At 70.2% G+C, this 50,801-nt stretch carries 45 protein-coding genes; 18 read left to right on the forward strand and 27 right to left on the reverse strand.

What is annotated here, in order from left to right; all coding sequences use genetic code 11:
• Positions 1 to 63: 63 nt before the first annotated feature.
• From MKK67_RS21180 to MKK67_RS21220, 9 genes are all read right to left on the reverse strand, one after another.
• On the reverse strand, positions 64 to 687 hold the full coding sequence (locus tag MKK67_RS21180) for a uracil-DNA glycosylase (RefSeq protein ID WP_243969115.1): 624 nt from the start codon (positions 685 to 687) through the stop codon (positions 64 to 66).
• Complete coding sequence (locus MKK67_RS21185) at positions 677 to 1,435, reverse strand: PIG-L deacetylase family protein (RefSeq protein WP_243969117.1); 759 nt, start codon at positions 1,433 to 1,435, stop codon at positions 677 to 679. The genes MKK67_RS21180 and MKK67_RS21185 overlap by 11 nt, the downstream gene beginning before the upstream one ends.
• A gap of 183 nt (positions 1,436 to 1,618) precedes the next feature.
• Entirely contained in the window at positions 1,619 to 2,857 is a 1,239-nt protein-coding gene (locus MKK67_RS21190) for a glycosyltransferase family 4 protein (RefSeq protein WP_243969119.1), read from the reverse strand.
• Positions 2,858 to 3,170: 313 nt separating this feature from the next.
• Positions 3,171 to 4,043 (reverse strand): sugar phosphate isomerase/epimerase family protein, encoded by an 873-nt coding sequence (locus tag MKK67_RS21195; RefSeq protein ID WP_243969121.1) that lies wholly within the window; start codon positions 4,041 to 4,043, stop codon positions 3,171 to 3,173.
• Positions 4,040 to 5,641, reverse strand: coding sequence for a YcaO-like family protein (locus MKK67_RS21200; protein ID WP_243969123.1), 1,602 nt, complete (start codon positions 5,639 to 5,641; stop codon positions 4,040 to 4,042). The genes MKK67_RS21195 and MKK67_RS21200 overlap by 4 nt, the downstream gene beginning before the upstream one ends.
• A gap of 225 nt (positions 5,642 to 5,866) precedes the next feature.
• A complete protein-coding gene (locus tag MKK67_RS21205) occupies positions 5,867 to 6,862 on the reverse strand; it encodes a Gfo/Idh/MocA family protein (protein ID WP_243969197.1) in 996 nt (331 codons plus the stop codon).
• Positions 6,862 to 8,043, reverse strand: a complete 1,182-nt coding sequence (locus tag MKK67_RS21210; RefSeq protein WP_243969126.1) for a class I SAM-dependent methyltransferase — start codon at positions 8,041 to 8,043, stop codon at positions 6,862 to 6,864. Before MKK67_RS21210 ends, MKK67_RS21205 begins: the two co-directional genes overlap by 1 nt.
• 63 nt (positions 8,044 to 8,106) lie before the next feature.
• Positions 8,107 to 9,012 carry an HD domain-containing protein gene (locus MKK67_RS21215; protein ID WP_243969128.1) on the reverse strand — a complete coding sequence of 302 codons (906 nt, stop codon included), beginning with the start codon at positions 9,010 to 9,012 and terminating at the stop codon, positions 8,107 to 8,109.
• Positions 9,012 to 10,202, reverse strand: coding sequence for an inositol-3-phosphate synthase (locus MKK67_RS21220; protein ID WP_243969130.1), 1,191 nt, complete (start codon positions 10,200 to 10,202; stop codon positions 9,012 to 9,014). Before MKK67_RS21220 ends, MKK67_RS21215 begins: the two co-directional genes overlap by 1 nt.
• A gap of 322 nt (positions 10,203 to 10,524) precedes the next feature.
• On the opposite strand from MKK67_RS21220, the gene MKK67_RS21225 reads away from it, so the two are divergent.
• Positions 10,525 to 11,778: a transglycosylase SLT domain-containing protein gene (locus MKK67_RS21225; protein WP_279601753.1), complete on the forward strand. Its 1,254-nt coding sequence runs from the start codon at positions 10,525 to 10,527 to the stop codon at positions 11,776 to 11,778.
• Positions 11,779 to 11,790: 12 nt separating this feature from the next.
• On the opposite strand, the gene MKK67_RS21230 is transcribed toward MKK67_RS21225, so the two are convergent.
• On the reverse strand, positions 11,791 to 13,410 hold the full coding sequence (locus tag MKK67_RS21230; protein ID WP_243969135.1) for a DHA2 family efflux MFS transporter permease subunit: 1,620 nt from the start codon (positions 13,408 to 13,410) through the stop codon (positions 11,791 to 11,793).
• A gap of 5 nt (positions 13,411 to 13,415) precedes the next feature.
• Complete coding sequence (locus tag MKK67_RS21235) at positions 13,416 to 14,663, reverse strand: HlyD family secretion protein (RefSeq protein ID WP_243969137.1); 1,248 nt, start codon at positions 14,661 to 14,663, stop codon at positions 13,416 to 13,418.
• A 197-nt stretch (positions 14,664 to 14,860) separates the two neighbouring features.
• On the opposite strand from MKK67_RS21235, the gene MKK67_RS21240 reads away from it, so the two are divergent.
• Positions 14,861 to 15,511: an HdeD family acid-resistance protein gene (locus MKK67_RS21240; RefSeq protein ID WP_243969139.1), complete on the forward strand. Its 651-nt coding sequence runs from the start codon at positions 14,861 to 14,863 to the stop codon at positions 15,509 to 15,511.
• Positions 15,512 to 15,656: 145 nt separating this feature from the next.
• On the forward strand, positions 15,657 to 18,107 hold the full coding sequence (locus tag MKK67_RS21245; RefSeq protein ID WP_243969141.1) for a PBP1A family penicillin-binding protein: 2,451 nt from the start codon (positions 15,657 to 15,659) through the stop codon (positions 18,105 to 18,107).
• Positions 18,108 to 18,170: 63 nt separating this feature from the next.
• Here the strand turns inward: MKK67_RS21245 and MKK67_RS21250 are convergent, their stop codons facing one another.
• Both MKK67_RS21250 and MKK67_RS21255 read right to left on the reverse strand, forming a co-directional pair.
• A complete protein-coding gene (locus MKK67_RS21250) occupies positions 18,171 to 18,530 on the reverse strand; it encodes a hypothetical protein (RefSeq protein WP_243969143.1) in 360 nt (119 codons plus the stop codon).
• 434 nt (positions 18,531 to 18,964) lie between these two features.
• On the reverse strand, positions 18,965 to 19,387 hold the full coding sequence (locus MKK67_RS21255) for a DUF1810 domain-containing protein (RefSeq protein ID WP_243969144.1): 423 nt from the start codon (positions 19,385 to 19,387) through the stop codon (positions 18,965 to 18,967).
• Positions 19,388 to 19,478: 91 nt separating this feature from the next.
• On the opposite strand from MKK67_RS21255, the gene MKK67_RS21260 reads away from it, so the two are divergent.
• Positions 19,479 to 19,718 carry an alpha/beta fold hydrolase gene (locus MKK67_RS21260; RefSeq protein ID WP_243969146.1) on the forward strand — a complete coding sequence of 80 codons (240 nt, stop codon included), beginning with the start codon at positions 19,479 to 19,481 and terminating at the stop codon, positions 19,716 to 19,718.
• A 42-nt stretch (positions 19,719 to 19,760) separates the two neighbouring features.
• On the opposite strand, the gene MKK67_RS21265 is transcribed toward MKK67_RS21260, so the two are convergent.
• From MKK67_RS21265 to MKK67_RS21300, 8 genes are all read right to left on the reverse strand, one after another.
• A complete protein-coding gene (locus MKK67_RS21265; RefSeq protein WP_243969148.1) occupies positions 19,761 to 20,102 on the reverse strand; it encodes a hypothetical protein in 342 nt (113 codons plus the stop codon).
• Positions 20,103 to 20,400: 298 nt separating this feature from the next.
• Positions 20,401 to 20,814 (reverse strand): EF-hand domain-containing protein, encoded by a 414-nt coding sequence (locus MKK67_RS21270; protein WP_243969199.1) that lies wholly within the window; start codon positions 20,812 to 20,814, stop codon positions 20,401 to 20,403.
• A 177-nt stretch (positions 20,815 to 20,991) separates the two neighbouring features.
• Positions 20,992 to 21,243, reverse strand: coding sequence for a hypothetical protein (locus MKK67_RS21275; protein ID WP_243969151.1), 252 nt, complete (start codon positions 21,241 to 21,243; stop codon positions 20,992 to 20,994).
• 101 nt (positions 21,244 to 21,344) lie between these two features.
• Positions 21,345 to 22,964 (reverse strand): ABC transporter substrate-binding protein, encoded by a 1,620-nt coding sequence (locus MKK67_RS21280; protein WP_243969201.1) that lies wholly within the window; start codon positions 22,962 to 22,964, stop codon positions 21,345 to 21,347.
• A 128-nt stretch (positions 22,965 to 23,092) separates the two neighbouring features.
• Positions 23,093 to 24,154, reverse strand: coding sequence for an MBL fold metallo-hydrolase (locus MKK67_RS21285; protein WP_243969153.1), 1,062 nt, complete (start codon positions 24,152 to 24,154; stop codon positions 23,093 to 23,095).
• A gap of 76 nt (positions 24,155 to 24,230) precedes the next feature.
• The gene (locus MKK67_RS21290) at positions 24,231 to 24,467 is read right to left on the reverse strand and encodes a DUF6894 family protein (RefSeq protein WP_243969154.1); all 237 of its coding nucleotides are present in this window, start codon (positions 24,465 to 24,467) and stop codon (positions 24,231 to 24,233) included.
• Between the two features lie 105 nt (positions 24,468 to 24,572).
• Complete coding sequence (locus MKK67_RS21295) at positions 24,573 to 25,598, reverse strand: aromatic ring-hydroxylating oxygenase subunit alpha (RefSeq protein WP_243969203.1); 1,026 nt, start codon at positions 25,596 to 25,598, stop codon at positions 24,573 to 24,575.
• 415 nt (positions 25,599 to 26,013) lie between these two features.
• Positions 26,014 to 26,655 (reverse strand): ATPase, encoded by a 642-nt coding sequence (locus MKK67_RS21300; RefSeq protein ID WP_243969156.1) that lies wholly within the window; start codon positions 26,653 to 26,655, stop codon positions 26,014 to 26,016.
• Positions 26,656 to 26,950: 295 nt separating this feature from the next.
• Here MKK67_RS21300 and MKK67_RS21305 point away from each other — a divergent pair, with 295 nt between their 5' ends.
• From MKK67_RS21305 to rimM, 5 genes are read left to right on the forward strand one after another with little or no spacing between them, the layout of a single operon-like run.
• Positions 26,951 to 27,208, forward strand: coding sequence for a glutathione S-transferase (locus MKK67_RS21305; protein WP_243969158.1), 258 nt, complete (start codon positions 26,951 to 26,953; stop codon positions 27,206 to 27,208).
• A gap of 17 nt (positions 27,209 to 27,225) precedes the next feature.
• Positions 27,226 to 28,788, forward strand: a complete 1,563-nt coding sequence (gene ffh / locus MKK67_RS21310; protein WP_243969161.1) for a signal recognition particle protein — start codon at positions 27,226 to 27,228, stop codon at positions 28,786 to 28,788.
• On the forward strand, positions 28,785 to 29,120 hold the full coding sequence (locus tag MKK67_RS21315; RefSeq protein WP_092036445.1) for a chorismate mutase: 336 nt from the start codon (positions 28,785 to 28,787) through the stop codon (positions 29,118 to 29,120). Before ffh ends, MKK67_RS21315 begins: the two co-directional genes overlap by 4 nt.
• 4 nt (positions 29,121 to 29,124) lie before the next feature.
• Positions 29,125 to 29,487 (forward strand): 30S ribosomal protein S16, encoded by a 363-nt coding sequence (gene rpsP, locus MKK67_RS21320; protein ID WP_147896965.1) that lies wholly within the window; start codon positions 29,125 to 29,127, stop codon positions 29,485 to 29,487.
• Between the two features lie 12 nt (positions 29,488 to 29,499).
• A complete protein-coding gene (rimM, locus tag MKK67_RS21325) occupies positions 29,500 to 30,195 on the forward strand; it encodes a ribosome maturation factor RimM (RefSeq protein WP_243969163.1) in 696 nt (231 codons plus the stop codon).
• Positions 30,196 to 30,251: 56 nt separating this feature from the next.
• Here the strand turns inward: rimM and MKK67_RS21330 are convergent, their stop codons facing one another.
• A complete protein-coding gene (locus MKK67_RS21330) occupies positions 30,252 to 30,971 on the reverse strand; it encodes a class I SAM-dependent methyltransferase (protein WP_243969165.1) in 720 nt (239 codons plus the stop codon).
• A 75-nt stretch (positions 30,972 to 31,046) separates the two neighbouring features.
• Here MKK67_RS21330 and trmD point away from each other — a divergent pair, with 75 nt between their 5' ends.
• The 4 genes from trmD to MKK67_RS21350 all read left to right on the forward strand — a co-directional run bounded on the left by trmD (position 31,047) and on the right by MKK67_RS21350 (position 33,882).
• Positions 31,047 to 31,775: a tRNA (guanosine(37)-N1)-methyltransferase TrmD gene (trmD, locus tag MKK67_RS21335; RefSeq protein WP_243969167.1), complete on the forward strand. Its 729-nt coding sequence runs from the start codon at positions 31,047 to 31,049 to the stop codon at positions 31,773 to 31,775.
• Between the two features lie 352 nt (positions 31,776 to 32,127).
• Positions 32,128 to 33,294, forward strand: a complete 1,167-nt coding sequence (locus MKK67_RS21340; protein ID WP_243969170.1) for a phosphoserine transaminase — start codon at positions 32,128 to 32,130, stop codon at positions 33,292 to 33,294.
• A gap of 169 nt (positions 33,295 to 33,463) precedes the next feature.
• The gene (locus MKK67_RS21345) at positions 33,464 to 33,691 is read left to right on the forward strand and encodes a DUF1902 domain-containing protein (protein WP_243969172.1); all 228 of its coding nucleotides are present in this window, start codon (positions 33,464 to 33,466) and stop codon (positions 33,689 to 33,691) included.
• On the forward strand, positions 33,688 to 33,882 hold the full coding sequence (locus MKK67_RS21350; RefSeq protein WP_243969174.1) for a type II toxin-antitoxin system HicA family toxin: 195 nt from the start codon (positions 33,688 to 33,690) through the stop codon (positions 33,880 to 33,882). The genes MKK67_RS21345 and MKK67_RS21350 overlap by 4 nt, the downstream gene beginning before the upstream one ends.
• A 378-nt stretch (positions 33,883 to 34,260) precedes the next feature.
• Here MKK67_RS21350 and MKK67_RS21355 read toward each other — a convergent pair whose 3' ends face one another.
• The 3 genes from MKK67_RS21355 to tesB all read right to left on the reverse strand — a co-directional run bounded on the left by MKK67_RS21355 (position 34,261) and on the right by tesB (position 37,382).
• Entirely contained in the window at positions 34,261 to 35,775 is a 1,515-nt protein-coding gene (locus MKK67_RS21355) for an ammonium transporter (protein ID WP_243969176.1), read from the reverse strand.
• 67 nt (positions 35,776 to 35,842) lie between these two features.
• Positions 35,843 to 36,181 (reverse strand): P-II family nitrogen regulator, encoded by a 339-nt coding sequence (locus MKK67_RS21360; RefSeq protein WP_092036434.1) that lies wholly within the window; start codon positions 36,179 to 36,181, stop codon positions 35,843 to 35,845.
• 301 nt (positions 36,182 to 36,482) lie between these two features.
• Complete coding sequence (gene tesB, locus MKK67_RS21365) at positions 36,483 to 37,382, reverse strand: acyl-CoA thioesterase II (protein WP_243969178.1); 900 nt, start codon at positions 37,380 to 37,382, stop codon at positions 36,483 to 36,485.
• 95 nt (positions 37,383 to 37,477) lie between these two features.
• On the opposite strand from tesB, the gene MKK67_RS21370 reads away from it, so the two are divergent.
• Positions 37,478 to 38,749: an FAD-dependent monooxygenase gene (locus tag MKK67_RS21370; protein WP_243969180.1), complete on the forward strand. Its 1,272-nt coding sequence runs from the start codon at positions 37,478 to 37,480 to the stop codon at positions 38,747 to 38,749.
• A gap of 2 nt (positions 38,750 to 38,751) precedes the next feature.
• On the opposite strand, the gene MKK67_RS21375 is transcribed toward MKK67_RS21370, so the two are convergent.
• Both MKK67_RS21375 and MKK67_RS21380 read right to left on the reverse strand, forming a co-directional pair.
• Positions 38,752 to 40,278 carry a glycosyltransferase family 2 protein gene (locus tag MKK67_RS21375; RefSeq protein WP_243969183.1) on the reverse strand — a complete coding sequence of 509 codons (1,527 nt, stop codon included), beginning with the start codon at positions 40,276 to 40,278 and terminating at the stop codon, positions 38,752 to 38,754.
• 19 nt (positions 40,279 to 40,297) lie between these two features.
• Positions 40,298 to 43,405, reverse strand: coding sequence for a rhamnan synthesis F family protein (locus MKK67_RS21380; protein ID WP_243969185.1), 3,108 nt, complete (start codon positions 43,403 to 43,405; stop codon positions 40,298 to 40,300).
• A 279-nt stretch (positions 43,406 to 43,684) separates the two neighbouring features.
• Here MKK67_RS21380 and MKK67_RS21385 point away from each other — a divergent pair, with 279 nt between their 5' ends.
• The 4 genes from MKK67_RS21385 (at position 43,685) to MKK67_RS21400 (ending at position 50,729) form a co-directional block, all read left to right on the forward strand.
• Entirely contained in the window at positions 43,685 to 44,689 is a 1,005-nt protein-coding gene (locus MKK67_RS21385; RefSeq protein ID WP_243969187.1) for an AAA family ATPase, read from the forward strand.
• A gap of 2 nt (positions 44,690 to 44,691) precedes the next feature.
• On the forward strand, positions 44,692 to 45,603 hold the full coding sequence (locus MKK67_RS21390; protein ID WP_243969190.1) for a DUF58 domain-containing protein: 912 nt from the start codon (positions 44,692 to 44,694) through the stop codon (positions 45,601 to 45,603).
• 7 nt (positions 45,604 to 45,610) lie between these two features.
• Positions 45,611 to 48,430, forward strand: coding sequence for a DUF4159 domain-containing protein (locus MKK67_RS21395; protein ID WP_243969192.1), 2,820 nt, complete (start codon positions 45,611 to 45,613; stop codon positions 48,428 to 48,430).
• Between the two features lie 214 nt (positions 48,431 to 48,644).
• Positions 48,645 to 50,729 (forward strand): hypothetical protein, encoded by a 2,085-nt coding sequence (locus MKK67_RS21400; RefSeq protein WP_243969195.1) that lies wholly within the window; start codon positions 48,645 to 48,647, stop codon positions 50,727 to 50,729.
• Positions 50,730 to 50,801 lie beyond the last annotated feature (72 nt).

Genomic DNA, 50,801 nt, shown 5'->3' on the forward strand with positions numbered 1-50,801 from the left:
GCCTCGCCATGTAGGCCGAACCGGCGCGCAAGGCCAGGGAAGGCCCGGCAAGAGACGGGGATGCTATCCGCGACGCAGGATCGCCGCCGCGTCCGACAGCCCGCGACGGATCCGCGCCGGTACCTCCGGCGCGGTGCAGACATAGGTCGGGCTCGGATGGGGGATCGCGATCAGCGGCAGGCCGGGGCGCAGGGCCTCGATCGCGGGCGCCGCCCCACCGGCGTAGCGGCCGGCGAGGACCGCCACGGCGAGCCGGGGCAGCAGGTCGAGCAGCGGTGCCAGATAGGGCGCCGCCGCCGCGACCTCTGCCCGGCGCGGCGCCCGGTTCAGGGCGCCCTCAGCGTGGATCAGCCAGGGCACCGCGTTCCAGATCAGGGTGTCGCCCCGCTCGATGCCGGCCTCCCCGAGGAACCGGAACAGGTTGGCCGCGGTACCGTTCGCGCTGTCCCGGGTGACGAAGCCGGTGCGCAGGACCGCCGGACCCGGCGTCTCCAGGAGCAGCAGCATCCGTGCCGCGATGCCGCCGTCGAGGGGGTCGGGGATCGGCACCGGCGCGCCCCGCTCTGCTGCGATCCGCTCGGCCAGGGCCCGGATCGGGGCGATATGCGGCGCGGCGATCAGGGCCCGGCGGGCTGCGAGCGCCTCCGGGTCGGCCAGGGATTTCGGCGCCTGCGGCTCAGCCGGCATCGAGGCCGGGGATCGCCGCGTCGAGCCGGCCCGTCAGACGGAAGCGCTCGATCCCCTCCTCCCGGGCAAGCCGCCCGTCCAGACCTGCGACGCCGCCGAACTGGAAGCCGATCTGGCTCGCATAGGCGGCGCAGGCGGCGCGTTTCCGCGCCTGGGCCTCGGGATCGAGGGCCATCCGCTGGACCGGGAGGGCGGCGAACAGGTCGGCCAGCGGCTCCCGGGGCGTGGCTTCGCGGACCGTGTAGGGGAAATCGCGCCACCACAGGATCGGTGCCTGGACATCGAGGCTCCGGAGCGCTCGGACGGCCTGGACGTGGTCGACATGGCCGCCGACCCCCTGCGGGGCGAGGATCAGGTCGGGATTCTCCGCGGCGATCATTGCGGCCAGCGCCGGTGCCAACTCGGCCGCGATGCCGTCATCGGCGCGGGGCGCGGAGAACAGCTCCGGCGCGGAGCCGTAGGCGCGGTGCGGCGCCTCCCGGAACGGCAGGTGCCGGGGCGGCGCGATCCCGAGCTCGGTGGCGGCGCGGACATCCTCGGCCCGGCGCAGGTCCATGTAATCGACCTCGGCCGGCAGGCCCTTGTCGAGCTGGCAGGCCAGCGCGAACCCCGTCGGATCGGCGACACTGCTGGTGAACAGGGTCGCCATCACCACGTGCCAGCCCTCCCCAGCGAGGCTCGCCAGCAGGCCACCGCAGGAGAAGGCCGCGTCGTCGAGATGGGGCGAGAGGGCGAGGGCTATGGGCATGGTTTGGAGCCTATCGGCTTGTGATGTCCAACCCTCCCCCTCATCCTGAGGTGCCGGCGCGCAGCGCAGGCCTCGAAGGAGGGCTCCAGGGATCGTGCGGACGGCTGGAGGGCTCCTTCGAGGCGGTTTCGCCGCACCTCAGGATGAGGGAGAGGGTTGGAGAACCGAAGATTTGACCGTCCTTCAAAGCAGATGTGGCTCAGCGCGGAAGCGGCAGCTGGGGTCCTCGGGCAGGTCGACCGAGAAATCGGTGGCCGGACGCGCACGTCGAACGGAGGCGTAGACCTCCATGATCTGCCGGCCAACGGCGCTCCAGGAATAGACCCGGCGGCACTCCTCCAACCCGGCCGTCGCCAGGGTGCGGCGCAGTTCTGCGTCCGTAACGATGCGGGTGAGCGCGGCGGCGAGCGCCGGCACGTCGCCCGGGTCGACCAGCAGGCCGTTCTCGCCATCGCGCAGGCAATCCGAGACGCCGACCGCGTGGCAGGAGACCACCGCGAGCCCGGCCGCCATGGCTTCCAGGATCGTGTTGGAGAAGCCTTCCGCATAGGTCGGCGAGACGAACACGTCGGCCCGGCGATAGAGGTCCGGCACGTGGCCGTACTCGGCATAGCCGGTGAAGGCGATGTCCCGCGGCGAGAAGGCGAGGTCCGCGGCCAGCGCCTGGGCCGGCTCCACGTCCGGCCCGATCCCCGAGATCGTCGCGGCGAAGGGCGTGCCCTGCGCGCGCAGGATCGCCAGGGCGTTGATGAAGTCGAGCACGCCTTTCCGGCGGTCGACCCGGCCGTGATAGAACAGCCGCACCGGGCCGGCATGCGGCGCCGGCAGGCCGTCGGGCGTCCCTTGCGCGAACCTTTCGGTGTCGACCGCGCCGGGCACGATCGTGAACCGGGCCGGATCGGAGCCGAGACGCTCGCAGACCTCGTCCACGAAGGACGCGCCGCCGATCAGCAGGGCGTTGGCGTGGGCCAGGACCTCGCACATGGCGACCCGATGGGTCTCGCAGCAGGACCCGACCCAGTGGCCGTCGCCGCCCTGGATCGAGACCACGCTCGGCACCCCGAGTTTTCGGGCGGCGAGCAGGACCGCCCAGCCGGTGGGATAGCCGTACTGCGCGTGCAGCACATCGAACGGCTTGTCCGCGTGCTCCCGCTCGATCGCCTCGACCATGGTGGCGATGTCGCGTTCGAAATCGCCCGAACTCTGCTCGCCGAGCTGCTCCAGGCCGATCACCCGCACCCCCGGAACGGGCGGCGGCGGGCCGCCGCCATAGACGCGGGTCCCGAAGGCATCGCCCCGGTACTGCGAGATCATCGTCACGTCGTGGCCGGCCCCGACCAACTCGCGCAGCAGGTTTTGGGCGTAGACGCTCATGCCCGATATCGCCGGGAAGTAGCGGCGGCTGAGGAAGAGGATTCTCATCGGGCGACACCGGACAGGACGCGCGGGCCAGCGATGGCACGCGCCCTCCCTCCCCCCTCTGCGGGGGAGGGTACCCTGCGCAGCAGGGGGGGAGAGGGGCGGCGCGACAGTGCAGGTTTTCGCGCCGGTCGCGACCTTTCCGGAAACCGCGCTCCCCTCTCCCGACCCGCTTCGCGGGCCACCCTCCCCCGCAGAGGGGGGAGGGAGAGCGCTTGTCTCCGACCATTCACGCCATCCATCGACGATGGATCAATATGGTGCTGCTCAAGAGCGGAGATCGATCTCCCATCCTGGACCAACAGGGCTGCCATCCTCACTGCCATTGCCGCCGCGTCTCCTGCTCGCCGGCGAGTTCCGGACCCGGACGGCGGCAGCCGCGCAGGTAATCGAGCGCCTGCGGGATCATCACGTCGGCCCGGTGGCTCTCCCGGGACAGCTCGACGCAGACCAGCTTGCCGAAGCCGATCTCCTCGAGCGCATCGAGCACCCCCGGCACGTCCATATCGCCCTCGCCGAAAGGCAGGTGGATGTGGCTGCCGCGCTTCATGTCCTCGATCGCCACGGTGCCGATCCGGTCTGAAAATTCCCGCACAGCCTCGGCCGGATCGCGCTCGCCGGTGACCAGGCAGTGACCGGTGTCGAGGGCGAGCTTCAGCCCGGGAACAGCCAGCGCCGCGTAATCGTCCAGGGTCTCGATCAGCATGCCGGGCTCGGGCTCCAGGCACGGCACAACGCCGGCCTGCGTGGCGAAGGCCGCGACCTCGTGCAGCCCGTCGGCCAGCCAGCGGCGGGCTTCGTCGTGGTCGACGCCGGGCTTCGGCACCCCGGCCCAGAACGACACCGCTTCGGCCGACAGCATCGCGCCGATCTCGACGGCGCGCTTGAGGAAGCCGACCCGGCGGGCGCGCCCGGCGGCATCGGCTGTGACCAAGGTCGGCTCATGCTTGGCATTGGGGTCGAGCAGGAAGCGGGCGCCGGTCTCGATGACGCAGGCCAGCTCCAGCTTCTCCAGCAGGCTCGCCACCCGGCCGGCCTCCGCAGCCCAGGTTTCGGCGAACGGGTCGAGATGGTGAATGTCGAGGGTCAGGGCGACGCCGTCGTAGCCCGCCGCCTTGATCAGATGGAGCGCGTCGTCGAGGCGGTGGTTGGCCGCGCCGTTGGTGTTGTACGCGAAGCGAAGCGTCACGCCGCCCTCCCCTGTTTCTGGGCGAGCCGGAACGGCGCGTGGTGCGATTCCGGCTCGCGGTAGAGCGGATAGTGCCGTCCGACGATCTGCTCGGCGAGCACCGTGTCGAACAACGGCTGGCCACCGAACCGCTCCAGGGCTTCCGGGGTGAGGCGCACCGGCCGCAGGGTCTCGCTCTCGGTGCCGAAGCGGATCAGCGGGTGGTCGCGCTCGATGAGCTTGCGCGTGTTGCGCTCGCCGATCCGGTAGTAGCTCATGGTCTCGACTTCGAGCCCCGGCACGATCGCCTTGACCACCCCGACGCCGCCGCCCGGCGGTGAACAATCGACGTAGAGCAGGTCGAACCCGGCCTCGGTGAGCCGGTCGCAGGCGATCCGGCCCCGGGCATGCCCGTCCGGGGCATCGGCGGACGGCAGTTCCGAAAACCGCTTGGTGCTCCGCTCGCTGTACACGGTGTCGGCGAGCACGCCCCGGAGGTCGGCGGCCGGCATCTCGATCCAGGCGAGCATGGCCTGAAGGGCGCGGCTCTCCTCGAGATCCAGGCTCGGCAGCGCCTTCTGGATGAACGCGTCGACATAGCCCGGCGGTGTCACCGTGGCGGCGAGGTCGAGCGGCCCGTGCCCGAACGTCTTGCGCACCCGGGCCGCCTGAAATTCGAGCAGCGCCTTGCGCAGGGCCCGCTCCCGGTCCGGATCGCAGGCTTCGCCGCAGGCCGAGAGGGCGATCGGCGCCGGCGCACGGGCGGGATCCTCGTCGTAGCCGACGACGTAGAGGTTGGTCAGGCCGAACTGGTCGGTGGCGAATTTCGGCAGCGCGCGGATGCCCAGGTCCTTCAGCCAGGCCAGCATCGCGGCGTTCTCCGGGCCGATCCCGTCGAGGTCGAGCATCACGCCCTGGTCGAGGGCGCGGAACAGCAGGCCGTTGCCGTCGCGCTGGAGCAGTTCGAGCACGCCGTGGCCCAGCGCGAAGGGCACGTCCGGCCCGGCGCCCAGGCCGTTGGTGATCAGGTTGGTGAAGGGCTTGTAGCCCTCGGACAGCTCGAAATAATCGGTGGCGGCCACATCGAGTGGCATCAGCACGATCTCGCCGGTCCGGTGCCGGACGGTCGGCGTCCATTCGAGCACCGTGTCGCGGCCGACCGACGACCCCGCCGGCAGGCACAGGGTGAGCGGGTCGGCGACTGAGTTGGCCCCGTAGACCCGTACGAGATCGGCGTAGCTGGCCCGCTCCTTGGCCCGCGGTAGCACCGCCAGCGAGGGCATCAGATTCTCGGCGATCTCCGCCACGGCGCCGATCAGCGCCTCGTCGTCGGTGGCGCCGTAGCCGATGCCCGACGGCATGGCGCCGACGAAGAACGGATCGTCGAGGAACAGGGCCACGAACCAGACCGGTATGCCGGTGCGATCCAGCGGCGCCAGGGGGAAGCCGACGATCCGCCCCTCCGGCAGCACGTCGAGATAGGCCCGAACGGGATCGGGCAGCGTCTCCGGCAGCCCCTCGATCCGGCGCTTGGCGCCGAACCGATAGGGGCGCGGCGCCTTGATCCGCTCGTGGCGGGCGCGGTCGTCCTGGTCGTGGCTGAGATCAGTGTCGGTCAAGTCGTATTCCCGTCTGCCTTGAACCGTGCGCCGAGGCCTGTCCCATCCCTCCCCCTCATCCTGAGGTGCCGAAGCGCAGCGGAGGCCTCGAAGGAGGCTTCCAGCCGGCCGCGCGATCCCTGGAGGGCTCCTTCGAGGCCCGCTGGCGCGGGCGCCTCAGGATGAGGGTGGGGGTGGGACGTCCCGGAGTTTGGTTCCGTGTCTGGCTATCCTGTCCTGACGCCGCTACCCGTGCCCGTAGGCGCGGGCGACGAGTCGCATCGTGTGGAGGTCTCGCGAGGCCGAATAGGCCGCCCGTTCCTCGGGCCGGCGCAAGGCCGAGCCGAAGGCGCGGACCTGCTCGGTGAAGGGCGAGCTGTCGGTGTCGAAGGCCAGCGGCTCCGCGCGTCCGCTCGCACCGTCGGTGAAGGTCAGGGACCCGCCCGCCGTCTGGCCCATCGTGTCGATAGCCGTGAGCTGGCCCTTCGTGCCGACCACCTCCAGGCGGCGGCGCGGCAGGGCGTCGGGGCAATTGTAGGCGACGTGCAGGCTCGCCAGGGCGCCGCCGGCGGTGCGGCCGATCAGCAGGGCGCCGTCATCGACGGCGTAATCCTGGGCGCGGCTCTGAGTCAGGGCGGCGATGTCGGCGATCGGCTCGCCGAGCAGAAAGTCCACGAGATCGAGGCCGTGGGGGGCGAGGTCCATGAGGGCGCCGCCGCCGGCCTGCGCGGCGTCGATCCGCCAGTTCGGCTGACCGGCCTCGGACCAGTCGCGCCCGAGCCAGCAGGCGTAGACGATCCGCACCGTGGTCACGGTCCCGATCCGACCGGCCGCGACCTGGGCGCGGATCGCCCGGTGGGCCGGATGGTGCCGCTGGTCGAAGGCCGTCCCGTAGAAGACCTTTTTGGACTCGACCGCCTGCGTGATCGCCTCGGCGTCCCTGAGCGTCGCCGCCATCGGCTTCTCGCACAGGATCGCCTTGCCGGCGGCTGCGAGCGCCTCGACGGCACCCCGGTGGAGGTGGTTCGGCGTCGCCACGTAGACCGCCTCGACCTCGGGCTCGGCGAGGAGACCGGCGAGGTCGGCATGGGCGCGGGCGCCTTCGCGCTCGGCCGCAGCGCGGCTTTCCGGGTTGGGATCGCTGACCGCGACGAGCCGGTGCCCCGCGGCCCGGATGCCCGGGGCCATGTAGTCGCGGGCGACCCAGCCGTAGCCGACGATGCCCCAGCCGACGGCGTCCATCACCAGCGCTCCGGCAGGTCGACGAATTCCCGGGCGCGGACCCGCTGCGTCTCGGCACCGTCGATGCGGCCGTCGAAGGTGATCTGCTCGGGAGCCGACGTCTGCATCGGGTAGGTGGCCCGGGGCGCGTATTCCTCTCGGTAGCGGTCGGAGGGCCAGTGGATCGCGTGGCCGTCGCCCTCGGGCCGGTAGAGCGGGTTGAGCCGCATGACGGTCCCGGCCTTCGGCAGGGTCAGCCCGTCCACCACCGCGCGGGGCGCCGGGCGCATGCCAGGGCCGGCCACCACCGAGAACGCCTCGCAGCTCCGTAGGGAAGCCGGCTCCTGCGGCACCGGCGCCCGGGCCTCGACCAGGGCGCGGGTCAACTCAGCATCGTCGTAGACGAGGGCGTCGGGGAACAGCTCGGCGATCTCCTCGGCGGTGACGGCGCGGCCGGCGGAGAAGCCCGGGCACTCGCGGTTGTGGATGTGGCTGAGGGCCAGCCAGCCGTCGTCACCGGCATTCTGGCGCAGGTTCTCGAGCAGGGTCGCCTTGTCGTCGAGGAAGTAGAAGGCGTCGTTGCAGACGACGAGGTCGACCGGCGCGCCGGGGATCGGCCAGTGCGGCGAGCCGGCATCGAAGCAGACGAGCTGGGGCTTGGGGCCAACGACCCAGTGGCGGGCGACCCAGAGCTTGGCGAAGACCACGTCGGCCCCGGCGGTCTTGCAGCCGCGGCGTTCGAGTTCGCGCAGGTAATGGCCGATGCCGCAGGCGAATTCGAAGACGCAGCGCGGCTCGTTCCAGTGCGCTTCCAGCAGGGTCAGGCCGGCCAGGAAGGTCGGGTCGGTCCAGCGATGCAGGAAGTAGTCGCCGACCCGACCCCAGCCGAGCTTGTCCACCGCGTCGCGCAGTGTCGCGTGGCGACGGTCCTTGATGAGCTGGATGATCCCGGCCGGGTCGGCCGGGGGGCCGTTCCACCAATCGTCCTGGTCGACCAGCAGGGCGGCCAGGGCCTCGTCGGGCTCGCCCGCGTCGAGATGGGCCAGCACCCGCTCGATCAGGGCCTCGCGGCCGATCCGGAGGTAGGGGATGCCGTCGATGACGGGCCAGCGCGCGCCGGTGCCGGCGTCGCGCAGGGCGTGCGGCGTGTCGGGCTTCAGCGGGTTGCCGGTCTGCGGCGATCTGAGTTCGAACGGGATCATGGGCTCTCGGGACCGCCCCCGTCAGATGGGCGATTGGGTCTGACGGACAACGCGGGTTCGGTCCTAAGGGATGCGCATGTCGCGCAGGACACGGTCGTGGAAGCCCTTCACCGGTCCGGCATGGACCAGCTCCCAATCGTCGAGCACCGCTGCCATCGTGGTGGAGGCGCCGCGCAGGTGCTGGGCGATCTGCAGGACCCGGTCGACGCAATCCGCGGCGTGGAAAGCGCGGCCCTCCGCGGTGGCGTCGTCCGGCAGTACGGCGCGGGCGCGCTTGACCTCCCCGCGCAGGGGCTCGTCCAGTTCGTTCATCGCCCAGCCGGTGGTGACGGCCATGATCGGACCGAGATGGTCACCGAGCAGCATCTCGCCGGTGAAGCCGGCATCCGGCATCGCGGCATTGTGGAAGTGATGCGCCATGGCGGCGAGGAACACGGTTCCGGGATCGGCCCGGTAGAACGGGCTGAGGCAGACGCCGTAGACCGCGACGATCAGGCAATGCTCGGCGTGGTTTTCGGGCGGCTCCAGCAGGATCCGGGCGCGGCCCGGGCAGGTCACCCCCGCTCGCGGCTGCTGGGCCAGCGCCGCCACGAAGGACGGCACCGGTCCGGGCTCGCCCGGTGGGCGCGGCACGAGCCGGCTCCGCAGGCGATCCCGTAGGTCCGGATCAAGCTCGCCGGTCACGGCGTCGAAGCCCGCGACCAGCACGGCGGAGGCCGCCGCATCCGAGAGGCCCGCGGCGGCCAGGAAGGCGGCGTCGAGGTCGCAGAGCCGGGTCGCGGCCAGCGTCGTCGCGGTGATGTCGAGGGCGACATCCTCCGGCGCGGCGCCGCCGGTGAGCAGGCTCCAGCCCTGCGCGAACAGTCGCTCGGCGATCGATCCTTCGCGGCCCGCCGAATGGACGCGCTTGAGGTCGTTCATCTCGACGAAGAGTTCGCGCAGAGCGGCCGGCGCCGCCGCGTCGGACATCAGTGAACGCCGAGCCAGTCGAGGAGCATCGTTTCCTGCTTGCCGAAAGCGTGCTCCGGCCCATGGCCGTTCTTCACCATCGGAGCCTTGAAGAAGGTCGAGAGCTGATCCTGCACGCCACCGTCGCCGCGCTTGTGCGCCAAGTCGAGCACCCGGGCGATCTCGATGACCAGGGGCGCGGCCAGGATCGAGTCCTTGCAGAGGAAATTGACCTTGATCTGCATCCGCTGACCCATGAAGCCGGTGACGTCGATGTTGTCCCAGGCTTCCTTGTCGTCACCGCGCGGGCGGTAATAGTGGATGTGCACGAGGTGATCCTCGACCGGGTAGCCGAGGATCGAATCGAGCACCGTGCCCTTGGTGTTGAGCTTCGACTGGAGCGAGTTCGGGTCGTTCAGGGCGAGGCCGTCGCGGTTGCCCAGGATGTTGGTGGAGAACCAGCCGTCGACGTGGAGGGCGCGCGCCTTGAAGGCGGGAGCCAGCACCGTCTTCATCATGGTCTGGCCGGTCTTGCCGTCTTTGCCGGCCACCGGGACGTTCATCTCCGTGGCCAGGGCGAGCAGCGCCGGCACGTCCGCGGCCACGCTCGGGGTGAAGTTGGCGTAGGGAATGCCGCTCTTGATCGCCGCGTAGGCGTAGAGCATCGCGGGCGAGATCGCCTCGTCGCTGGAATCGAGCCCCTTCTCGAAGGCGTCCGGAGAGTTCAGCGTCGGGTCGGACAGATCGGGCCAGCGCTCCGTGGAGGCGAGGTTCACCACCACGACCTGGTCGAGGTTGCTCTCCTTCTGGAAGCGCCGCAGGTCGCTGGCGATGATCGAGACCGCCTCGCGGTGGCCGGCGGCGACGATGCGGTTGCTGCCGTCGATGTTCTTGCAGAACTTGGCGCTGCCGACCGCGGGCCAGGGCGTGATGCCCTTAAGCGCCTGGGCGCCGTCCTCGATGTCGTCCTTCGACAGCACGCCGTGGCCGGAGGCGGCCGAGGCGAGGTCGTCACCGTTGAGGTCCCAACCGCCGAACACGAGGTCCTTGTAGTCGGCCATGCCCGCCACGGAGAGGCCGGCGAGCGGCAGTCCGTCGAGCCGGTTCGAGCCGGATTTGATCATCTCGATGCCGGCGATGGCGGTGGTGGCGACAGCGCCACCCATGCCAACGAAGGCGACGCCGACACGGCGACCGGTCTGCATGCTCATCGGAAAATATTGTCCTTGTGGGGACGCGGGCCGCGTCTCGGAAATGAATAGTCGACCCCCCGGGGCGATATCTAACTGGCCCGAACGGCAGCCGTTCCAAGTCGAATGCGACAACTTCGCGCCTGATCGAGGCCGAGCGCGGCCTCATCGCGGCGTTAAGGCGGCCTCAAAAAGCAGGGTTAACCCTTCGTTGACCGTGCCACGCTTGAATCACGGAGCCGTCCCATTCTGGTCACGGCCGGCGCCGATAGGGCCGCCGCTTCAAGGAACCTGGCCGCCAGACGCCAGGCCGACACAAGGGACATTCTGAAAAGGACCAATGATGGGGGTTTTCCCGGAGCCGGCGCGTTGCGCCGACGACGTGAGCCGACTCGTGCCGAGCGCGAGCTTTTGTGAGACTGAAACCGTGGCGTGGCTGCCGCGGGCCGAGCGCGGGAACGAGCGCCGGTCACTTCGCCGCAGCGGCCTTCGCCGCCTCACCGGAACGCTGGCCCTGGGCTTCGTCGCCGGGTTCGGGCTGCCGCAGGCGGCCTTCGCGCCGGCCTTCTTCGCGCCATCCGCGCAGGCCCATGACCGGATCGATACCAGCCCGCGCGTGGCCCAGGCGCTCGCCGCCGAGGGCGAGATCGGCTGGACACAGGCAGGCGAGCCGGATCAGGGCCTCCGGTCCGGTTTCTCGGACGCGGCCCCGGTCGAGAGCCCGGATGCCTGGACCGGCTTGCCGATCGAGGATCAGGAGCCGGCGACCGCTGCGCTGATCCAAGACGACCTCGCGACCCTGCCGCGGGTGACCCAGGAGCAGGGCGAGGACGCCGTGCGGTTCGGCGAGCGCAGCGTGCCGCGCAAGGTGGTCGACACGATCGTGAAGGCCTCCGATGAGGCCGGCGTCGACCCGGTCTACATGATGGCTCTGGCCGACAAGGAATCGAGCTTCGACACGGACGCCAAGGCCGGGACCTCCTCGGCGCAGGGCCTGTTCCAGTTCGTCGCGCGCACCTGGCTGGAGATGATCCGCGATTACGGCGTCCGCTACGGGCTCGCCGAGGAGGCCGCCGCCGTGAAGGGCCGCGGCTCCGCGATCACCGTGGCCGGCACCATGCGCGCCCGCGTCCTCGGCCTGCGCAACGATCCCCGCGTGGCCGCCCTGATGGCGGCCGAGCTGATCAAGCGCGACCGTGAGCGGATCGAGGCGAAGGTCGGGCGGGCGCTCACCACCACCGAGCTGTACCTCGCCCATTTCCTCGGCACCGCCAGCGCCGGACGCTTCCTGTCGCTGTCCTCCGAGAAGCCCGACGAGGTAGCCGGACGCGAGTTCCGCAGCGCCGCCCGGGCCAATCGCAGCCTGTTCACCGAGAAAAGTGGCGGCAAGCGCCGCAGCCTGACGGTGGCGGAGCTGCACGGGCGGATCGACGACATGATCGACCGCCGCCTGACCCGTTACCAGGGCGTCGCCGCGGTGGCGGGGGCTGCCGACAAGGCGCCCGCCCCGACCGAGACCGCAGCCAATGAAGCCGGACCGGCGCCGGACAACCGTCGCATCGAGGTGACGGAGGCGCTGCCTCCGGACGGGGTCTGATCCTCTCCGACGTCAATGCCCGCCTGCCGGAGCGCCGCCGCCGAGCTTGACCGATTTCAGGCTCAGCGCGAGCGGCACCGCGCAGGCGGCGACGAGGCCCAGGACCCAGAACACGTCGATATAGGCCCAGTAGGCCACCTCGGTCTGGAGCACGCTACCGATCCAGGCGGTCGCCTGGCCCTGGGCGTCGACGCCGGCATAGCCGTGCTCGGAGAAGTACTGCGTCGCCTGCCGCATGGTCTCCTGGTAGGCGGGCGCCGCCGGGTTGACGCTCTCGACCAGGCGGCTCTGATGGAACTGACTGCGATAGGCCAGGATGTTCTGGGCGAGCGAGACGCCCATCGAGCCGCCGACGTTGCGGGCGACGTTGATCAGCGCCGAGGCCTGGTCGGTCTGGTCCTTGCGCAGCCCCTCGTAGGAGGCCGAGGTGATCGACAGGAACACCATCGGCAGGCCGATGCCGATATAGACCCGCGACCACGCGAAGAACGCGAAGGTGGTCGTGCCGTTGATCCGGGTCAGGTCGTACATCCCGAGCGCCACGATGGTCATGCCGGCGGCGATCAGCCATTTCGGCTGCACGTAGGCCGAGGCGCGGCCGGTGAGGAACATCATCACCACCGTGACCATGCCGCCCGGGCCGAGCACGAGGCCCGACAGGGTGGCGGTGTAGCCGTAATATTCCTGCGTGATCTGCGGGATGAACTGCGTGGTGGAGATCAGGATCGCCCCGGTGAACATCATCACCAGGAAGCAGGAGCCGAACTGGCGGTTGCCGATCAGGCGCAGGTCGACCGCCGGGTTCTTCTTGTTCAGCAGCCAAGGGATCATGGCGATGAACGAGACCACCATCAGCACGCCCGATACGTTCATCAGGGTCGAGGTGCCGAACCAGTCCTTCCGCTGGCCCTCGTCGAGGATGACCTCCAGCGAGCCGAGGAACAGCGCGACCAGCAGGAAGCCGATCACGTCGAACCGGATGCCCTTGCGCACCAGGGCGCGGCGCTCCTTCTTGGCCGCCTCGCTGTCCTCGATCAGCCAGTACATCAGCCCGAGGGCGATCACGCCGATCGGGCCGTTGATCAGGAAGCACCAGTGCCAGGAGGCGTTGTCCGACAGCCAGCCGCCGAGCGTCGGGCCGATCACCGGCGCGACCACGATGGCGACGCCGTAGAGCGCGAAGGCCTGCCCCCGCTTCTCGGGCGGAAACGAATCCGCCAGGATCGACTGCGCCAGGGGCGCCATGCCGCCGCCGCCGAGACCCTGCAGCACCCGGAACAGCAGCAGCGATTCGAGGCTCCATGCGAAGCCGCACAGGATCGACGCGATGGTGAACAGGCCCACCGACCACATGAAGAACGCCTTGCGGCCGTAGCGCTTGGCCAGAAAGCTCGACGCGGTCAGCGTGATGGCGTTGGCCACCAGGTAGCTGGTCACCACCCAGGCGGCCTCGTCGGGCCCGACCGCGAGGCCGCCGGAGATGTAGCGCAGGGCGACGTTGGCGATTGTGGTGTCGAGCACCTCCATGAAGGTCGCCAGCGCCACCACGCCGGCGATCAGCCACGGGTTGTGGCCGCCGGGCGCCTTGGCGACAGACGATTTGCCGGTGGAGGACCGGCCGGTGCCGGCCATCGCGGTCACCGCACCGTGACGGTGGGCACGATCGACATGCCGGGACCGATCGCGACATCCGTCGGCCAGTCCTTGACCACGATCTTCACCGGGATGCGCTGCGTGACCTTCACGTAGTTGCCGGTGGCGTTCTGCGCCGGCAGCAGGCTGAAGGCGGTGCCCGAGCCCGGCTGCACCGAGGCCACCGTGCCGTGGATCTTACGGTCCGGATAGGCGTCGATGCTGATGTCGACGGGCTGCCCCGGCCGCATGTCGGTGATCTGGGTCTCCTTGTAGTTCGCCGTCACCCAGATGTCGTCCGGCACGAACATCGACAGGCTCTGGCCGGCCTGCGCGAACGCCCCGATGCCGCCCGTCAGCCGCACGACGCGCCCGGGCTGCACGGCCTGGATCGTGGTGTAGCCGAGGTTCAGCTCGGCCTGCTCGACCTGCGCCTTGTCGCGGGCCATCTGCGCCTGGGTCGAGGCCTTCTGGGCCTCGAGCGAGCCGATCTGCTTCTGCGCCGCAACGAGGCTGGCATTGGCGCTCTGCACCGAAGCCTGGCGCTGCTGCAGCGTCGAGGTGGCCGACTGGGATTGCTGGACCGAGCCGGAGCCGCGCTCCGCGAGATCCTTGTAGCGGGCCGCATCCTCCTGGGCGAACTTCAGCGCCGCTTCGGCAGTGGCGATCTGGGCCTTGGACACGTCGATATTGGCGTACTGGGCCTGGATCTGGGCGTCGATATTCTTGATCGCGGCCTCGTCGGCCACGACCTGCGCCTTGGCCTGTTCGAGGGCGATCCGATAGTCGCGCTGGTCGATCTGGAACAGCATCTGCCCGGCATCGACATGCTGGTTGTCGGTGACCGGCACCTCGACCAAGTAGCCGCCGACCTTCGGCTGGACCGCGATGCTGCGCGCATCGACGAACGCGTCGTCGGTGCTCTCGTAGGGGTGCATGTACAGCAGCCAGTAGAAGAACACGCCGACGCAGAGGGCTGCCACCGCGAGGCCCCCGAACAGGAACGCCCAGGGGTGGCGGCGCAGGATATTCGGGCGCTTCTCCTCGTCCTCCGGCTCGCTGTCGTCCTGGGCCTCATCGTCCGGGGCGCTCTGGCCTTCGCCCTCTTGGGCCGGCTTGCGCGCGGTCTCGCCCTCCGGGCGGGAGTCGTTGCGGCCGAGATCCAGAATGTCGCGATCGGGCGCCTCGGGCCGGCCCTCGGCCGGCAGCGGACGTGACGCGGGGTCGGCGGCCTGCCGCTGATCGTCAAACATGGCGTCTCATCACCACCGGATGGGCCGGCCGCCCTGCGGCGGCCGGGCTGTACTCATGCCCGCCTCGGTCAGCAAAAGTCGCCGGCCGCACCAAGGTTCCGCCCGAGACACGGGCGTGTTCAGGAACGCTTGTCGCAGTGCAGCGTTCTGCGGGCGAAAGGGCCGGGCACGCGCCCGGCGCGTTTCGGAGTTCCGCCATGACCAGCACCCCGTCCCCGACACCGCAGGGCTCAGGCTTCGGTTCGACCGCGACGTCGCCCTCCGGCATCCCGCTCACCGGAGCCGCCCGCCTCGACGCGATGAGCGCGTCCCTCGCCCGCAACTGGTGGCTCATCGCCCTGCGCGGCGTGATCGCGATCCTATTCGGCATCGTCGCCTTCGCGGCGCCGGAGGCCTTCGTGCTGTCGCTGGTTTTCTTGTTTGCCGCCTACACGCTGGTCGACGGCATCTTCGCCATCGTCGGCGCGGTGCGGGCCGCGCAGCGGCACGAGCGCTGGGGCTTCCTGCTTCTCGAAGGCATCGTCGACATCATCGTCGCCGTCGCCGCCGTGCTGGTGCCGGGGGCCGCGGTCTGGGCGTTCGTGCTGCTGCTCGCCGCCTGGGCGCTCGTGACCGGCGGCCTGATGATCGCCGCCGCCTTCCGGCTGCACCTCCATTACGGGCGCTGGTGGCTCGGGCTCGGCGGCCTGGTCTCGATCCTGTTCGGCATCGCGCTGATCCTGGAGCCGGGCATGTCCGCCCTGGTCCTGACCTGGTGGATCGGCGCCTACAGCTTCGCGTTCGGCGTGCTCCTGCTCATCCTTGCCTTCCAGCTGCGCAGCCGGCACGGGGCCGCAGGAGCCGTGTGACCGGGCGGTAGGCTCGGCTGCGTGGCCCACATCCCACGGTCGAGCTCCGAGACCGGCGTCATCCCTTTGTCGGTGGGACTTGCAGCCGAATGAGGCTTAGAACCTGCCGTCGACCGGAGAGGCCGGTCCCGGAACACGCATCGCGATGACGCCAGACGCGCCGGAGCGCGCCCCGACTGATCAGGGTCCCGGGTCCGACACGCCGGACCCGCGCAAAGCGGCCCGCGAGGCCGGACGCGCCGCCCGCGATCTTTTCCGCCATCTGTGGATCCTGGTCGCCGCCGCCGGCCGCAGCCTCCTGCGCCTCGGGCAGTCGGCATCCGGGCGCGTCGCCGGATTCCTCGCGCGCAGACGCGACAACAGGCAGCCCGTCGCGGCCGATCGGCCCGCGGGAGCGGACGCGGCGGTGCGCGCGCCTGTCGGAGCCGGGCGATTCGGCCGCCTGCGACGCCGGCCCGCGCTGCTCGCTGTCGGCGCCGCGATCCTGCTGCCGGTCCTGGTGCTGGCGATTTACCTGCTCGCCGCCCTCCTGACCCTGCCGCCGCTCGGCGGGGCCGTCGTCGATACCGGCCAGCGGGCGATCACCGTCGAGGCCGATGACGGGCGGGTCTTCGCCACCCGGGGCAGCTTCCGCGGCCAGAAGCTCACCGCCGCCGACATGCCCCCGAACCTCGCCAAGGCCATCGTCGCGATCGAGGACCGGCGCTTCTATAGCCACTGGGGCATCGACCTGCGCGGCCTCGCCCGCGCTGCCTGGCGCAACGCTCTCGGCGGCGGCGTGCGCGAGGGCGGCTCGACGATCACGCAGCAATATGTCCGCCTGACCTCCCTCAACCAGGAGAAGACGCTCTGGCGCAAGGTCCAGGAAGCGTTCCTGGCGCTCAGGGTCGAGACCACGATGAGCAAGGACGAGATCCTGCTCGGCTATCTCGACGCCGCCTATTTCGGCGCCGGCGCCTACGGTGCGGACGCGGCGGCCCGGCGCTATTTCGGCAAGCCCGCCAAGGCCCTGACCCTGCCCGAGGCCGCCATGCTGGCCGGGCTGGTGCGGGCGCCCTCGCAGCTCGCCCCGACCCGCAACCTCGGCGGCGCCAAGGAGCGGGCCGACGTGGTGCTGCAGGCCATGGTCGAGACCGGCGCGATCACGCAAGCCGAGGCCGACGCGGCCCGCAAGCAGTGCGTGACCCTGAAGTCGCCGCCCGAGGCGCCGCCCGGCACCAACTACTTCCTCGACATGATCGCCGGCGACGTGAAGCGGCTCGCCGGCACCGACGGCGACATGACCGTGCGCTCGACCCTCAACCTCGACCTGCAGAGCCTCGCCGAGGGCGTGGTCGCCCGCCGCCTCGACAAGGACGGGGCCAAGCGCAAGGTCGGCCAGGCCGCCATGGTGGTGCTGTCGAAGGCCGGCGCGATCCTCGCGATGGTGGGCGGGCGGGATTACGAGGACAGCCAGTTCAACCGGGCGGTCCAGGCCAAGCGCCAGCCGGGCTCGCTGTTCAAGCTGCTGGTCTACCTGACGGCCTACGAGCAGGGCCTCACCCCCGAGACCGTGCTGGACGATCGCCCGGTGCGGATCGGCGATTGGGAGCCCGAGAACGACGACGGGCGCTATCGCGGCCCGGTGCCGCTGCGGACCGCCTTCGCGCTCTCGATCAACACGGTGGCGGCCCAGCTCGGGCAGGATGTCGGCATCCCGGCGGTGATCGCCACCGCGCGCAAGCTGGGGATCCAGTCCGAGCTTCCGAACGTGCCGAGCCTCGTCCTCGGTTCTGGCACGGTCAGCCTGCTGGAGATGACCCGCGCCTACGGATCCGTGCTCTCCGGCCGTGTGCCGCTGGCGAGCTTCGGCATTCACGCGATCCGCGGTGCGGCCCCGCAGCCGCTCTACGTCAGGGCCGACCCGGCGCCGACCGCCCAGCTGGCGCAGGAGCCGCGCCAGATGATGCTCGACTCGCTCCAGGCGGTGGTCGAGTCGGGCACCGGCCGGGCGGCGCGGGTGCCGGGCCAGATCATCGGCGGCAAGACCGGCACCAGCCAGGATTTCCGCGATGCCTGGTTCGTCGGCATGACCCCGGATCTCGTGGTCGGGGTCTGGATCGGCAACGACGACGACAGCCCGATGAACCGGATGTTCGGCGGCGAGATGCCGGCCGGCATCTTCCACGATTTCGTCCAGCGGGCCTCCGCGCAGCTCGCCAAAGGCAAACCGCGCCCCTCGGCGGAGCGGGCCGAGCCGGCGCCGGCCGCCGCGCCGGTGCAGCCACCGACCCCGGTGGCATCCGCCGAGATCCGCGGCGTGCCCGAGGTGATCGATACCGGAACTCTGTCGCTGCGCGGGCGGACCGTGCATCTGCTCGGCGTCGCGGGCGAGCGCGGCCACCTCGCCCGCCAGCTGGCCAATTACCTGCGCCGCCGTGACGTGGTCTGCAGCGTCTCCGAGGGGGCAAATGCCCGCTGCCGGATCGAGGGCGACGACCTCGCCGCCCTGATCCTCACGGCGGGCGGCGCACGTGCCACGGAGGATGCGCCGCCGGACCTCCTCGGCGCCGAGGAGCAGGCCCGGGCCGAGCGCGTCGGGCTGTGGGGGCGGTGACGCGTTCGTACTGCGGCCGCGTCCGCAACGATCGGCACCCCGAAGCGCGACGCCGCTTACGCTTCAGGAGGCGGGCTGGCGCTGGAACTGGATACCACAATTCTTCTGGACCGAGGTTTGCTCCAGCGCCTCGATCTCTCCCTTCAGACGACTGAGCTCGGCGGTGTGCATGTTGTCGCCATCAATGAAGAACAGGGCAGGCCAGAACACGACGACTCCGACCGCCGTGACCACTTGGTCATCCGTGCGCTTCTTGTCTTGGATACCGGCGGCTTGCGAGGCCCGGACGGAGACCCGTGCCGATTCTTCGGCGATCTGCCGGCACGACAGGCTCGCATACTGGATCGGCGATACGTAGGTCGCGGCGACTTTATCCGACGACGACGCGCAAGCAGACAGGCCGCTCAAAGCCAGCAGCGCCAAGAAAAATTTCGATGACACGGAAGTCCCCCTAATTTGGGGGCAACATACGCAGGCGCCGGAGCCGCGCTATGGCTCGAAGGCAACAGTCCAAACGCTTACACCTATCGATCACGAGCTCTTTACCAGAAACATCTTTTGGATTTCATGCACACTAACGATTCATTCGATCAATAAATTCGAAAAATTAAACTTCTATATTTTTCGCTGCGGTCAAAAAATATAGGTCCATTACTAAAAAGCCCTCATCAGGATGAAGATCGGAGGCGGCTCGGCATCAGGCGTCAGACATCGGCGGACTTTCAAGGGCGGCCGCCGCGTCTCTGCTGAAGGACGATACAGGCAGGTGAGGCGGCGCCTGAAAACGCCCCGAACAATCACCTCGATCGCATCGCGGTGCCGGGCATTCCCGATCACGGCTTGCCGCATCCTGAAGCTCAGTCGAGCTTAGCCAGGGTCAACGGGTCGGGCTCACCGCCAAAGTACGTCGCCAGCGCCTCAGCGAAGCCCGGCTCCTCCGGGGCGGCACGCGCGAACAGGGTCATGCTGGAGCGGAATTTCACGTCGTCGGGCGAGCCGAAGATCGCGTGCGCCGAGCGCCCGGTGACGCCGTTCACCGCCGCCGTGCAGGCGCGCAGGCGCGCGCCGAGCACCGGATGGGCGCAATAGGCCTGGGCCTCGCCGAGGGAACCGATCGCGTAACGCTGGGCCATCGGGCTCGCACCCAGGCCGGCGATCTGCGGGAAGACGAACCACATCCAGTGGCTCCGCTTCTCCCCGGCCTGCAACTCGGCCAGCGCCCGTTCGTAGACGCCCTCCTGGGCCGCGACGAAACGGTCGAGATGATACGGTTCGGCCATGATCGCGCTCCGGTCTGCACGGCATCAACCCGATCGCGGGCATCCGGATGCGTGGCCGGCGCGCCGTCGGAGAATAGGGAGGGATCCATCGATGCTCGAAAGGCTCCTCGGCTTCATGATCGCGAACCCGGCGACGGGCCACGCCCTCACGGCCGGGCGCGACGATCCGTCGACGCCCCCGGCCATGGCGGAGGCGATCTGCGCCGGCATCGCGCAGGCCGAATTGCTGGTCCACTCCCGAGCGGCGCACCTCCTGGCCGTCGAGCGTGCCGACGCGGCCGGCCGCTACCTCCGGGCCTTCCTCGATCGCATCGAGGCCGCCGGCGCCTGACGATCCGGGGGCCGGCAGGCGCGCGTCGCTGAGGAGAATATTCTAGTGGCAGGCAATGCCGGCATCGGCGGGCGACATGCCGCGTGCCAGCCGGCGCCCGACATGGAACAGAACCTTCTCGATCAGCGCGACGGTCATCGGATCACCATCGTGCTGGGCGAGGTGATAGGCGACGAGCAGGTTGTCGCTGATGTCGCCGAGCAAATCCGCGGAATCGCTGTGGATGTCCACGGATTGCGGCTCTGGGTCGACCGCGGTTTCGCCGACCGGCTGGTCGCGTGCCGCCTGCGAGACTTCGATGACCTGGCGTGCCGAATCGGTCATCGCCCGCATCTCCGCCAGCAATTCCAGGCCCTTGGCGTCTTCGGGCGTGTCGTTACGCATAGTCCGGTCCCCCAACCGGCACCAAACTGCACCTACAGGTTGCGGTCCGTCAACCGTCGACCTGCGCATCTTCGAGGCAGAAGGCGTCCGAAGCACAATTGTCGCAGGGTTATGCTGAAAATATTTCGATAGATAAAGTATTAAAGACGAATACTATACAATCTCAGGATGCAGAAACAAGCGACGCCACGTCCCGCCGGATCGCACGACATTCGCCGCTGAACGCAAGAACGCCCCCGCGAAGACATTCGCGAGGGCGTCGGCATTTTCCGTACGCGCGAGGAGCGCTGACGAAACGTTACTTGATCAGGGCGAGCAGCGCCTTGCCGGCCTTGGAGTTCAGCTCCTTGGCGTCGAGGGTGCCGTCACCGTCCGGATCGGCAGCCTTGAAGCGCGCGTCGACCGCAGCGAGGTACTCTTTCTTGTCGACGGTGCCGTCGTTGTCCGGATCGGCCTGCTTCAGGCCGGCCTTGCTCAGACGGCCCTTCAGCTCCTTGGCATCGAGGGTGCCGTCGGAATCCTTCTCGAGGCGATCGAACGTCGCCGACGCGACAGCCTCGACTTCCTTGAGGTCGACGGTGCCGTCGTTGTCGGTGTCGATCATCTTGACGGCGCTGGCGCCGCTCACCGGCTTGGCCAGGGCGGCGGGGACGGCGAGACCGGTGACGGCGAACGCGACCACCGCGAAACCACTGATGAAACGACGTGTCATTGCCAAATGCTCCCGAAACATGATGCGCGATCTTCCTAGTCGCGCTCCGGCTTTGCCGCAAGTGCGAAATTGGCCGCGCAACGCACCCGTCCGGAAGGTCGAGATGTGAAAAAGGGGCCGGCGCATGCCGACCCCTCTCAACATCGTCAGGTCACGCCGTATGGTCGGCAGACCAAATCAATAGCCGTAGCCACGGCGAACCGCCGGACGGTCGTCCTCGAAACGCTGGCGGCGATACATCCGGTCGTCGTCGTCGGCGCGGTCGCGATCCCGGCGATAGTCCTCGCGGCGGAAGTCGCGTTCCCGCTGGCCGCGGGAGCGCAGATCGACGCTGGGGCCGTCGGGTCCGATATCGATGCGCTGAGCCGAAGCGGGAACGACGGTCGCGAGGGAGGCGGCCAGGATGGCGCCGGCGAGCAGGGTCTTCATGGGACACTCCTTCGTGCGTTGGAGGCCCAACACAGTCTCGTGAGGATCGTTCCCGATTCGCGAAAGGCTTTTCCCGCCGCGCCGCAGGGATCTTGCCGGCCTCAGGCCAGGGTCGACAGGTCCTGAAACCAGTGCTGCGCCTGGACATAGTCCTTCACCCGCGGCGACAACGCATGCGGATTGGTGTCGTGCACCACCCAGACTTGCACCGCGTCGTCGACGACGATCTCGTGGATGCGCGCGAGAAGCTTGTTCTGCTCATCCGGGTCCAGGCTCGCCTTCACCTTGTCGCAGAGGGCATCGACGTCCGGGTTGCGGTAGTGGCTCCAGTTCACCCCGCCCGGGGCGATCTGCTTCGAATCGTAGAAGCGCAGGATCGCGTAGAACGGGTCCGAGGTGACGTAGGCGATGTTGCCGGCGGTGATGCCCTTGAGGCTCGGATCCGCCGCGCCCTGGCGCCAGGCCGTGTAGGCCACCTCCAGCTCCACCGTCTTGAACTCGACCTGGATGCCGATCTCGGCCCAGCTCTGCTGGACGAACTCGTTGATCGGCAGGGACAGCATCTGCCCGGTCCCGCCGGTGGGGATCATGATCGTGGTCTTCACCGGATTCTGCACCGAGAAGCCGGCCTCCTGCACGAGCTTGCGCGCCTGATCGACGTCGGTCTTGATCTGGAAGCTGGGCTTGCCGAACCACGGGCTCGACGTCTGCATCTGGCCGACCGCGGGTTGCGCGAGGCCGCCGAGCAACTGGACGACGCCCTCGCGGTCGATGGCGAGGTTGGCGGCCTTGCGCAGGCGCAGGTCCCGCCAGGGCGAACCCTCCAGCATCGACAGGTGATAGTTCCAGACATGCGGCGTGTCGTTGCCGACCACGCGCATGCCGGACGCCTTCAGGCGCGGCACCGCGTCGGGGGCCGGCGCCTCGATCAGGTCGACATTGCCGGACAGCAGCGCGTTCACCCGGGCGAGATCCTCGGGCACGCAGGTCAGCGTCAGCTTGGAGAGCTTCGGCACCCGCTTCGGGTTCCAGTAGCCGGCATTCGGCAGCAGTTCGAGGCGGACCCGGGGGACCAGCTGGCCCATCTTGAACGGGCCGGTGCCCGAGGGCTGGAACGCGAACTTGGCCCAGTCGCGCCCGACCGCCTCGTACTGCGCGGGCGAGGAGATCAGGAACCACAGCATCTGGTAGGGAAACAGGCTGTCGGGATTCTTGGTGGTCACCTGGACGGTCTTGGCGTCGAGCTTCCGGTAGCTCGCGACGCCCGGCAGCCGCGGGCGAACCTGGGCGGCCTGCCGCTGGTCGAAATGTGGCGCCTCCTTGTTGAGCACCTTGTCGAAGTTCCAGATCACCGCGTCGGCATCGAAGGCCGAGCCGTCATGGAACGCCACGCCCTCGCGCAGGTGAAAGATCCAGATCTTGGGATCGGCCGGATCGACCTCCCAGGCGGTGGCGAGGCCGGGGACCATCGTGCCGGGCCGGTCGGCGATATCGAGGTCCCAGGCGACCAGGGGATCGTACAGGGTCAGGCCGGTGAACTGATAGCCGCCGGCACCCCGGTCCGGCTGACCGGTGGTGAGCGGCAGGTCGGTCATCGAGATACCGTAGGTCAGGCTGCCGGCGGCCATGCCCTGCGCGCCGGCCCGTCCCGCCGTACCCAGTGCCGCCAGGGCGGCGCCCCCGGCCATGAGCGCGCGGCGTGTCGGCTTGATCAGGTCCATCATGTCTCTCGGCAGAAGGGGACGCGCCGCCCGTCAGCGCCCTCCTCCGTCGAGAAGTACCGCAGCGGACCGCATACGGTATCTTGCATGCATCGTGCCCAACGCTGCGGCAGCCGGTATTCCGACCCTCAGCCCGCCCAGACCTGTCCGGGCCTCAGGGCCAGGAACCGCTCCGGGGCGAGGCCCTGCGCGTCCAGCGCCGCCGCCAGCGCCTCGACGGGCCGCTCGATCCCCTCGTCGGTGAGCTGGAAGGTGCCCCAATGGTGGCCCAGCGCCTGCTCGGCCCCGAGGAGCACGAACGCCTCAACGGCCTCGGCCGGGTTCACGTGCTGCGCCTGCATGAACCAGCGCGGCTCGTAGGCGCCGATCGGCAGGGTCGCCAGGCGTGGCGCCCCGAACCGGGCGCGGATGTCGCGGAACAGGCCGCCGTCGCCGAAGCCGGTATCGCCCACGTGGTAATGGACGCCCTGGGCCGAGCTGATCACGAAGGCGCACCACAACGCCATGCGTCGGTCCTGAACGCCGCGGGCGGACCAGTGGTTGGCCGGCACCAAGTGGACGGTCAGCCCGTCGCCGAGATCGACCGACTCGCCCCAGTCGCGCGTCTCGACATGCATCGTGTCGTCGTAGTTGCGCAGGATCGTGTCGTTGCCGAGGGGCGCCACGATCAGCGGCTGGTGCGCCTGCCAGATCCGGGCGAGGCTCGGCCCGTCGAGATGGTCGTAGTGGTTGTGGGTGATCAGCACGACGTCGATCGGCGGCAGGTCAGCGAACGCGATCCCCGGCGGGTTGACCCGCTTGGGGCCGGCGAAGCGGACCGGGCTCGCCCGCTTGGCGAAGACCGGATCGATCAGGATGTTGCGGCCGGCGACCTGCACCAGATAGCTCGCATGCCCGATCAGCACGACGCGCAGCGATCCGCTGCGCTCCGGCGGCCGGTCGGCGGGAAACGGGCTCGGGTAGCTCTTGGGCCAGGGCTCGCGCTGCCGCTTGGCCTGCCAGCGCAGCACGTCCGGCAGGGACTTGTCGGTGGCCTGGTCCGGCAGGAAGAACCGCAGCCCGTCGAAATGGTCGGATTTCGGCCCGCGATAATACGGGTTCTTGCCTCGCCGGTGGGCGGCATAGCCGACGCCGCCGAGCGTCATGACCGTGGCCGCACTCGCGACCGTGAGCAGGCTGCGCCGTTTCATGGTTGGGAGATGGCCGGCAAGGGGCCGTGGTCAAGCTCCCCCGGCCGCGACGGGGAGCCTCAGGGCCGTCCTTGCCTCACTCCACGGCCTCGGCGGCGAGCGACAGGCGCGCGCGGAACACCACCTTGCCGACCGCGTCGCGCACGCAGGCGACGTAATCCTGGCGCTCGACATCGGGCAGCATGTCGCGGGCGATCGCCGACATGATCCGGGTCACCTTGGCGCGCGCGGCCGGCAGGTCCGGCAGGTCGAAGCCGACCTCGTCGCGGACCGGCTGGGAACCGTCATGGAGATCGATGAAGTAGCGGGGCATCGGCGCGCAGCGTCTCGAGGGAGGTAATTCTCCAATAGGAGTGCGCAAATTGTGGTTAATGATGCGTTAATCGTCTCGAATAGTCGTCTATAGCTGTCCTACAAATCAGGAGCGCCAGCGCAGTTCGCGCTGTTCCAGAGGGTTCACGAACGCGCGAGCGGCCCGGGCCGATTCCAGGGCCTCGCGCTTGAGCCGGAAATACCATTGCGAGGGCAGATCGCCCTGGCCGAACAGCACCATGGTCGGCTTGCGGTCGAGGCCGTCCTGCGCGTGCTGGAGCACCTGCTGGTCCTGGGTCAGGAACTGCCGCATCAGGGGGCGGGCGATCGGCTTGAGCAGGTTCAGCGCCGGCATGCTCCAGTAGAGGGCATTGGTGAGCAGCGTGCGGTCCGGCGTGAGCGGCGTCGCGAAGGTGTAGTTGGCCACGCGCTTCTCGCCGGCGCGGATGCGCTCCAGGCGCACGCCGGGCAGGCGGAACTCGATCTCGACCTCGGGCACGCCGCCGAGCAGGCGGTAGACCGGCGAACTCGTCGTGGTGGCGTGGCTGGTCATGACGAAGCCGTGCGGCACCGGCTGAAACGTCTTCACCTTCTCGCGCAGCTGCTTCGAGGGGCGGAACCACCAGCTGTCATGCACGAAGGCGACGTGCCCGGGATCGACCAGGCTCAGGGTGGTGAGATCGTAGGAGGCCTCGACCACGAGTTCGACGACGAGAGAGCCGGCCGGCTCGAAATCAAGCTCCGGCACCGCGGGCACCGCACCGGCCGCGGGGCCGAGATGCGGGTTCACCCACAGGAACCCGGCGCTCTCCTGAACGGGGAAGCGCTGGACTTGGATGCGGGAGAAATCCGCGGCGTCATGCTCGGACAGCGTCGGCACGTCGCGGCAGCGCCCGTCCGTGCCGAAGCGCCAGCCGTGGAACGGGCACATCAGCGTGTGGCCGTCGAAGCGCCCCTTCGACAGGGCCATGCCGCGATGCGGACAGCGGTCGCGCAGCGCGAACGGGGTGCCGTCCGGGGCGCGGCCCAGCACGATCTGCTCGCCGTTCAGCTCCACGGCGCGAAGCCCGGTGCGGCCGAGGCTGCGGGACTGGCCGACGCAGTACCACGCATTGCCGAGCGGCTGACGCATGGCCTCGGGATCGAGGGCAGCGTCCTCGGGCGGACGCGGCAGGGACGTGACGGGCGCGTTCAAAGGGGGTTCGGGCTGACCTCGGTGCGCCCGTCATACGCCCGGCAGCCGGAGCGGGAAAGCACGGGTGCGGGCACGGGCACAGGGAGGACAAACGGGCGCAGCTGCGGGGCTTCACAAGCGGGCAGGAGCCACCTACCTTCGCTTCACCCGCAACGAACGAAAGGAGGTGATCCAGTGTCTCATTGTCATCAGCCGTCAGTCTCGGCTTACCGGACCTGGACCGTCGCCTCCGGCGCGTCGATCTAAGACGCGTCTGAGCCCCGATTTCGGGACAGTTCCGCCGGACATGACGGTTCGGCAATGGAAGGGCCACCCTCACGGGTGGCCCTTCGGCTTTTCAACGTCGGAATTTTCAGCGCTTCGGAGCCTGGAACAGCGGCTGGGCCAGGGCTTCGGTCCGCGCCCGCCACAGGTCGCGCTCCTCGTGCAGGGCATCGCGCTCGGCCGCGATGGCGTGGCGCTCGACCCGCAGCGCGTCGCGCTCGGCGATGGCCCGGTCGCGCTCGATGCGCATGTGCTCGCGCTCCTGGCGGAACCGCTCGCGCTCGCTCCGGAATTCCTCGCGCTCGGCGCGGACCTCTTCCTGCTCGGCGCGCAGATCCTCGATCGAGCCGATCTCCTCGCGGATATGCTCGCGGAGCGCCCGCATCTCCTCGGCCAGGATCGCCTGCAGCTCGTCCTGACGCTCGGCCTCCAGCCGCAGCTTGGCCTTGAGCATCATGTTCTCGGCCATCAGCTCGGACACGTCCGCATCCTCCGCGGCCGCGCCGACGCCGTCGGGCTGAGCCACCAGCCGGGGCGACCAGGCCGCCTCGGCACCGCGCGGCGCCTTGGTCTCCGACTTGGCTTCTTCCAGAGCCTCGTCCGGCCGGTCGTGGCCGCGTAGCTCGGCCGGGCTGTGGGTCTTCATCGTCGCGAGCCAGTCCCGCAGGGGACCGGGGGCGATGCGGCTGCCGGTCTCGTGCGGCGGGAAGGTGCGGGCGGGTTCCGACATCGGCGGTCGTCCTGAACGGGTGCTGCCCGATCAGAGTCCCAACATGCTTAACGATCCGTAAAAGTTAATGGGCGGCTTCAACCCTGAGGTGGTCCGCGGCCGAGAAGACGGAAAATTGACTTTTCCGGCCGCCGCCGCTACCTCCCGCGCTTCCGATCCGTAGCAGATCGTCACGACACGAAGCCGACCGGCCCATGAGGCCGGAGGTCAACGCCCGACAGCGCGTCCGCGCCCTCGGGCGCGATCTGTGTTGGGCCGATCCGCTTCGCCGGGATCCGCCGGTCGAGGCTTTCGCATGACCCAAGACGCCGTGACCCGAGACGCCGTGACCCGAGTCGCCGCGACTCAAGCCGCGCTGAACATCGCGGACGCGATCAACGAGACCTGCCCCTGGTCGGGCAAGCCGATCTCGGCCGACTCGCTGACGCTCTATAACGGCGCCGTGGTCGGCTTCTGCAACCCGGGGTGCCGGGACAAGTTCGCGAGCGCCGTGCGCAGCTTCGAGGCCGCCCTCCAGGCGCGCCGCGTCGAGCGCGCCGGGCTCGAACAGTAAGCGCGGGTCCGAAAACCATGTTCGAAGGCCTGTCCGACCGCCTCTCCGGCATCCTCTCGGGGCTCACCCGCCGGGGCGCCCTGACCGAAGCCGACGTCACCGCGGCGATGCGCGAGGTCCGCCGCGCCCTGCTGGAAGCCGACGTGGCCCTGGAGGTCGTGCGCGGCTTCACCGACCGGGTGAAGGAGAAGGCGGTCGGCGCCGTCGTGCTCAAGTCGGTCACCCCCGGCCAGATGGTCGTCAAGATCGTCAACGACGAGCTGGTGGCGATGCTCGGCACGGATGCCGAGGTGATCGACCTCAACGCCCCCGCCCCGGTGCCGATCCTGATGGTCGGCCTCCAGGGCTCGGGCAAGACCACCACCACCGCCAAGATCGCCCGGCGCCTGTCGGAGCGCGAGAAGCGGCGCGTCCTGCTCGCCTCCCTCGATACCCGGCGCCCGGCCGCCATGGAGCAGCTCGCGGTCCTCGCGAAGCAGGTCGGCGTCGAGAGCTTGCCGATCGTGGCCGGCCAGTCGGCGGTGCAGATCGCCAAGCGCGCCATGGAAGCCGCTCGGCTCGGCGGCTTCGACGTGGTGATGCTCGACACCGCCGGCCGCACCACGGTCGACGAGGCCCTGATGGTCGAGGCGGCCGAGGTGAAGGCCGCGACCCGGCCCCACGAGGTGCTGCTGGTCGCCGACGCGCTGACCGGCCAGGACGCGGTCAACACCGCCCGCGCCTTCGACGAGCGGCTCGGCGTCACGGGCATCGTGCTCACCCGCATGGACGGCGATTCCCGCGGCGGCGCGGCGTTGTCGATGCGCGCCGTCACCGGCAAGCCGATCAAGCTCGTCGGCACCGGCGAGAAGGTCGACGCGCTGGAGGAGTTCCATCCCTCCCGCGTCGCCAACCGCATCCTCGGCATGGGCGACATCGTCTCCCTGGTCGAGAAGGCCGCCGAGACCATCGACCACGAGCAGGCGCTCCGCACCGCGGAGAAGATGCGCAAGGGCAAGTTCGACCTGGAGGACCTCTCCATGCAGCTCGCCCAGATGGAGAAGATGGGCGGCATCGGCGGCTTGATGGGCATGCTGCCCGGCATGGGCGCGATCAAGAAGCAGGTCGAAGGCGCCAACCTCGACGAGAAGATGTTCAAGCGCCAGCGCGCGATCATCTCGTCGATGACCGCGCAGGAGCGCAAGAACCCGGACCTGCTGAAGAACTCCCGAAAGAAGCGCATCGCGGCGGGCTCGGGCGTCGACGTCTCGGAGATCAACAAGCTCCTGAAGATGCACCGGACCATGGCCGACATGATGAAGGCGATGGGCTCGGGCAAGCGCGGCATCGGCCAGGCGCTCGGCTCGATGTTCGGGCTCGGTGGCGGCGGGATGGGCGGCGGCATGCCCGGCCTGCCCCCCGGCATGCCCGAGCCGACGCCCGAGCAGATCGCCGCGATGGAAAAACAGTTCGGCGGCAAGCTGCCGCCGATGCCGCCGGGCCTGGGCGGCGGCGGGATGCCCAAGATGCCGGGACTTCCCGGCCTCGGCGGTCCGAAGCTGCCCGGCCTCGGCGGCTTCATGCCGGGGAAGAAGAAATGAGCGTGCTGGCGGCCCAGGCGGTCGATCCCGAACTCGCGCGCCTGCGCGACAGCATCGACAATTTCGATGCGGCGCTGATCCATCTGCTCGCCGAACGCTTCCGCTGCACGCAGCGGGTCGGCGAGCTCAAGGCCCGAAAGGGGATCCCCCCTTCCGATCCGGACCGGGAGGCGCGTCAGGTCGCCCGGCTCCGCAAGCTCGCGGTCGAGGCCAAGCTCGACCCCGATTTCGCCGAGAAGTTTTTGGCCTTCGTGGTCAAGGAAGTCATCCGGCACCACCAGACGATCGCGGCGACGCACGAGTCGGCGATCGACACCGAGAGAAAGTCGTAAACCAATGGCCCTGAAGATCCGTCTCACCCGCGGTGGCGCCAAGAAGCGTCCGTACTACCGCATCGTCGTCGCCGACGCCCGCGCTCCCCGCGACGGCCGCTTCATCGACAAGGTCGGCGCCTACGACCCGATGAAGCCCAAGGACGATCCGGCCCGGATCCAGCTTGACGCCGAGAAGATCCAGGGCTGGCTCGCCAAGGGCGCGCAGCCGACCGACCGGGTCCTGCGCTTCCTCGACCAGGCCGGCCTCGCCAAGCGCCCGACCCGCAACAACCCGCAGAAGGCCGAGCCCGGCGAGAAGGCCAAGGAGCGCGCGACCAAGCGCGCCGAGAAGGCCGCCGCGCCCGCCGAGGACGCCGCCGCGTAAGGCGCCTGCGCCATGGCGCGCCGCCCCGCAGGTTCATTCTCCCGCGACGGCGGTCGCCGCGGCCGCGCCGGCACGGCGATCGGTGCCATCGCGCCCGAGGCCGCGACATCGCCCAAGGCGCCGGCCCCGAAGCCGGTGGCACCGCCCGTGGCGCCCGACCCGAACCTCGTCCTCCTGGGCGAGTTCGGGCGGGCACATGGGCTCAACGGCGAGATCCGGCTCAAATCCTACACCGGCGATCCCCTGGCGATCGCCGGCTACGGCCCGCTCCTGACTTCGGACGGGCGCACGCTGACCTTGTCCGGGGTGCGGACCGCCCCCGGCTCGTCCCCAGACATGCTGATCGCGCGGGTGAAGGATATCGGCGGCCGAAACGCCGCGGAGGCGCTCAACCGGGTCGCATTGTTCATCCCCCGCGACCGCCTGGCGGATCCCGAGGATGACGACGAGGTCTATGCCGCCGACCTGATCGGCACCACCGCGGTGGACGAGGCCGGCACCGTGATCGGCACGGTCGTCGCGGTGCCGAATTTCGGCGGCGGCGACCTCCTCGAACTCCGCCCCGCCGCGGGCGGCGCGACGGCGCTGCTCCCCTTCACCAAGGCGTTCGTGCCGGTCCTGGATCTCCCGCAGCGGCGTGTGACCGTGGTGCTGCCGGAGGATTTCTTCGCGTCGGTGGGCGAGAAGCCCGCCGACGATCCGGGCTGAGGTTTTTCGGACATCACGGCCATGCGCCGGGAGCCTGAGCGCCCGCTCTGAACCGGTCAGCGCGGCGTCGCGGCATCCCGGCACGAGCGGATCGTCTCCGGGCGCGGTCGGTCCTCCGGCGCGGGCGCCGCGAACACCGCCAGATAGGCGCCGCCGCTCAAGGTTTGGAACCCGGTCTCACGGTAGCCGGCAGCGGCGAGTTCGCAGCGCAGCAGCGCCGGCGGGGTGCCGTGGCGCGAGGGGATGTCGTCGGCATCGACGATGCCGACCCGGCCGCCCGGGCGCATCGCCGGGGCGAGGTTGTGCAGCAGGCCGAAGGGCTGCGCGATCTCATGGTACATGTGCACCAGGATCGCGGCATCGACCGAGGCCGGGGCCAGACGCGGATCGTGGGCCTCGCCCCGCACCACGGTGACGTTGTCGACCCCCTTCACCCGCCGCTCCAGACTCGCCAGGTAGGCGGGCGTCACGTCCTCGGCCAGGACCTTGCCGCCCGGCCCGACCCGGGGACTGAGCCGCACCACGTAATAGCCGCTGCCGGCGCCGATATCGGCCACCGTCTCGCCGGGGGCGATGCCCATCCCGCGGGCGACCTGATCGAACTCGCCGGCTCTGTCGCGCTCGGCCTCCGAGGACCATTGCGGCGCCACGATCTCAGCCACCGGCCGGTCGGGCTTCGGGAACGCCCCCGCGGGGGCGCCGGGAGGCGCCAGCGGACCTGCCGCGAGGGCCGGTCCCGCCAGCGCGACGGAGAGGAGGAGCATGATCCGGATCATCGCCGACAACCCGCCGCGGGGGCGAACGGTGCCCGCCCCGTTGACCGTGCCGCACCCCGCGCGCGATCAAGCGCCATGACGCGCGCGGAAACGCCCTGGCGGGCCACGATCCTCACCCTCTACCCGGAGATGTTCCCGGGGCCTTTGGGCGTGTCGCTGTCCGGCGACGCGCTCGCCCGGGGCGACTGGAGCCTGGAGGCCCGCAACATCCGCGCGCACGGGCTCGGCCGCCACCGCGCGGTGGACGACACGCCGGCCGGCGGCGGCGCCGGGATGGTGCTGCGCTGCGACGTCCTCGCCGCCGCCATCGACGCCGCGACCCCGGATGACGACCCCCGCCCCCGGCTGCTGATGTCCCCCCGCGGCCAGCCCCTGAGCCAGGCCCGGGTGCGGGAGCTCGCCGCCGGCCCGGGGGCGCTGATCGTCTGCGGCCGGTTCGAGGGCGTCGACGAGCGGGTCATCGCCGGCCGCGGCCTGGAGGAGGTCTCGATCGGCGATTACGTGCTCTCGGGGGGCGAGATCGCCGCCCTGGTGGTGCTCGACGCCTGTGTGCGGCTCCTGCCCGGAGTGATGGGCAAGGCGGAATCGGGAATCGAGGAGAGTTTTGAGGGCGGGCTCCTCGAATATCCGCACTACACCAGGCCCCGGGACTGGGAGGGACGGTCGATCCCGGAGGTGCTGTCGGGCGGCAATCACGGGGCCATCGCCCGCTGGCGACGGGAACAGGCCGAGCGAATCACCGCCGAGCGGCGGCCGGACCTTCAGGCGGGTTCCAGGTCGATCACCGGTCCGTCGAGGTCGTAATCCAGCGGATCGAGCTGAAGCTGCTGCGCCGCCGGACGCCGAAGCCGGCCCGCCAGGGCCAGGCGGGTCGCTAATGCGCCGATAACCATAAGTAAAACTGACCAGACCGACACTATCGCAGCGCTGTGGAAAGACATCAGCGTACCTCGAACGCAACACGGCACGGCATTAAGGCTAACGCCCCAAGATTAATCGACGGTTCCCCGGCGTCGAACAGCCCGTCCCGGCCGGGGGCACGCGCCGAAGACTGCAACCCGGACAAGCGCTTGCCAGAGGCCTGGATTGGGCGCATCCCCGGGCCGGGACACTCCTCCCCGCCGAGGAGCGCCCATCTGCAAGGATGGATCCGACGATGAGCCGACCCGACAGGCGCCCGCGCGTTCCCCATTTCTCGTCCGGCCCCTGTGCCAAGCGTCCGGGTTGGACGCCCTCCGCCCTGGCCGACGCCGCGCTCGGCCGGTCGCACCGCTCTCCGCTCGGCAAGGCCAAGCTCGGCCGGGCCATCGACCTGACCCGCTCGATCCTGCAGGTGCCCGACGATTACCGGATCGGCATCGTGCCGGCCTCCGACACCGGCGCCGTCGAGATGGCGATGTGGACCCTGCTGGGGCCGAAGCCCGTGGAGATCGCCGCCTGGGAGGCGTTCGGCAAGGAGTGGGTCACCGACGCGCTCAAGCAGCTCAAGATCGCGCCCAAGATCCATCAGACGCCCTACGGCGTGCTGCCGGACCTGTCGGCGATCGACACCAAGCACAGCGACGTGGTCTTCACCTGGAACGGCACCGCGGCCGGCGTGAAGGTGCCCGACGGCGACTGGATCGCCGCCGACCGCGAGGGCCTGACGATCTGCGACGCCACCTCGGCGGCCTTCGCGCAGCCGCTCGCCTGGGACAAGCTCGATGTCGTCACCTTCTCCTGGCAGAAGGTGATGGGCGGCGAGGCCGCGCACGGCATGCTGATCCTCTCGCCCCGGGCGGTGGCGCGGCTAGAGAGTTATGTCCCGGCCTGGCCGCTGCCGAAGGTGTTCCGGCTCGTCAAGGACGGCAAGCTGATCGAGGGCATCTTCAAGGGCGACACGATCAACACCCCCTCGATGCTGGCGGTGGAGGATTACCTCGACACCCTGGACTGGGCGGTGCGGATCGGCGGCCTGCCGGCGCTCCACGCCCGGGCCGACGCCAACGCCAAGGCGATCTACGACTGGGTCGCCCGGACGCCGTGGATCGCGCCGCTGGCGGTCAATCCCGCGACCTACTCGAACACCGGCGTCTGCCTGGTGATCGCCGACCCGGACGTGCTGGCCCGCGGCGACGCGGCGGTGGCGGCCCTGGCCTCGGGCATCGTCGAGCGCCTCGACCGCGAGGGCGTCGCCCTCGACATCGGCGCCTACCGCGACGCCCCGGCGGGCCTGCGGATCTGGTGCGGCGCCACCGTCGAGACGGCGGATCTCGAGGCGCTGACGTCGTGGCTGGACTGGGCGTTCGCCGAGGAGAAGGCGGCGCTGAGCCGAGCTGCGTAGCGGGATTGACGCGGTCTGCTCCGCCCTCTCCCGCATCCTGGGGTTTCCGCTGCGCTGCGGCCCACCAGGACGCGGGCGTGGATCGGAGGGAAGCGGTGTCCTCCTCTGCGAAGGCCTTGTCGCGCCGGCCGGTTCGCGCGATGCCTATCGTTGTGTCAGGAGACTCGCCGTGACCCACCACGCCGTCGTTCGTTGCGCATGGGATGAAGAAGCGGCCGTCTGGTATGTGTCGGAGAGCGATGTTCCGGGCCTCGCTACGGAAGCCGAATCGCTCGATGCCCTGCGGCGCAAGCTCCCCGGCATGATCCAGGATCTTCTGGAGGACGGACAGGGCGGCGATGTCGAGGTCGACCTGATTGCCTACGCGCATGATCGGGTGCGCGTCGGCGCGACGTGACCGACTTTACGCCGCCCCTCAAGAAGCTTCTGCATGACAACGGCTACCGCTTCTTTCGAAGCGGACGCGGCGATCATGAAATCTGGCGGCATGCGGAGACCGGCCGGAAGGTCGTCGTCGATGCCAGCATCAAATCCCGTCATACGGCCAACGGGGTCCTTAAACAGGCTGGGATTCCGAAGGCATTCTGAGGGGCTGTTCGACCGGTCCGGCCCGCACCGCCCTTCCCCCGCATCCTGAACCGCCCGCGTTAGCGAGCCTGCAAGAGCGCTTTAGAGGCCCCTGGGATCTCGGGAGACCTCCTTTGCGAGACCTCCACCGCGCTGCGGTGCCTTTGGCTGAGGTAAGGGATTGGGATCCGCGCCAAGGCGTTCCCGCAGTTTTCCCGTCTTTGCGAACGCAGCGAAGCAACCTAGGGAAACGCCACATCCGGAGACCGCGCGCTGCCCTGGGTTGCTTCGCTGCGCTCGCAATGACGGCGTGCGACGAACAACAAAAAACCCCGGCCCATACGGAGCCGGGGTTTCTCATGTCTGCGGCGCGGCCCCGGAAGGCCGCGCTGTTCGTCCTTAGTAGTTGTAGGCGCGCTCGCCGTGATCGGCGATGTCGAGGCCCTCGCGCTCCTCTTCCTGGGTCACCCGCAGGCCGATCGTCAGGTCGACGAGCTTGTAGAGGATCGCCGAGCCGATGCCCGACCACAGCAGGGTCAGGCCGACCGCCTCCGCCTGAATGATGAGCTGGCTCACCATGTCGTAGGCGCCCACCGCCAGTTCGCCCGGCTTCGAGGTGTAGTCGGGGATGCCGACGCCACCGAGGTTGGGATCGACCAGGATGCCGGTCGCCAGGGCGCCCAGAATGCCGCCGATGCAGTGCACGCCGAACACGTCGAGCGAGTCGTCGTAGCCGAGCGCGTTCTTCACGGTGGAGCACATCACGAAGCAGACCACGCCGGCCACGAGGCCGAGCACGATCGAGCCCATCGGGCCGGCGAAGCCCGAGGCCGGGGTGACGGCCACGAGGCCGGCCACCGCGCCCGAGAGCATGCCGAGCAGCGACGGCTTGCCCTTGAGCGCCCACTCGGCGAACAGCCACGCCACCGCGGCGCCGCAGGTCGCCACGAAGGTGTTGAGCATCGCCAGCGCGGCGGTGCCGTTGGACTCGAGGTTCGAGCCGGCGTTGAAGCCGAACCAGCCGACCCACAGCAGCGAGGCGCCGATCATGGTCATGGTCAGCGAGTGCGGGGCGAGCAGGTCGCGGCCGTAGCCGATGCGCTTGCCCATGATCAGGCAGCCGACGAAGCCGGCGATGCCCGCGTTGATGTGCACCACGGTGCCACCGGCGAAGTCGAGGGCGCCCTTCTGGAAGAGGAAGCCCGCATCCTTGTTGACCGCGTCGAGCGCCGCCTGGGCGGTGGCCTTCGAGGCGTCGTCGGTGGCGGCAGCCAGCGCCTTGGCGGCGTTGCCGACCGCGTCCGGGCCGGCCCAGTACCAGACCATGTGGGCCATCGGGAAGTAGATGACCGTGACCCAGAGGATCGTGAACACCACCAGCGCCGAGAACTTCATCCGCTCGGCGAAGGCGCCGACGATCAGCGCCGGGGTGATCATGGCGAACGTCATCTGGAAGCAGAGATAGACGTATTCCGGGATCACGACGCCGTTGGAGAAGGTCGCCACCGTCGAGTTGGCGTCGATGCCCTTCAGGAACGCCTTGGACAGGCCGCCGACGAAGTCGTTGATGCCGCCGCCGTTGGTGAAGGCGAGGCTGTAGCCGTAGAACACCCACAGCAGGCCGACGATCGACACGATCGCGAACACCTGGGTCAGCACCGAGAGCATGTTCTTGGTGCGCACCAGGCCACCGTAGAACAGGGCTAGGCCCGGCACGCTCATCATGAGCACGAGGGCCGAGGAGATCAGCATCCAGGCGGTGTCGCCCTTGTTGGGCAGCGGCGCGGCCGCGGCGGCAGCCGGCGCCGCGGAGGCGGCTTCCGGCACCGGGGTCTGCGCGAGGGACGGCTCGATCAGGAGGGCGGCAAGCGCCGCGCCTCCCAAACCGAGCATGAGGGCATTACGAACTTTCATGGACAGGTGGCTCCCGGTCGCGATTCGTTGAGCGTTGGGTAAAGGTCGAGGCTGTCGGCGGGCCGGCTCACAGAGCGTCGGCGTCGGTCTCGCCGGTCCGGATGCGCACCGCCTTCTCGAGGGGCAGCACGAAGATCTTGCCGTCGCCGATCTGGCCGGTACGCGCCGCACCCGCGATGGCGTCGATGACGCTGGAGGTCAGGTCGGAGGCGACCGCGACCTCGATCTTGAGCTTGGGCAGGAAGCTCACCGCGTATTCCGCGCCGCGGTAGATCTCGGTGTGGCCCTTCTGACGGCCGTAACCCTTCACTTCCGTCACCGTCAGTCCGTGGACGCCGATTCCGGTGAGCGCGTCGCGCACCTCCTCCAGCTTGAACGGCTTGATGATGGCCATCACGATCTTCATGGGCGGCGCCCCCTTACAGAGTCCTTGGAAACCGATGCCGTCGCACGAGTTGCGCGGCGACCCGGCCCGGGTCGCCCGCTGAGCCGGGCTGGCCCGCGGTTGAGCGGGACTATTCAAGGACTATGCCACTCAAGCTGGGCGGGGAACTTTTCGACGAGAGGCCGTTATGCCCAGCAAATAGACGGATCAGGCGAAGCCCGAGGCAGACACGTCGACTGACATGCCTGCAACGTGATCAAATGATGAGAAAATATGCATTTTTAGCAGGTGCATTTCTGCAACGTACGTTGGCGAAAGACTTTTAATCCCCGTGCGGCCGAATCAAGCCCTCCTGCGCCACCGAGGCGACGAGGTTGCCGGCGCGATCGAAGATCTGGCCGCGGGCGAAGCCGCGGGCGCCGCCGGCCGCCGGGCTGTCCTGCGCGTAGAGCAGCCAGTCGTCGATTCGGACCGGGCGGTGAAACCACAGGGCATGATCGAGGCTCGCCGCCTGGATGTTCGGATCGAACACCGAGCTGGCATGCGGGATCAGCGACACGTCGAGGAGGGTCATGTCGGAGGCGTAGGCCAGCACCGCCCGGTGCAGGGCCGGATCGTCCGGCAGCGCCGAGGCCGCCCGCAGCCAGACATTGAACACAGGCTCAGGCGGCGCGCCGCCCTTGCGGTGGGCGGTATAGCGGTCGAGATCGACCGGCCGCAGCTCGATCGGGCGCTCCCGGCCGAAATAGGCGGCGACCGCCTCGGGCATGCCGGTGGCGCCGGAGGCCGCCAGCGCTTTGCCGTCGAGGAGGCCGTCCGGCCCCGCGACATCGGGCATTGCCGGCTGATGCTCGAACCCGCCCTCGGACACCTGATAGGAGATCGTGGTGGCGAAGATCGCCCGCCCGTGCTGGATCGCCTTGACCCGCCGGGTGGTGAAGCTGCGCCCGTCGCGGATGCGCTCGACTTCGTAGACGATCGGCGCGCGGGGATCGCCCGGGAGCATGAAATAGGCGTGGAGCGAATGGGCCGGCCGGTCGTCCGGCACCGTGCGGGTGGCGGCCACCAGGGCCTGCGCCACCACTTGGCCGCCGAAAACGCGGCGCCAGCCGGTCTTGGGGTTCTGGCCGCGGAACAGGTCGACCTCGAGGCGCTCCAGGTCGAGGATGGCGATGAGCTCGGCGACCGCGTCGGTCATCGCGTCGGTGGTGGCGTCGGTCATGAGTCGCGGGGTTTCCGTTCGTCGTCCAAACGCGACATAGGCCTTTCGGGCGGAGCGATCCACGCGCTCGGCCCCCAGATCGGAGATCCGTGACGATGACGGCCCAGACGCCCCGCCCCGGCAGCCGCAGCCTCCTGATCGCCGGCGGCGGCCTCGCCAGCCTCGCCTTGGCGCTCGCGCTCAAGCAGGCCCATGGCCCGGCGCTCGCCGTGACCGTGATCGACCCCCACGGCGCCGATCCCGCCCGACATCGCGGCCGCGCCTACGCGCTGGCGGCGGGCGGGCGGCGGATGCTGACGCAGCTCGGGCTGTGGGACGCAATTTCGGCCGCGGCCGAGCCGATCGCCGAGATGGTGATCAGCGACAGCCGAATCGCCGACCCAGTGCGGCCGGTCTTCCTGACCTTCGGGCGGGAGGAGGAGGACCAGCCCGACCGGGCGGTGGGCGAGCCTTTCGCCCACATGGTCGAGGCCGAGCCCCTCGCCGAGGCGCTGGCCGAAGCCTGCCGGGCGACGGGCGTCGCCATCGTCAGCGGGGGCGTCGTGCGGGCGGTGCCGGAGGGCGCTGCGATCCGGGCGGAGCTGACCACGGGTGTGCCCCTCAAGGCCGACCTGCTGGTGGCCGCCGATGGGGCGCGCTCACGCCTGCGCGAGGCGGCGCGGATCGGCTGGGTCGGCTGGTCCTATCCGCAGGTCGGGATCGTCGCCACGATCGGGCATGCCCGACCCCATAACGGGCGCGCCTTCGAGCACTTCTTGCCCGCCGGCCCCTTCGCGATCCTTCCCCTGCGGGACGGCGGATCGCTCGGCCACCGTTCCTCGATCGTCTGGACCGAGCGGGCCGATGAGGCCGACGCGCTGCTCTCGGGCGAGCCCGACGAGGTGCTGGCCGAGATCGAGCGGCGGTTCACGTTGGATTTGGGCAAGCTGGCCCTGGAGCACGGCCCGAGCCGGCATCCCCTGGCCTTCGGCATCGCCCGGGCGTTCCGGGCGGAGCGGCTGGCCCTGCTGGGGGATTCCGCCCACGTCATCCACCCGATCGCCGGCCAGGGTCTCAATCTCGGGCTGGCGGATGCCGCGGCGCTGGCGGAAGCGGTGACCGGGGCGCTCCGCCTCGGCCTCGATCCCGGCAGCCCGGACGTGCTGCGGGCCTACGAGCGCGCCCGCCGGTTCGACAGCTTCGCCATGGCGGCGGCCACCGACGGGCTGAACCGGCTGTTCTCCAACGACGCCCTGCCGCTGCGGCTCGCCCGCGACCTCGGCCTCGGGATCGTCGACCGCCTGCCCGGCCTCAAGCGGTTCTTCATCGGCGAGGCCGCGGCCTCGCGCGGGTCGCGGCCCCGGCTGATGCGGGGGGAGGCGCTGTAAAGTCAGGCGGACCGGCGCTCGCTCACCCACCGCGCCGCGTCGGCCCGGGGGGCGACCACGTCGGTGTCGGTGCGCAGCTGCGGGCTGTAGGCGGGGTCGTCGGTCAGCACGTCGTGCCAGCGCCGCAGGAAGCGCGAGATCTGCGAGCCCGGGGCGAAGCTGGTCTGCCGGGAGGCGCTCTCGTGGTGCGCCATCTCGGCGAACGGCGTGTAGACGATGCGGTAGCCGAGCATCCGCAGCTTGAAGCACAGGTCGACGTCGTTGAAGTCGAGGGCAAAACGCTCGTCGAAGCCGTTCACCGCCTCCAGCACCGCCTTGCGGGTGGCGAACAGGGCGCCCGTGACCGACGAACAGTCCCGCTGCGCCAGCGCCCAGTCGCCGTAGGTCGGCTCGGACGCGTCCCGGTTGTACCAGGGATGGGCGCAGACATCGAAGATGCCGCCGAACATGCCGGCATGCTGGATCTTGCCGTTCGGGAACAGCAGCCGCCCGCCGACGCCGCCGACGCCGCGGTCCAGCGCGAAGGTCAGGAGCGCCTCGATCCAGCCGGGGCGGCGCACCACCAAGTCGTCGTTCATAAGGATGACGAGGTCGGTCTCGGCGGCGCGCCAGAGGGTGTTCATCTTGGCCGCGTAGTTGAACGGCGCGCCCTCGGGCCGCGTGGTGAGCAGGCGGGTCACTGCGAACCGGTCCGAGCGGCCTCGGTAGATCGCGTCGTCGGTCTTGTCGTCGCCGATCAGCACCCGGATCCGGTCGGCCGGGTAGCTGCTGCGGGCGAGGCTGTCGAGGAAGTTGATCACGTGAGGCTTGGCGCCCTCGATCGGGCGGCCCTCTTCGTCCCGGGGCCGGCTCTGCGCAGTCGGGACCACCAGAGTCACGGGCGGCCGCGTATCGAGGCTGCGGCGGATCTCCAGCGTGTCCGGGGTCAGGCCCGGTGCGGTGCGCAGGGGGGAACCCGAGCCCTGGAACCAGCGGTCGAGCACGTCGGCCCGGGCGGCACGCTTGGCCTTCGGGCGCGCCAGCGGCGAGGCGATCAGCGTCTGCGGGATGCGGTCGATGCCGATGCCCGCCGAGATCGCGTCGAGCAGAAGCCGGAACCAGGCGGCGTTGCCGGTGCGCCGGCCGAAATCCGGGGTGAGGCTCGCCAGGGCCGAGACGCGGATCACCAGCGGGAAACCGATATAGTCATCGGCCATGAGCAGCGCCGGGTTGAAGGCCGGCTTGCAATGGACGCTGCGGACTTGGCCCGCGCCGTCCACCACGGCGTCGTCGCCGTAGAAGATGCCGATATCCGGCCGCTCGGCCATCGCGGCGAGGATCGGCGCGAACAGGTCCGGGTGCAGCTCGGAGGCGGCCGGGGCCACGAACACGGCCCGGCAGGCTGGAAGCTGGCCGGCGGCGATCTGGCCGAGCTTGCGTTCGTCGACCGGGTGGAACCGCTCGTCGAGGGGCAGCGGCAGGATCGCGTCCGGCCAGGCGCGCGCGCTCCAGGAGGCCGACGGGGCCGGGACCGGTTTTTTGTTCAACACGGATCGCGTCTCCCGGACCTCAAATACGTTCGGCTGCGAGGAGGCGGCTGACGCTCGCCTCCATGGCGGCGGCCACCGCGCCGATCGACAGGCGCTCGCGGATCCGGGCGCGGGCGGCGGCGCCGATCCGCGCCGCGTCGCCGCTGGTCACCGCCCGGGCGGCGTCGGTGAGCGCGCGGGCGAGGTCGTCCTCGTCCACCTGCCCCCATTCGGCGCCGCGCAGATACGGCCCGTAGGTCTGGTCCAGGGCGGCGATCTCGGCTTTCACCGGGAAGCCGCAGGTGGCGTCGAGGAAGTCGCGGCTGCCGCCGTAATCGGTGGCGACCACGACCTTGCCCATCTCCATCGCCTCGGCGATCGTCAGCCCAAAACCTTCGGAGGAATGCGACGAGGCATAGACCGCGCAGAGCTCGAACAGGGCGCCGAGCTCGTTCTGGGAGAGCGGCTGGTCGATCACCACCACGTCGCCGGTCTTGCCGACGAGGTCGAGCAGCTTCTTGCCCTCGTCGGGCAGGTCGAACACGTGCTTGGTCTTGAGCACGAGCTGCCAGCCGGCTTGCGCCAGCCCCGCGGCCCGGAACGCCCGGATCAGCGCGTGCGGGTTCTTGCGGGCGAGGTAGCTCGACCCGTCGAAGGCGTAGAGGATCACCTTCCTGGCGGGGTCGATGGAAAACGCCTTGCGCAGGTTGGCCTTGGCGGCGGCACTCGCCGGCTCGCCGGGCTCGTTCTCGACCACGTAGGGCACGACATCGACCGGGATGTCGGTGATCTGGCGGAAGATCGCGGCGCAGAACTCGGTGGGCGCCCAGATCGCGTCGAGGCCGTCCACGGTGGGCAGCCAGCCGCCGGGCACGTGCGAGGTCTCCCAGACGAACAGCCCGATCTTGAGCCGGGCGCTCGCGGCGATGTCGAGCTGCCGCGCGCTCATCAGGGAGTGCCAGCTGTCGCCGTTGAAATGCACCAGGGCGACGTCCGGCGCCCCCGAGAAGGTCCGGGCCTGCCAGCCCGGCCCGACCCGGGCATGGACGTGGAACGAGCGCTCCATCGGATGGACGTTAAGGGCGAACGGCGCCCGGTGCAGCGCCCGCACGTAGCTACGCGCCGCGACGCCGAGCCCGTTGGCGTAGTTCATCGGCGAGACATACGAGACCCGCAGGGGCCGCTCCGGCGCCTGAGGCTTGCGCAGGTCGGCCCAGATCCTGGGGCCGGGATACGTGAAGGTCTGGTCGAGCCGGTCGAGGTCGAAGCCGCGCTCCTCGATCGCCGCGCGCACCGCAGCGCCGCCGATCGCGGCGTGCTCGCCCAAGAGCGAGCGCTTCACGAACGGGAAGCCCTGGCCGAGCATGTTCTCCCAGTCGAACAGGGTGCGGTTGTTGCGCGGGTCGTTGACCAGCGTCATGTGCTTGTTCTGGGCCGAGAACAGGCTGCGCATCCCGAGCCCCGCGGCCCGCATCCGCCCGGAGAAGGTCAGCTCGTACTCGGTGATGACAATGTTCTTGTCCGGCCAGTTCGCCACCGACTGGATGAAGTGGTTGAACGCGTAGGAGGATAGGCAGCGCTTCTTCAGGGCCAGGAAGAAGCTCTGGAGGTGGTGACTGTAATAGAAATTGTCGGCAAGCCCGATCACCGCCTCCGGATAGGCATCGATCTTCGCCAGCAGCCCGGCGAAGTCGCCGCTGTCGAGGGGCCCGACCAGGCTGTCGTTCGCGAGGTACAGGGTCTCGGAATCGAGCAGGTCGTCGTCCTCCAGGAGGACATGCGCCCAGGCGGCGAAATCGAAGCCGGTATTCTCGCGCAGGTAGGCCGAGGCGCACAGCGTCAGGATCGCCTCCGGCACCGCGGTCTTGTGCTGGTCGGCCGCGATGATCAGCACGATGTCGATGCCGTTCTCGGCAAAGGCCCGCAGGTAGGGCTCGACATGGCCGCGGATGCGCCCCTCCGGCGCATGGGTGATGAACAGGGCCGTGCGGCCGTGCCGGCGCGGCTCCCGCTTCAGGCAGGACAGGCGGGCATCGGCGGCCTCGGGCACCGCGGCACCGGCGACCCGGCGGGTCAGGCGCCCCGCCTCCAGCCCGGTGGTGACGTAGTCGACGAGCGGATTGAGCCCGAGCGCCGCGACCCTGGGGTAGCGGGCGAGGTACCAGGGCGCGTCGAAGCGCGGGGACGGGCTCGTACGCCAGCCGTTATCGGCCAGGAAATGCGCGAGCGGGTTCGCGTCCGTTTCGTCGTCGGCGAGGTAGGTCTTCGTGTACCAGCGAGTGTCGAACCAGGGGCCGGGATCGAGCCCCTCCCGGGCGCCGTGCTCCAGGAAATGCACCAGCGGGTTGAGGCTGTCGGCGCGCACCGCCGCCGATTGCGCGGCGTACCAGTCCGGATCGAACAGGGGATGCGGGGCGTAGCGCCGGTAGCCGCCGGCCATCACGTAATGTTCAAGAGGTTCGAGCCCGCTGGTCTCGGCCTCGGGGCAGCGCCCGCGGTAGAATTCGGCGTCGAAGATCCCGGACCGGCGGATCAGATCGACATGCCGCGACAGCCCGGCGAATTCATCCGGATTGCGCAGGTAGCCCTGCTTCCGGCCGGTCTCGTAGTAATGCGCCAGCGCGATGCCGCCCGCTTCCCGGGCGTCCGGGTAGCGCGACCGGTACCAGGCGGACTCGAACAGCGGCGACGGGTCGGTGTCGGGGCTCTTCACGAAGTGGAAGAACGCCCGGGCGCGGGCGTCGGCGCCGCCGAGATAGCGCGCGGCGTACCAGTCCGGATCGAACAGCGGGTTGGGGGCGATGCCGGCATCGGCGCCGCGCTCGACATAGTGGATCAGGGGGTTCACGCCCTCGGCCCGCAGGCCCGGGACGGCGTCGAGATAGCGGTCGCCGTGGAACAGGGGCGACGGCCAGCGGCCCTCGCGCCCGCCATGGACTGCGTAGTGCACGGCCGGGTCGATCCCCTCGCCGACCACGTCGGGATAGCGCCGCGCATACCAGGCCGGATCGAACAGGCCCGAGGCCTTCACGGCCGCCACGAGATCCGCCTGCCGGGGCTCGTTCGTCCGCCGCCGCTTCAGGCGCCGGGCCAGCGGGCGCGTGAGGGACCGCGCGGGACCGGCGACGAACACATCTCGAAGGCGCATGGTGAGTACCGGATACGCGGGAGGCCCGCTTTGCTGCCCACGCCGCAATCCGCGAGAGACATCAGGAGGTTCAGCCGGCCGCCCCGGCTCGCGCGCCTTCCTAATGGTCCGGCCGGCCCGCGCCAAGGGCCGTGCCGCGCAGCGGCGCAGAACCCTCGGATAATCCCGCCCAATCCGCGTGCGGCGATCCCGACCTTGCCAGCCCGGTGCGAACGGCCCCACATTGACCGGATGACCGGCGGGGTTCCCCGGGGCCCCGGACAGGAGACGGACAACCGCATGACGCAGGCGATCAGCCCGGCCACCAGCCTCGACGACGGCATCGTGGCGACCGCGGAGAGCTGCCTCGCCGCCGTGGGTCAGGCGCGCGACGCGATCCACGGGGTGATCTTCGGCCAGGAGAAGGTCGTCGATCTCGCCCTGGTGACGATCCTGGCGGGCGGCCACGGCCTGCTCGTCGGCTTGCCGGGGCTCGCCAAGACCAAGCTCGTGGAGACGCTGGGCACGGTGCTCGGCCTCGACGCGCGGCGCGTGCAGTTCACCCCGGACCTGATGCCGTCCGACATCCTCGGCACCGAGATCTTGGAGGAGGATGCCGAGCGCCGCCGGGCGTTCCGGTTCGTGCAGGGGCCGGTCTTCACACAGCTGCTGATGGCCGACGAGATCAACCGGGCGAGCCCGCGCACGCAGTCGGCCCTGCTCCAGGCGATGCAGGAGGGCCACGTCTCGGTGGCCGGCGCCCGCCATGACCTGCCGCGGCCGTTCCACGTGCTCGCCACCCAGAACCCGATCGAGCAGGAGGGCACCTACCCGCTGCCCGAGGCCCAGCTCGACCGCTTCCTGCTGGAGATCGACGTCGGCTATCCCGACCGCGCCGCCGAGCGCCGGATCCTGATCGAGACCACCGGCATCGACGAGGTGCGGCCGCACGCGGTGATGTCCACCGAGCAGTTGCTCACCGCCCAGCGCCTCGTGCGCCGGCTGCCCGTGGGCGAGGCCGTGGTCGAGGCGATCCTCGACCTTGTGCGCGCCGCCCGCCCCGATGGCGGCGACGCGCTGGTCAAGGACAAGCTGCTCTGGGGCCCCGGCCCCCGCGCCAGCCAGGCGCTGACGCTCGCCGCCCGCGCACGGGCGTTGATCGAGGGCCGGGTCGCGCCCTCCTTGGCCGATGTGAAGGCCCTGGCCGAGCCGGTGCTCAAGCACCGGATGGCGCTCAGCTACACCGCCCGCGCCGACGGCGAGACCATCGAGGGCCTGATCGGCAAGCTCGCCGAGAAGCTTTAGCCTTGGTCGGGACACACGCCCTCGACTCCGAACGGCGCACCCCCGGCAGGCGCGAGAGCGAGGGTGCGACCGCCCTCTCCGAAAAGATGCCCCGCCTCGTGCTGGAGGCGCGGCGGGTCTCGAGCCTGCTGGCCCACGGCCTGCACGGTCGTCGCCGGGCGGGGCCGGGCGAGAGTTTCTGGCAGTTCCGCCCCTTCGTCACCGGCGAAGCCGCCGCGCGGGTCGATTGGCGCCGCTCGGCCCGGGACGACAGGCTCTACGTGCGCGAGCGCGAATGGGAGGCGGCCCACAACATCTGGCTGTGGATCGACCGCTCCGCCTCCATGGGCTTTTCTTCGGACTTGGCGTCGGCGTCCAAAGTCGAACGGGCTCTGGTCCTGGGGTTAGCCCTAGCCGACGCCTTCGTGGAGGGCGGCGAGCGGGTCGGGCTGCTGGGTCTGACCCGGGCCACCGCCTCGCGGGGGATCGTCGAGCGGATGATCCAGGCGCTCGTCGCCGACAAGTCCGGCCTGGAGCAGGACCTGCCGCCGCGGGCGAGCCCGGCCCGGTTCGACGAGGTGGTGCTGATCGGCGACTTCCTCACCGATCCCGGCCGGATCGCGACCGCCGTGCAAAGCCTCGCCGGGCGGGGCAGCCGCGGCCATCTGCTGATGGTGGTGGATCCGATCGAGGAGACCTTTCCATTCACCGGCCAGGCAGTGCTGCACGATCTCGAAGGCGGGCTCAGCCTCGATATCGGCGACGCCGATGCCTGGGGCGCCCGCTACCGTGCCCGCATCGCCGAGCACCGCGCCGCCCTCCAGGCGATCGCCCGCCAGCAGGGCTGGACGCTCACCATTCACCGCACCGACCGCCCGGCGAGCGAGGCGGCCCTGCGGCTCGCCACGCTGATCGCCGCGCGCGGCCCGGAGTGAGGCCGCCATGCTGGGTCTGACCTTCGCGGCGCCCCTGGCGCTCGCCGCCCTGATCGGTCTGCCGGCCCTGTGGTTCCTGCTGCGGGTGACGCCGCCGCGCCCGCGCCGGATCGAGTTCCCGCCGCTCAAGCTCGTCGCCGACCTGATCCCGCAGCGGCAGACGCCGGCGCGCACCCCACCCTGGCTTTTGCTCCTGCGCCTGCTGATCGCCGCCGCGCTGATCCTGGCGGTGGCCGGCCCGGTCTGGAATCCCGGCGGTGTCGGGGCGGGCGGCGGCCGCAGCGCGCTCCTCGTGCTCCTCGACAACGGCTTCGCCGCCGCCCACGACTGGCGCGACCGGCTGCGCGTCGCCACCGACGCGATCGAGGGCGCGGCCCGGGACGGACGGCCGGTGGCGGTGATCGGCCTGGCCGAGCCGCCCGCCGCCTTCGAGGCCAAGACCCCGGCCGCCGCCCTGGAGCGCCTGCGCGCCCTGGCACCCCGCCCGATCCTGCCAACCCGCGACGCGCATCTCGCCAGCATCGGGACGTTCCTGGAGAAGAACCGGGGCGCCGGCCTCGTCTGGATCAGCGACGGCGTCGCCGGGGCCAGCGACGAGCGCTTCGCCAAGGGCCTGGCCGACCTCGTCGGCGGCAGCGGCGCCGCCCTGACCGTGCTGCGAGCGGAAAAACCGCCGGCCCTGGCGCTCACCGCCTCCGAGACCGGCGGCACCCTCACGGCCCGGGCCCTGCGGGCGGCCCCGAACGGGCGCGACACCGGCGTGATCCGGGCGCTCGACCAGAAGGGCCTGCCGCTGGCCGAGCGCGACATCGCCTTCGCGGCCGACGCCACCGAGGCCACGGCGGCCTTCGAGATGCCCGTGGAGCTGCGCAACAGCATCAGCCGCCTGGAGATCGCCGGGGAGCGCTCGGCCGGGGCCGTCGTGCTTCAGGACGAACGCGGCAAGCGCCGCCGGGTCGGGCTCGTCTTCGGCGGCACCCTCGACCAGGCCCAGCCCCTGCTGGCGCCGACCTATTACCTCGCCCGAGCGCTCCAGCCCTTCGCGGACGTGCAGGAGGCGCGCGGCGCCAAGGGCACGGCGGACTCGATCAATCAGCTCCTCGACAACCAGGTCTCGGTGCTGGTACTCGCCGATGTCGGTGCGCTGGACGAGCGGACCACCGCCCGGGTCGAGAGCTTCGTGAAGGCCGGCGGCATGCTGCTGCGCTTCGCCGGCCCGCGCCTCGCCGCCGGCAACGACCCGCTGGTGCCGGTCCGCCTGCGCCGGGGCAACCGGACGCTGGGCGGCACGCTCTCATGGGACAGCCCCAAGACCTTGGCGCCGTTCCCGCCCGAGAGCCCCTTCGCCGGCCTGACCCCGCCGGCCGATATCGGCGTGCGCCGCCAGATCCTGGCCGAGCCGGACGGCGACTTGCCGAACCGGACCTGGGCCTCCCTGCAGGACGGAACGCCGATCGTCACCGCGCAGAAGCGCGGCCAGGGCACGCTGGTGCTGTTCCACGTCACCGCCGACACGACCTGGTCGAACCTGCCGCTGTCGGGGCTGTTCATCGACATGCTCCGGCGCGTGGTCGGCCTGGCCGGCACCTCGGCGCCCCCGGCGGGCGAGGCCAGTCGCGCATCCGCTGTGGTGCTCGCCCCCCGGGCGACGCTGGACGGGTTCGGAGCCCTCGGCTCGCCCCCCGCCTCGGCCACCGCGGTGGCGGCCGACTATGCCGACCGGGGGAACGCCGAGCACCCGCCTGGTTTCTACGGACCGGCCGATGGCGGTATCAGCGTCAACGCCCTCAAGCCCGACGACCGCCTGAGGCCCCTCGACACCGCGGGGTTAGACGGCGCCCGGATCGGAACCCTCGCCGGAGCTGAGACCCTGGATCTGCGTCCCACGTTGTTCACCCTGGCGCTGCTGCTGCTTGCCCTCGACACCTTGGCCGGCCTGTGGCTCGGCGGCTTCCTGCGCCGCTCCGCCTGGGCAAGCCGCCTGCGCGGACGTCCGGCGGTGCTGGCCTTCGCCGGTCTGTTGCTGTTCGCTACCCTGCCGGCGCAGCCGCTGCGCGCCGAGGAGCCCGCGGCCAACCGGCCGAACGGCATCGAATCGTCCCTGGTCACGCGGCTCGCCTACGTGATCACCGGCGACGCCGCTCTCGACGAGGCCAGCCGGACCGGTCTGACCGGTCTGACCCAGATGCTCGCCTCGCGCACCGCCCTCGAACCGGGCGAGCCCGCGGGCATCGACCCGGCCAAGGACGAGCTGGCCTTCTATCCCCTGATCTACTGGCCGATCGCACCGTCCCGGCCCCAGCCCTCCGAGGCGGCGATCCGCAAGATCGACGCGTTCATGCGCAACGGCGGCACGGTCCTGTTCGACACACGCGACGCGCTCACCGCCCGCCCGGGCGGCCCGCCCTCCCCGGAGGCGGCTTACCTGCGCAAGATGCTGGCGACCCTCGAAGTGCCGGAGCTGGAGCCGGTGCCCCTCGACCACGTCCTGACCAAGGCGTTCTATCTCGTCGACAGCTTCCCCGGCCGCTACGCCACCGGCCAGACCTGGGTGGAAGCCCTGCCCCCCGCCGCGGAGGGCGCCGAGCGCCGCCCGGCCCGGGCCGGCGACGGCGTCAGCCCGATCATCATCACCGGCAACGACCTCGCCGCCGCCTGGGCGGTGGGCCGCCGCGGCGAGCCGCTCTACCCGGTGGTCGGCGGCGACCAGCGCCAGCGCGAGATGGCCTTCCGCGGCGGCGTGAACATCGTGATCTACACGCTCACCGGAAACTACAAGGCGGACCAGGTCCACGTGCCCGCGCTGCTGGAGCGGCTGGGACAGTGACAGGCATCGACACGTTTCCCGGGCAGCGCCTGCTCCCACCAACCCTCTTCATCCTGAGGTGCAGCCGCGCAGCGGGCGCCTCGAAGGAGCCCTCCAGCGGTCTCGGCGATCCCTGGAGCCCTCCTTCGAGGCCGCTGACGCGGCACCTCAGGATGAGGGGGGTTGATGGGCCCGTCGCTACATCCCTCACACGCATCTCGGAGGCTTGCACGCCATGCTGAGCCTCAGCTTTACCCCCCTCCTCCCGTGGCCGGTCCTGGCCGCTCTCGGCCTGATCGTCGTCGTCCTGGCCGTGCTCGCCTTCGTGGCACGGGGCCGGACGGCGCTGCTGCGCGCCGTAGTGCTCGCCCTGGTGCTGGCGGCCCTCGCCAACCCCGCTCTGGTGCGGGAGGACCGCGAGCCGGTGAAGGATATCGCGGCGATCGTGGTCGACCGCTCCGGCTCGCAGGCGCTGGGCGACCGGCCGCAGATGACCGACGCGGTCCGGGCCGAGTTGCAGCGCCGCTTCGGCGCGCTCACCAACATCGAGCCGCGCTTCATCGACGTGCCCGACGCCAAGGACGGCGACGACGGTACCAAGCTGTTCACGGCGCTGGGCCAGGCGCTCGCCGACGTGCCGCCCGAGCGGCTCGCCGGGATCGTGATGCTCACCGACGGCGTGGTTCACGACATCCCGGCCGCGATGGCCCAGCTCGGCATCAAGGCGCCGCTCCACGTGCTGGTCACCGGCCATCCAGACGAGCGCGACCGGCAGATCAAGCTCCTGGAGGCGCCCCGCTTCGGCATCGTCGGCAAGGATCTGTCGATCCGCGCCGAGGTGATGGAACGCGGCGGCACCGGCCACGCGGTCGTCACGGTCCGCCGCGACGGCGAGGAGATCGACCGGCGGGATGTCGCCACCGACAAGCCGTTCGCGCTGACCACTCGGATCGAGCATGGCGGCCCGAACGTCGTCGAGATCGAGGTCGAGCCGCTGCCGGGGGAACTGACCACGGTCAACAACCGCGCGGTCCTGCCGATCGAGGGCATCCGCGAGAAGCTCCGGGTGCTCCTGGTCTCCGGCGAGCCGCATCAGGGCGAGCGGACTTGGCGCAACCTCTTGAAGTCCGACGCCAACGTCGACCTCGTGCACTTCACCATCCTGCGCCCGCCGGAGAAGCAGGACGGCACACCGATCTCCGAATTGTCGTTGATCGCGTTCCCGACCCGCGAGCTGTTCGTTCAGAAGATCAAGGATTTCGACCTGATCATCTTCGACCGCTACGCCAACCAGAGCGTGCTGCCGCAGGCTTATTTCGACAACATCGTCCGTTACGTCCGCGAGGGCGGCGCGCTGCTCGTCGCCGCCGGCCCCGAATATGCCGGTCCGGCGAGCCTCGCCCGCACGCGGCTCGCCGGCATCCTGCCGGGCGACCCGGACGGGCGGGTGGTCGAGCGCCCCTACAAGGCGACGCCGACCCAGATCGGCCAGCGCCACCCTGTGACCCGCGACCTGCCGGGCTCGGACGCCAACCCGCCCGCCTGGGGCGACTGGCTGCGCATCGTCCAGGCCCGCACCCGGCCCGGCATCCAGCCGATCCTGTCGGGGGCCGACGGGCTGCCGCTGCTCGCCCTGTCCCGGGAAGACAAGGGCCGGGTCGCGCTGCTCCTGTCCGACCATGCCTGGCTCTGGGCGCGGGGCTACCAGGAGGGCGGCCCCTATCTCGACCTGCTGCGCCGCCTCGCGCACTGGCTGATGAAGGAGCCGGCCCTCGAAGAGGAGGCCCTGCGGGCGCAGACCACGGGCCGCGGCCGCGAGGTGCGGGTCGAGCGCCAGACCATGGCCGAGCAGGTTGAGCCGGTCACCGTCACCGGCCCCACCGGCAAGATCACGACGCTCACCCTCAAGCCCGGCGAGCCCGGCCTGTTCACCGCCACCTTCGACGCCGAGACCCTGGGGTTACACACCCTGCGTTCGGGCAACCTCGTGGCCTTCGTCAGCGTCGGCCCGGCCAACCCGCGCGAGCTCGCCGACGTATTCAGCGACACCGAGCGCCTGAAGGCGGTGGCGGAGGGCTCCGGCGGCTCGATCCGCCGGGTCGCGGATGCCGGCGGCACCACCCAGGTGCCGCGGCTCGCCACCGTGCGCAGCGGCCGCCTGGCCGGCGGTGACTGGATCGGCTTCCGCCCGAGCGACAGCGCCAATATCCGCGGCGTCGAGGTCTACCCCCTGGCCCTCGGCCTCGCCGCCCTGGCCGCCCTGGCGGCGGCCGTGCTCGCCATGTGGCTGGTCGAGGGACGCCGCGGGCGTGCGGTTTGAGTTTTTGTGACTTGGAAGGTGACCTTGTTTCCCCAATCTGGGCGCTCTCCCTCCCCCCTTTGCGGGGGAGGG

This window comes from Methylobacterium sp. J-072, from assembly GCF_022829425.1.
Lineage (GTDB): Bacteria > Pseudomonadota > Alphaproteobacteria > Rhizobiales > Beijerinckiaceae > Methylobacterium.

Coding starts and splice junctions, on each gene's coding strand:
- MKK67_RS21400 (WP_243969195.1), top strand. CDS start 48,645: ATGCTGAGCCTCAGCTTTACCCCCCTCCTCCCGTGGCCGGTCCTGGCC.
- MKK67_RS21210 (WP_243969126.1), bottom strand. CDS start 8,043: ATGATCCCGTTCGAACTCAGATCGCCGCAGACCGGCAACCCGCTGAAG.
- MKK67_RS21300 (WP_243969156.1), bottom strand. CDS start 26,655: ATGTCGGAACCCGCCCGCACCTTCCCGCCGCACGAGACCGGCAGCCGC.
- MKK67_RS21340 (WP_243969170.1), top strand. CDS start 32,128: ATGAGCCGACCCGACAGGCGCCCGCGCGTTCCCCATTTCTCGTCCGGC.
- MKK67_RS21385 (WP_243969187.1), top strand. CDS start 43,685: ATGACGCAGGCGATCAGCCCGGCCACCAGCCTCGACGACGGCATCGTG.
- tesB (WP_243969178.1), bottom strand. CDS start 37,382: ATGACCGACGCCACCACCGACGCGATGACCGACGCGGTCGCCGAGCTC.
- MKK67_RS21370 (WP_243969180.1), top strand. CDS start 37,478: ATGACGGCCCAGACGCCCCGCCCCGGCAGCCGCAGCCTCCTGATCGCC.
- rimM (WP_243969163.1), top strand. CDS start 29,500: ATGGCGCGCCGCCCCGCAGGTTCATTCTCCCGCGACGGCGGTCGCCGC.
- ffh (WP_243969161.1), top strand. CDS start 27,226: ATGTTCGAAGGCCTGTCCGACCGCCTCTCCGGCATCCTCTCGGGGCTC.
- MKK67_RS21225 (WP_279601753.1), top strand. CDS start 10,525: ATGGGGGTTTTCCCGGAGCCGGCGCGTTGCGCCGACGACGTGAGCCGA.
- MKK67_RS21245 (WP_243969141.1), top strand. CDS start 15,657: ATGACGCCAGACGCGCCGGAGCGCGCCCCGACTGATCAGGGTCCCGGG.
- MKK67_RS21275 (WP_243969151.1), bottom strand. CDS start 21,243: ATGAAGACCCTGCTCGCCGGCGCCATCCTGGCCGCCTCCCTCGCGACC.
- MKK67_RS21235 (WP_243969137.1), bottom strand. CDS start 14,663: ATGTTTGACGATCAGCGGCAGGCCGCCGACCCCGCGTCACGTCCGCTG.
- MKK67_RS21220 (WP_243969130.1), bottom strand. CDS start 10,202: ATGAGCATGCAGACCGGTCGCCGTGTCGGCGTCGCCTTCGTTGGCATG.
- MKK67_RS21380 (WP_243969185.1), bottom strand. CDS start 43,405: ATGCGCCTTCGAGATGTGTTCGTCGCCGGTCCCGCGCGGTCCCTCACG.
- MKK67_RS21270 (WP_243969199.1), bottom strand. CDS start 20,814: ATGACACGTCGTTTCATCAGTGGTTTCGCGGTGGTCGCGTTCGCCGTC.
- MKK67_RS21260 (WP_243969146.1), top strand. CDS start 19,479: ATGCTCGAAAGGCTCCTCGGCTTCATGATCGCGAACCCGGCGACGGGC.
- MKK67_RS21285 (WP_243969153.1), bottom strand. CDS start 24,154: ATGAAACGGCGCAGCCTGCTCACGGTCGCGAGTGCGGCCACGGTCATG.
- MKK67_RS21265 (WP_243969148.1), bottom strand. CDS start 20,102: ATGCGTAACGACACGCCCGAAGACGCCAAGGGCCTGGAATTGCTGGCG.
- MKK67_RS21355 (WP_243969176.1), bottom strand. CDS start 35,775: ATGAAAGTTCGTAATGCCCTCATGCTCGGTTTGGGAGGCGCGGCGCTT.
- MKK67_RS21230 (WP_243969135.1), bottom strand. CDS start 13,410: ATGGCCGGCACCGGCCGGTCCTCCACCGGCAAATCGTCTGTCGCCAAG.
- MKK67_RS21395 (WP_243969192.1), top strand. CDS start 45,611: ATGCTGGGTCTGACCTTCGCGGCGCCCCTGGCGCTCGCCGCCCTGATC.
- MKK67_RS21290 (WP_243969154.1), bottom strand. CDS start 24,467: ATGCCCCGCTACTTCATCGATCTCCATGACGGTTCCCAGCCGGTCCGC.
- MKK67_RS21255 (WP_243969144.1), bottom strand. CDS start 19,387: ATGGCCGAACCGTATCATCTCGACCGTTTCGTCGCGGCCCAGGAGGGC.
- MKK67_RS21360 (WP_092036434.1), bottom strand. CDS start 36,181: ATGAAGATCGTGATGGCCATCATCAAGCCGTTCAAGCTGGAGGAGGTG.
- MKK67_RS21215 (WP_243969128.1), bottom strand. CDS start 9,012: ATGTCCGACGCGGCGGCGCCGGCCGCTCTGCGCGAACTCTTCGTCGAG.
- MKK67_RS21205 (WP_243969197.1), bottom strand. CDS start 6,862: ATGGACGCCGTCGGCTGGGGCATCGTCGGCTACGGCTGGGTCGCCCGC.
- rpsP (WP_147896965.1), top strand. CDS start 29,125: ATGGCCCTGAAGATCCGTCTCACCCGCGGTGGCGCCAAGAAGCGTCCG.
- MKK67_RS21240 (WP_243969139.1), top strand. CDS start 14,861: ATGACCAGCACCCCGTCCCCGACACCGCAGGGCTCAGGCTTCGGTTCG.
- MKK67_RS21190 (WP_243969119.1), bottom strand. CDS start 2,857: ATGAGAATCCTCTTCCTCAGCCGCCGCTACTTCCCGGCGATATCGGGC.
- MKK67_RS21295 (WP_243969203.1), bottom strand. CDS start 25,598: ATGCGTCAGCCGCTCGGCAATGCGTGGTACTGCGTCGGCCAGTCCCGC.
- trmD (WP_243969167.1), top strand. CDS start 31,047: ATGACGCGCGCGGAAACGCCCTGGCGGGCCACGATCCTCACCCTCTAC.
- MKK67_RS21315 (WP_092036445.1), top strand. CDS start 28,785: ATGAGCGTGCTGGCGGCCCAGGCGGTCGATCCCGAACTCGCGCGCCTG.
- MKK67_RS21330 (WP_243969165.1), bottom strand. CDS start 30,971: ATGATCCGGATCATGCTCCTCCTCTCCGTCGCGCTGGCGGGACCGGCC.
- MKK67_RS21185 (WP_243969117.1), bottom strand. CDS start 1,435: ATGCCCATAGCCCTCGCCCTCTCGCCCCATCTCGACGACGCGGCCTTC.
- MKK67_RS21280 (WP_243969201.1), bottom strand. CDS start 22,964: ATGGACCTGATCAAGCCGACACGCCGCGCGCTCATGGCCGGGGGCGCC.
- MKK67_RS21305 (WP_243969158.1), top strand. CDS start 26,951: ATGACCCAAGACGCCGTGACCCGAGACGCCGTGACCCGAGTCGCCGCG.
- MKK67_RS21180 (WP_243969115.1), bottom strand. CDS start 687: ATGCCGGCTGAGCCGCAGGCGCCGAAATCCCTGGCCGACCCGGAGGCG.